The following is a 57,671-nucleotide window of genomic DNA, read 5'->3' on the forward strand; positions in this document are numbered from 1 at the left end:
ATGATGGGTCAATGGTCGTTGACACTCATGCATCATACTAGAGGGCTCCTTTTCTTTCAAGACCTCGAACATCCTTCAAACAGGAATGCTGCTTCTTTAGTTCAATAAGGAAAAGAGCCGTTTTATCAGCTCAATGATCTTCAAGTAAAGTACCCGTTAGCCATCCATGAAGCGCAAAAATCAGCACTTCACCACAAAATATGAAAGGTGATTAAGTTCTTTCATGGGAGTTGAATAATACAATCCTTACTCAAAGCGAAAATCATTCTTTAAAAAGTTCTCTAAATTGCACCAAACCTCATTGGTAACAAAGTAAAGTTGACTAGCCGTATATTCTTGTCCATCTCCAGTTTTAAAACGTATCATCCAAGAAAGATGGTCTTGTGAAAATATAGAATCTGGGTCTTTAAATCCATCCAAATAATAAACAAATTCACCTATTTTAAAATCTCTTGCTTCTTCCCAACTGAATTCAATACCATCTCTACAACCTGTAAAAGATTCTATTATGACAATCTTGTCATTTTCTCTTGACTCAGAATGAACTGACATTTACTTTCTCCTTTTTCACACTTTATTTCCCTCGTTAGTTGAAGAACCATATATTATCACACTACCATAATTACCCACTTAAGAGGCATAAAAAACAACTCGTACAAGATGTTGATGCTACTGCGAAATAAAAAAGCCAACAATTAGTATGTCGACTTCAGTAATGCTTATTTAACTCAAGCACCCGGTCAGTTTAATAAGCATTTTCACATTTCCCCCTTGCCAATCCATTGCCATATTCGGATACTCCCAAAAAAAGATACTACAAAAAGTGCTGACAACATTAAAACCCAATACGGCGCTTCTTCAATCTCCTTAATGCCTTCCACATTGCTAACTACAAAAATTAAAGCACCGATAAACATTAGATAACAAAACACGTTAGGAATAATCCATGCAGCCCTTAATTTTTTGTTCTTCAAAAAATTACCCCCTTATTCAAGAAACCTGCTTCTTTAGTTGAATAACAATAGAGGCTGTCTCCTGACAGCCCGTTTTTGCTAAAGCACCCGTTATTGAATAACTATTTTAATATACTCCAATATATTTCTGTGTGTTCACTGCAATAAAAACCTTCCAAATTACAAGAGTCCACTATTTTATTTACTGTATTTTTATCTGAGCATAACATTGAAAAGTGACTATCCCAATGGGTAGTTAACAATATTTTATTATCATGAGTAAAAAGGTTTATAGGATGGTTTTGAAAAGAGTTATAATCTTCAACCAGATCTTCAATATATTCTAATTTTCGTTCTGTACAAAATTCATCTCCATACCAAATCCATTCATATCCCTCTTTTTTAATACTCTCGAGTAAGCCTGTAATAAGAAGCTCTGGGAAACACCCCTCAGAAGGAGCAACAATCTCTTTATTCACACATACATCTTGAATTACCTTAGCTATATCTTCATTTGCAAATTTTGTATTTAGCCCTGAAATAAGAGTTCTTAGTCCAATATCTAATTGTCGATAATTTTTTATGCTAGATATTTCTAGAAACTGTTTCCAAGTAACGATTTCACAATTTTTTATAATGTCATTTCTACTTGGATACGTATTTGGCTCAAAGAGTTTATAGTCAATTGTTTTTGGTTTAATAAAAGGATGATAAAAGAGAAAGACTTCCTCAAATACACCTTTGTAATAATCCTTAATCGGATTACCATCTGGGGCGCAAACCGCATATCTATGTAGTTCAGGTGAAACCCTCGTTTTTGTCATTAACATACCCTCCTTCAGTCCAAGAACTTCTCCGCTTATTGCAATAATGTACGTATACGCTATTAGTTACACGAACTTGCTTATTTATCTTAAAAATCATTTTTTATTTCCCGGAATTGTCCATATCTAAATGTTTTCTACAAGTTGAGATAATACTCCTTTTTATTGAACTAACCTGCCTCGTTAGTTCAACAAGAAAAGGCTCCTTAATGCCTAATTGGAGTAAAGCACCACGTTAGCACTATAAGTAAAAGAGCTGAAACGATCTATTTATTGATCTTCAACTCTTTCCGCTGTTTATTTAAGTGCAATTTATCACAAATTACAAAATGGTTGTTATAGAATCATATCCAATCTTTCACAAAAGCAACTAGTCCTAAAAATGCACCCAATCCAGCACCAATAAAAGCAAAAACTACATAACTAGATTTACTTTGGTTAACCTTCTCATTTATAGCACCAATTAAGGACCCTCCTTTTAATTCCTCTTATATACAAATCGTTTTTTGATAATGAAATCATCCCATATTACACCATATAACTTATCAATTTCTTGAACTAACCTGTCCCTTTAGTTAAATAAGTTCAACAAAACCGTTAGTTGAACAAAAAATGAAATTTTTATTATGCTAAACAACTATGAGTAATAAAAACACATTCAGGTTAGAATAGCCATCGCTAAAACGGGTATCAATATAAAAAGGAGATGAATGGATGAAAGAACGAATATTCAAGTGGTTGTTGGTTACGGGGTTTTTATTTTGTTTGCATATAACAGATATCATGACTGTTTATGCGAATGAGGGACCCTTGGCAGATGTATCGAGGCAATGGTTGAAAGCGGACTTACGAAATGATCCGGAAGAAGATTTACCTGACCTTAAAGGAGGATCTGAAAATTCCGGGCGGGATCCTCTGCAGCCTGTTGACCTAAGAATTTTACAACAACGGTATCCAGAAATATTTTTCTTACAAGGTCCTACTGATCAAAAACGAGTTGCTTTAACTTTTGATGATGGTCCTGATCCACGTTTTTCAAATGATGTATTAGATGTATTAAAACAGTACAATGTACCAGCAACATTCTTCGTGTTAGGTTCAAAAGCCGTTACTAACCCTGAAATTGTCAAGCGAATGCAAAACGAGGGTCATGTAATCGGAAACCATACCTACGCCCATCCTAACCTTGTCAAAGAATCCGACCTCGGAACCCTAGAGAGGGAAGTAACTAGAACGGAAGATGCTCTTAACGACATTATTGGTTACCGGACAAAATTATTTAGACCACCATATGGCTTCTTATACAATGAATTAGTCGAGAAGCTTAGGGAAATGAACTATTACGTGATTGCCTGGTCGGTTGATTCGTTGGATTGGCAGGAAGACCCGCCGGAAGTTATTGCTTCGAATGTAGTAGACAACATTCATCCAGGCGCGATTATTCTCATGCACGATGGGGCAGAATCGGGTGGAGATCGAACGAATACGATCGAATCACTTCACCAAATTATCCCAAAACTACAAGAGCAAGGCTATGAATTTGTCACAGTTCCAGAATTGTTGAATATTCCATTTAAGAAATAGAATGTATCTCTTACATTTACCTTTAATATTTTTTCTTGAAGGCTTTTTTTGTATTACTATATGGGGTACCACCAACATGTTTACAAAAAGCACATTTATTGCAGTAAAAAAGACAAAGAAGACATATTCCCCGCGCTAAAGGGAATATGTCTTCTTTTTTAAGACACTCAAACTCTCATTAATTAATAACCATATTTTCTTCCCCATATCACTACCACAATCACTGATTACTGACACTCTATATATTCGCTATTATTATTTTTCTTGTTCAACTAACCTGCTGCGTTAGTTCAAGAAGGAAATAGAGTTGAAGCCCCTCTTGTTCGCCAAAAGCGCCCGATTTGTTATCGCCAGCTTTAATATTGTTAACAGTTAATTTACGTGCTTTTTGTGTAGCCATTTTTCTATCCGCAGTTAATACAACTGATTTCCCATCTTCGTAAACAACTACTTTATCAACAGTGCCGTCAAAAGTTACTACTTCTTCTTTTAGGTTAGTCTTACTTCTCGAATCTCCAACGTGTTTCCCTCCATAATTTCCGCATTCTACTAGCAGATAAAGAAAAAATGAGTTGCTGGAGAATTAAGGTACAATATTCCCGGCAGCTTTATAAATGTCATACCATTCTTTTCGTGTTAACTTAATTTCCGCACCTGCACATGCGTCTTTTAAGCGCTGAGGATTCGTTGTTCCGAGCACGACTTGGATGTTTGCCGGATGGCGGGTAATCCAAGCGGTAGCAATTGCTGTGTTTGTTACGTGATAATGATCGGCAATTTCGTCTATCACTTTATTCAACTCTGAAAACTTCTCCAGATCGCCTAAAAACGGGCCAGCAAAGAATCCATTTTGGAATGGTGACCATGCTTGAAGCTGAATATCATGCAGACGGCAATATTCGAGTACACTGCTATCGCGATTGATAGCTTGGTCTATGTTCATATTTAATGCAATGCCCGCATCAATCATTGGTGTGTGGGCGATGCTAAACTGAACTTGGTTGACGACTAATTTATGGGGTGTATATTTTTGCAACAGTTCAATCTGTGCGGGATTATGATTGGACACGCCGAAATATTTTACTTTACCGCTACTGTGCAACGTTTCAAATGCTTCGGCAACCTCTTCGGGCTCCATTAATGGATCAGGACGATGAAGCAATAGCAAGTCCAAATAATCGGTTTGTAAACGCTTTAAAATCCCATCGACAGAGTCAAGGATATGCCCTTTAGAAAAATCAAAGTAGTTTTCTTGGCCCTTAATCCCACATTTACTTTGCAAAATCATTTTTTCACGAATACTAGGATTCATCTGGATAGCCTTGGCAAATAATTCTTCACATCGCCCCTGACCATAGATATCTGCATGATCAAAGAAGTTAATGCCCTCATCAAGTGCTGTGTGGATCAACTGCTCAATTTCAAGTAATGATAGCTGCGTCAAGCGCATATTACCCATAATCATGTTGGAAACGTTTAGATCGGTGTGTTTAATTTGATGATATTTCATAAAAAATCCTCCCCAAAATGTGATTGACATTATTAGATTACTCTATAATTGTGGTGTAAAGTTAATATAAAGGTTCGGGATATGTTAATAGTTAGTTTTTTTCATGATCCCTAGACACCTGATATTCCACCAAACACTAGGGGGACCAAGTAGTCTATTGCTTCAAAATATAACTGAATTCGGAGTGATGAATATGTCATCTGTCGCTTTGCTTAGAGGCATTAATCTCGGGAAGAAAAACAAAGTCGATATGAAATCCTTAAAATCCCTTTTTGAGCAAATGGCCTATACAAATGTCCGCACGTATATTCAAACTGGCAATGTCCTTTTTGAAGGCACATCTTACGACATTCAACAAATTGAAACGCTCCTACAGGACACATACGGGTTTGATATTCCTGTTGTTGTGCGAACCAAGCAAGAACTCCTAGAGATTCAGCAGCACGATATATTTTCAAAAGAACAAGTGTATGTCCTATTTTTAGAAAAGCACATTTCGGATGAGCAACACGCATTACTTACCGAATTAATAGATGATGAATTCACCATCGTACATCATAAAAATATCATTATCACACTATCAAAAAGCTACCATCAAACGAAATATACAAATACCTTTTTTGAAAAGAAGTTGAATATGCATTCTACTGCTCGCAATCAAAATACTGTGAATAAGATTATTGCTAAGATGGAGTAGACATTCTAGATGACAATCCCCAATGCGCTTGACTTTCGCATTGGGGATTTTTCTTTGAGCAATTGAATAAATTCAACGCTCTCACTCTAATTTACTTCATGATTGAGATAAAAATAAACATTTATATTATTCTGAAAGAAAGACCTTGTTAATCGTCAGAAGGTTTGGTATTGTGGATGAAGTGTTCTATAACAATACTATCTTTTTTCAGGAATTTTGTAACAGAATCACTGAAAAAATGTAAACGTTTTCACCTAGAGGGGGCTCAATGCGCTAGGAATCTTACTATGTAATCTTTTATTACTAAAAAAGGGGATGGGATCATGGGTCGGGCTTTGAAGAATAAAAAAGTTGCAACTAAACTCGATTATGAAAAGATTATCAACACGCCTGAATTTAAGGGTTTGGTCAAACGAAAAAACAAATTTGCTACACCGTATGTCATTTTCTTTACACTTGCATATTTCATACTTCCTATTCTAACCGGTTACACAAAAATTCTTGAAAACCGTGCGATTGGTTGGATGACCTGGACTTGGGTCTACTCATTCGGCCTATTCATTATGGTATGGCTATTTACTTCTATCTATATGAACAAAGCGAAAGACTTCGATAAAGAAGTTGAAGACATTATAAAGAAAAATGTGATGAACTAAAGGGGGAATACAATCGTGGGATTCGTATCAGTCTTAATATTTGTTTCAGTCATTGTACTTACACTCGGAATTACATACTGGGCTGCGAAACAAACAACAACTGCAAGTGACTTCTATACCGCGGGTGGTTCCTTAACCGGTTGGCAAAACGGGATGGCGATTGCCGGTGACTACTTGTCTGCCGCTTCATTTCTAGGAATTGCGGGAGCTGTCGCACTAAACGGATTTGATGGCTTTTACTATAGTGTAGGTTTCTTAGTCGCTTACTTATTCGTGTTATTTTTAATCGCCGAGCCGCTTCGTAATCTAGGGAAATTTACAATGGCGGATATGATTGGTGCTCGTTTTGGCGCTAGAAAAGTTCGGGGTGCTGCCGCTCTTAATACGATTACAATCGTGCTATTTTACATGCTTGCTCAGCTTGTAGGTGCAGGCGCACTTATTAAACTACTTCTTGGTATTCCTTATTCGATTTCTGTATTAATCGTTGGTGTGATGATGACCATCTATGTCTTATTTGGTGGAATGACTGCAACAAGTTGGGTACAAATTATTAAAGCCGTTTTACTTATGATCGGTACCATTATTATTTCGTTCCTTGTCCTTTTAAAATTCAATTTTAACTTTATCGGTATGTTCGATGCGATGAGAACAGCAACACCGCATGGCGACGCGTTCTTACATTCAGGGATCGTCTATAAAGATCCAATTGGTCTCATTTCGGTTCTTATTGCACTTGTGTTGGGGACTGCTGGTTTGCCGCATATCCTTATGCGTTTCTTTACAGTAAAAGATGCGAAAACAGCACGGTCTTCCGTCATTTACGCGGTTTGGATTATTGGTATATTCTATGTGTTGACGATTTTCCTTGGATTCGGTGCGGCGAAGTTTGTTGGTGCAGATGCCATTATCGCTGAAAACGCCGCCGGGAATATGGCTGCACCTATGCTTGCTGGTGTGTTAGGCGGCAGTGCGTTGGAGTCATTTGTTGCAGCTGTCGCGTTTGCTACAATTCTAGCCGTTGTTGCTGGACTTGTATTATCAGGTGCTTCAGCAATTGCACATGATATTTACGGCGAAATTATAAAAAAAGGAAAAGTGACAGAGAAACAACAAGTACGTGCTGCTAGAATTGCAGCCATTAGCGTTGCTGTTTTCTCTATCATTTTAGCGCTCGGCGCAGAAAAATTGAATGTTGCTTTTCTCGTTTCATTGGCATTCTGTATCGCTGCCTCGGCAAACGTTCCGACAATCCTATTCACAATCTATTGGAAGAAGTTCAATACAACAGGCGCAGTGGCTTCCATGTTAACGGGATTGATCGTTGCACTCGTTCTCGTTGCGTTAAGCCCTAGCGTTATTCATCCTGATCCTGGAGTGGCGTTCTTTGTGGGGAATCCAATCTTCCCGTATGCGAACCCGGCAATCATTTCAGTTCCAGCAGGATTCCTAGCTGCCATTATTGGGACACTTGTTTCAAGTAAAAAACACGAGGCAGAAGAAATTTCTTATGCCGAAGTTAAGTTTAAAGCCGAAACAGGTTATAGAGAGTTAGAAAGCTAATCTATCCTTTCATGCACGAGTTGCCCCCTCCCCTAGTATTTTTAGATGGAGGGGGTTTTATTATAGGCAAAGACGGTCGAGAAAAAATGGGGACGGATGACCAACAAGATATCTATAAAAAAATTCATGGCCAAACTTTATTTATAGGACTATCAGACGATAACTTTGCTGTTCTAATGAGCGAATGTAAACTGAATCATTACCGCAAGGCAGAAAAGGTCGATTATTTTAAAACGCCTGATGAGGGGCTAGGCTATTGCTTATTTTAAAAGGGATGGCTGATGTATTCATTGTCATAGAGGATGGCAAATCTACAGTTCTTGAGGTACTCCAGGAAGGAGAGGTGATTGGTTTTTCCAACATCGCTTATTACTTGGGAGAATCCAATCGTCCTTATGACCGCCATCAACTTGAAATAGAAGTTGTAGAAGATTCCTACTGCCTGCAAATCCCCTTTGCCGTTGTCAAACAAAGGTTCCACGATGAGGCTGTTCGTGATTCTATTTTAAGGAGAATGCCTACCCGACTTGCGAATGTCTACGCTTCCCTTATCGAACAGATAAAAACAGCTGATGATTGGGGGGATAGCGAGCCATATGTCCGTCGCGTGAAGGAATTCATGAATTCGCCAGCAAGGACCGTGACCGAAGATGTGACCGTGCAAGAAATCGCCCAGTTGCTAGTTGAACACTCCATCAGTTCTGTAATGGTTGTAGATGATGCACAACGGCTAACGGGTATCATTACGGAAAAAGACCTTGCTCTAAGGGTCATTGCCCAATGAACGATTGCTACACTTACCGCCAAAGACGTGATGATGAAAAGAGACCGCGGCACAATAGGTATATTAAAAACGATTGAAGAGTCGTCTTGAAGGGAAAGGAATTACAACATTGTCCGATTTACTTCGTATCAAGAATGCAAGGTCCCAACATAATCTAGTCGTGTATTAACCAATTGAAAAAAGTTATCTCATAAGCCAAGAATTCGACTGCTGAGGTAACTTTTTTTGATATTTAAACTAGGCCTTCTACGTCTTCCAAGTTCCCGAGTTTTGTTGTACCAAAAACGAGTAGTAATAGGAATACGATTAAGATGATTGTATCGAGAAACTTTACGCCATCAAAATTAGGTATTTCACTCACTTCGACTCCCCCCTGTCCCTATTCATTCGCTTCTTTATACCGTCGAATAATTCATCTATCGTCATATGACCATTCTTCTCCAAAAAATCGGACATTTCATCTACTTTTTTCCCATCTATTTTTTTAAATTCGCCTAACAAGGTAACTGCAACTACCGGTCTGTCCCGATATAATGTGACCGAATCGACTTTCAATTTACCAAGCAGAAGAAGCGATGCTGCAACAATTTCTATATCCTTGCCCTTCAAGAGATCGTTTAGCGTGTATGTAGAATTCTTATTTTGATTAAATTTATTGGAATACACGCTTAAACACATCCTTTTTGGGATAATCGGCCATCGTCTTATTCTATGTATGACAAGCGCGCTAGATGCAAAATCGTTTTTGCCACAACAAAAAAGCTTGCAACATCTGCCGAGTTTCAAGACAGACGTTGCAAGCTTCCTTTTATTAAATAAAACTGGTAAGGCGCCGAAGCCTTTTTTCACCTTAACTACTATTTGTTATTAGTCTTGAATTAGTAATTCAAGGAAGTCTTCTGAGACATACGTTTTCATATCTTTCAATTCAGGTGCTACTTCAAATTTCTGGATACTTTTGTTGTAACCATACGTTTTTTCACCACGTGTAATCGTAAATGAACTGTTTTGTAAAGTAACGATTGCGCCATTGATTTTTGGTTCGTGTTTGACATTGTATCCTAGTTGCTCAGCTACTTTACGAAGTGGAATCATTTTGACGCCATCTTTTATGTAATGGTCGTTGGCAATAATTTCATCTACACCTGTTGTATTATCCAAAGCAATAATTTTAGTTGGTGGTGTTTGTGGTGGTAGACTTCTTGTTGTAATTGAGTAGAATACCATCAATTCTTTACCCTGTAAATCTTTCATTTCGATTGCTTGCCCTTGTTGATTGAAAAGAGGCGTCTCTTCACCAATGTTCAATTTTAGTTCGCCATCTAGGCTAAGGAAGTCCTTGTCGAACTGGCTGATTTTCACTTCTCCGTATGCTTTTTCGTCTTTAACGATGACAATTTCAGGTGTCACAGTTGTTGGATAAATCAAGATCATCGGCTTGTTTTTATCGAAATAAGCTTCGACTTCCGCCCCTTTTTTCAAATCCTCTTGTTTCAACCCGTTTGTCGTCCCACTATTGAAAAGTAGGGAGTCCTTGTTGATGTTTAAAATTGTGACTATTTTTTCTTCATTTTCAATCGTTACACGAATGCCATCCTTTTGTTGTTCAATTTCTTGAATAATGCCTGTAGCTTTCATGAAATTCGTAGTATTTTGTACTTGTACCAGCTCTTTGTCGGCTGCAATTGGTGCCACATTTTCTTGTGCAAGTGCTGAATAGCCACCTACCGTGCTTCCTGCCAATAGTGCTGCCATTGCGATTGTACTGATTTTTTTCATCCTATTTCCTCCTCTTTTTCGCCGTACATTGTATTTGACGGAGTACACTGGAAGAAGTTACACATTTTTAATATTTATTTTTATTTCCGATAACTACCTGTTCTCCGTTTTCGATTCATCAAAAAAAGAGCGTAGCTGAGCAATAGAGTCAGGATAATGACAAGAAAGTGCAACCATATCTTTACGGTCATTAAGAAATTAAAGACATCTTTTTTCTCCGTCTCGCCGGCAAATGCATTATAGGGATTGTCTTTCTTATATTTGATAAGTAACTGCTCATCTAAGTAATTAAGATACGTGTTCCTTCGCACTTCTTTTGTTAGATAAAACCTCTCTCCAGATCCATCCTGGTATGTGAGCGCCAAGTAATAATACTGCTGCGGGTCTCTCCCCGAACCATGATAGTTATAATGATCGGTAATTGTCGCCACGGTTTCTATGTACTCTTTTCCGTAAAATTTTTCATAGCCGTTTTTTAGGTCAGCAGCCATTTCACGATACATGAAAAGCAGAAAGACAATCAATCCTCCCCAAAAAACCGTGTACATGATAACGCCCAAGCCGAAATCAAGACGACTGATAAACTCCTCGACTTTTTTGATTTTGAATAAGATATACATGATGTACCCTAGTGGATAAATACCCACTAGACATAAAACGATGTAAAACCACTTATCCTCATACTTGAGTTCGCTCAGTGTATAAAAGACGCCTTGAATCGAATAGCCATTGATTGTGTCACCAATTTCTAGCGCCTCGAATTCCGATTGCGAAACGGCCACCCGATAGTCCTTAGGTATTTGCAAAACCGTTTTTTCTAACAGTTCCGGCTGTAACAGGATAATATATGTTATTCCACTGAAGAGGTGCTTTTCAGCAGTCTTACCAAACACGGTAGCAGTCTCCGCATTCATTTCCTTCTCTAATTTGACATCTTCGTTCCTTTGCCAATTGACAATAATGATGTAAATCAGAAAAACGAAAAAAGCGAACGCCAATAACTCATAACCTATCCGTTTCCCATCCCGATCTTGCTGTCGCCTCGTCAAATCATTCACCTTCTTATTAGCCAGTTTTGATCCCATTCAGAAACAGGCTCACTCCGAATAATCGGCGTAAACCTACTAACCATTTCCCGTTTTTAACATCATCTGTATTACGGGATATTCACGCTTTAAGTTTCAAAAATCATCGGAATTGATTCAGACGGTGCATCCAATCAGATGTTAATGGCATAAAATACCTATTTTTTTATGGGGGATCGATCCGTAAAATTCAAAACAAACGGATCCACCAATAATGGCAGATCCGTTTGTTTTCATCTTGTTAGATAATGTTCTATTGAATGGCGTTTCACTGAACACCTTAATTCAAAACATCCTCAAGAAACCGTCGATGTATTGGTGACCAAAATTGATGCAAGAATGTCTACCGCTTGGTCCAACTCGCTAATTGTAACGGTTAGCGGTGGGAGAAGTCGGAGTACATTTGGTCCTGCTTGAACAAGCAATAAGCCCGCATCTTCCGCTTGTTGAATGAACGGCACAACCTCATCTTTACACTCAATTCCCAGTAACAAACCCGCACCGCGTATCGTAAAGTCATCTTGCGGCAACGTTTTCTGTAACTTATCTATTAGGTAGTCGGCTTTACTTTTTACTTCCTGCAAAAACTCTTCCTGAAAAACGATATCAGTAACCGTTTGTGCAACAGCTACGGCTAGTGGATTACCACCAAATGTTGTGCCATGTGTTCCAGGGCCAAATGAGTCAGCAAGCACTTTGGTCCCGAGCATTGCACCAATCGGGAATCCTCCACCTAACCCTTTAGCAAGTGTAAGGATGTCCGGATGAAGAGGGGTTTGCTCATACGCATAGCGCGTCCCCGTTCGACTAATGCCCGTCTGCACTTCATCGATGATCAATAAAATGCCCTTCTCCTGGCAAATAGCCGTAATCGCTTGAGCCACATCCGGGTCAAGCTGGTTAACTCCTCCCTCTCCTTGAATGACTTCTAGCATGATCGCAGCTACATCATCATCAATCGCGGCTTCAAGCTGTTGTTTGTCATTGTATGGAATGGTTCGAAATGTTTCTAATAAGGGACCAAACCCTTGCCGTACTTTTTCTTGCCCTGTCGCAGACATAGCGCCAAACGTCCGCCCATGAAAGGATTGTTCAAATGTAATGATGACGTTTTTCTGCGTATGTTTACGTGCTAATTTAATCGCTGCCTCATTGGCTTCTGCACCGCTATTACAAAAGAAAGCTTGACCAAAGGGTGTATCTTGCACAAGCCCAGCTGCCAACTGCTCCTGCTCGGGACTAACAAACAAATTAGAGATATGCCATAGTTTTTCACTTTGTTGCTGGAGCGCCCCAACAATTGCAGGATGCGCATGACCCAAACTGACAACCGCGATGCCGCTTGTAAAATCAAGATAATTTTTCCCTTTATCATCTGTCACAACCGTTCCCTGCCCTTTTACAATATGGACAGGTCGGCGTGCATAATTTTGAAATAACGAACTCAAGTAAAGACCCCCTCGGATTCAATTGAAGTTCCTTCCAATTCCTGACCCACGATGTGTACCGAAGGAATGCCGGCATCCAAACAATCTAGCGCGGCATTCACTTTCGGTAACATTCCCCCGTATATGTCACCTGTACCAATCCACTGAGCAATCGCAACAGGTGTCACAACTCGTTGGACTTCGTCTTGTATTTTAATACCAGGCGTATCTGTCACAAGAAGCAGACTTTCCGCTTTGATCGCGAGTGCAACCTCACTGGCAACCGTATCCGCATTAATATTAAGAGGTGCCCCTTCATCCGTTGCCCCCATACACGAAAGAACTGGAACCAGACCTGATGCAAGAATTGTTTCGAGTAATTCAGCGTGAACGTGCTGGATTTCGCCAACAGCGCCATATAATTCTTCATCTAATAGCGTACATGACAGTAACTTTCCATCATATCCACTGAGACCAATAGCTTTGATGCCCCCCTTGTTCAACTGATGCACAAGGGCAGGATTCACTTGACCAATGAGTGTGGATTGAACGATTCCCACAGCTTCTTGCGATGTTACGCGAATCCCACTTACAACAGTCGAAGTGACGCCATTTTTGGCTAGTTGTTGATTGATAGCAGGACCGCCACCATGGACAATGACAAGATCATTGCCAGCGTCTTGCAGTTGCGCGCATTTCTTAAAAAAGCTATCCTGCAACCCTTCTAGCATACTGCCGCCTAATTTAATAACGATTCGTTTACGTTCGATAGGTTGCATTGATTTGGACATAGTCATATGTTAAGTCGCACCCCCATGCTATTCCTTGGCCGTTTCCTTGATGAAGTTCGACAGTGAACTTCACTTCAGGCTGTTTCAAATAAACAAGCAATTCCTGTTCAGAAAATAATATAGGTTCCCCGTTTTCAACGACAGTTGTTGAGCCAATTTTAATCGTAATGGCATACGGGTCTAGCGTCGCCCCGCTATAGCCAATCGCCGCGATAATGCGCCCCCAGTTCGCATCACACCCAAAGACAGCCGTTTTCACAAGGGGTGAACCAACAACCGTTTTAGCAATCATTCGGGCCTCTGCTTCCGAAATCGCTCCTACCACTTCCACTTCAATTAGCTTCGTTGCACCCTCGCCATCTTTGGCAATCATTTTCGCCAAGTCTTGCGATACTGCATGCAAAGTTTCCACAAATTGTGACCAATCTGGATGTGCAGGCGTCAAGGAATTATTCCCTGCCAAGCCGTTCGCCATGATCACCACCATATCATTGGTAGAAGTATCACCATCAACAGTAATCGCGTTAAACGTTTGGTCCGTTACTTGCTTCAAAGCCTCTTGTAAATGAATGGATTCGATATTGGCATCTGTTGTCATAAAGCCAAGCATTGTGGCCATATTCGGCGCAATCATGCCGGAGCCTTTTGCAGTTCCCGCAATAATGATTTCTTTGTCATCAATCATCACGCTATATGCTGTATTTTTCGTCACCGTATCCGTCGTCAATATGGCTTGTGAAAAGTGGATAGCCCCTTCCAATTCACCGATCGGCTGTATCTTTTGGATACCTTTGACAACCGGCTCCATCTTCATGATTTCACCAATCACCCCTGTCGATGCGACGCCAACCAATTCCGGTGCAATGCCCAGCTTTTCTGCCGTCGTTTGTTGCATAACTAGTGCATCCATCAAGCCTTGTTTCCCTGTGCAGGCATTAGCATTTCCTGAATTGACAATGATCGCTTGCATCTTGCCTGTCTGTTGGACAACCTCTTTTGTGACAAGGAGTGGTGCCGCCTGTATTGCGTTTGTTGTAAAAACCCCTGCGACACTCGCTGGCACTTCACTAATCAACAGTGCTAAATCACTTTTTTTATATTTAATGCCACAATGCATACCAGCCGCTTTAAATCCAATTGGTGACACTATATTTTTACGCGAAATGCGTTTCATACTTTGATAAGTAGTTGTCAAATTACTTCCCCCTAAATTAGATAAATGCCGGGACCAAAGTGAGGCCGGTTGTCTCTTCCAAACCGAATTGGACATTCATATTTTGAATCGCTTGCCCTGCTGCCCCTTTTACTAAATTGTCGATGACTGAAACGATAGTAGCCCGGTTCGTCCGTGGATCCACTTTGACGTGCAGGTCACAATAATTGGACCCATATACTTGGTTGGTCCCAAACTTAGTTGTTTCCTGTAACACGCGGACAAATGGGTGATTCGCATAGGTTTGTTGTAAACAATCGACAAGTTGCGCTTCTGTTACCCCTTCTATGACAGGTGCATAGCTTGTAGCCAAAATTCCCCGTGTCATCGGTACAAGATGTGTAGTAAACGTGATAGGCGGTGCTTGATGTGCAAACAAGGCAAATGCCTGTTCAATTTCAGGGATATGTTGATGTTGATGGATTTTATAGATCGCTGTATTTTCATTTGTTTCACTAAAATGTGTCATTTGACTTGGTTGATTGCCTGCACCAGACACACCACTCTTTGCATCGATGATCAACCCACTCGCATCTATTAATCTATTTTTCAGTAATGGCAGTAACGACAACAAGACCGCCGTCGGATAACAGCCCGGATTGGCAATGAGCTGCGCTTCTTTAATGGACGCGTAGTTCCATTCTGTTAAACCGTAGACACTTTGCGCAATCGCCTCTGGTGAAGCCGGTTGTTTGTTGTACCACTGTTCATATTGCGCTACATCTTTTAATCGAAAATCGCCGGACAAATCAATTAGCCTCGGTCCTTTGCCAATTAATGGTGTTAGCAAGTGGCTTGCAACGCCAGCAGGTGCACTTGAAAAAACAACATCGAACTGAGCTAATTTCTCCTGGTCTATTTTTTGGAGTGGCCGATCCACGATATTCATAAGATGTGAATACTTATGCGAAAACACAGTACCCTCTTCTGATGACGTGAATAATTCGATGTGTTCGATTTCAGGATGGTTATGCAAGAGCCGGATGAGTTCAAGCCCGCCATACCCTGAAGCGCCAATGATTCCTACTTTCATTCCAATCACTCCTACTAACAAGTTAAACTTATTATATGTATGAATATTTATAAAGTCAACTGTATTTTTAATCATTACAAACATTTCAGCATTGTATACGTTTTCATATTTTATATGTGTTGTAACACACAAGTTGATTAACTCAATACTAGAATTCATGTATATCTGCTTTGGATCGCTTTGGATTGAATGACTTCTATAACATTACCGGGATGTCTGGATGTGTATGGATATGACTTTGTCGTATCCATACACAATTTTTTCGGTAATTATATGGTGGTCCTTCACCCGTCGCTCTCCAAAATCGCAGATACACGAAGTGCTGAATTTTTTAGGGACGAAAGAATAGCCGGCTTCTTAACTAGTGAAAAGCCGCCAAAGATGCAATTTTGGCGGCTGAATCTTTTTTATATTTTTTTCTTTTACAGTAAAAAATTGTTATTTTCTATAAGGCATCACACCACAGGAGAATAAGATTTGCTTAAATTAAGAAAGGTACGCATTATACAGCGTGCCCGAAATTGTATCTTCGGGCACTTACTCTCTCTATAGAAGGTCATCTACTATTTTTTTCTTTCAAAGAAACTGCATTTTTTACTTGAACATTGTAGGTACGCGACAGGCAATTATTCACAACATGATAGCAACACCGCCCCTCGGTACATCTGTCGTAATTAATTCGCCGAAAGCGTCCAGTGAAAATAGATGTTATCGATCCCTTCTCGCGAGTATTTTTTGCACTTAAATGGTTAATCAACAGACGTGAACTAATGATTCCCTATAATCTCCAGCGAAGGCGCCTTACTGGGGTAGCCGAAGCGCCGAGCGTTGTTAGTAAGATTCTTTTTATCAACATATATAGACTGAGTAGTTACCAGACTTGAGATTAGTTAGAATCATTTGTTCATCATATCTAGTGATAGCCATACACAATTTTTCAACAGGTGTGTTATAATTCAGTTAGCATCTGGTACTAATAATAGGTATCATCTATTTTTCAGGGGGTTATTATAATGGAAGATTTATTGAAATTAAAAGGCAAAAATATAGTCGTAATGGGTGTCGCAAATGAACGAAGCCTTGCTTGGGGAGTCGCAAAATCGCTCTTTTCAGTTGGGGCAAACGTCATCTTCACATACCGAAAAGAACGTTCACTTGTGAAATTGGAGAAGTTATTAAGCGCAAACGACTTCGAGGCAAAAATGATCGTGCAATGTGATGTCAACGAAGATGAGAGTATCCATGAAGCATTTGAGAAAATCGGCGCAGAAGTTGCAACCATTCATGGGGTTGTCCACTCACTCGCATTTGCTCATGCAGAAGATCTGAAAAACGATTTTGTTGAGACGACGAGAAGCGGCTATGCATTTGCACAAGATACGAGTTCTTATTCGCTAATCGCGACTGCTAGAGAAGCACGCCGATTCATGACAGATGGTGGATCCATCGTTACAATGAGTTATCTAGGCGCGCAGCGTGTGCTTGATGGATATAATGTGATGGGTGTTGCAAAAGCGGCACTTGAAGCATCTGTGAGATACTTGGCGTTCGATTTAGGGAAAGAAAATATCCGTGTCAATGCCATTTCAGCTGGTGCAATTCGCACACTGTCTGCCAAAGGGATTGCTTCCTTCAATACAATTTTGACGCAAATTGAAGAACAAGCTCCATTAAAACGCAACGTGACACAAGAAGAAGTAGCAGACATGACACTTGTGACATTGAGCAAGCTGTCCAGCGGCGTTACAGGCGAAATCATCTATGTAGATGCTGGCTACAATATAATGGGATAATCCAACATGGAAAGGACGATTACTGTCCTTTCCATGTTTTTTCTTCCTATTGAAGAATAACAAAAGGGGGCATCCATGTTGGATACCCCCCATCACCTTAGTTCCTGACTTGCTTCATCAATTCCTTATTGCCTTTTGTGATGATATTCTCATAATCAATATACTCATAAATATCATCTGCGATATCGCCACTAAACTTCGCCAGCTCATCGATAGTCAGATCTTCAATAGCCTTCTGTTGTTCTTCGCAATAAATGATTAACTTCCCAACGATTTCATGCGCATCACGGAAAGCCGTCCCTTTGCTTACCAAGTAATCGGCAACTTCTGTAGCATTCAAGAAGCCTGCTTTAATAGCTGCTTTCATATTATCTGCATTGACCTGTAGTGTATCAATCATTCTCGACATAATTTCAATACAATCCAACACGGTATCTAACGCATCGAAAAACTGCTCTTTGTCTTCCTGCATATCTTTGTTATATGTGAGCGGCAACCCTTTCAACGTTGTCAATAAAGAGAATAGTGAACCGTATACACGCCCTGTTTTCCCACGAATCAGTTCTGCCGCATCCGGATTTTTCTTTTGCGGCATGATACTACTTCCTGTTGAATAAGCATCCGCCATATTGATGAACTTAAATTCTTGGCTGCTCCACAAAATCAACTCTTCGCTCAAACGGCTCAAGTGCATCATCACAATTGAGAAATCCGACATAAGTTCAAGTAAATAATCGCGATCGCTGACACCATCTAGGAAGTTATCGACTGGTTTCACGAAGCCCAGTAACGCTGTCGTAACACTGCGATCGATATTATGAGTCGTCCCTGCAAGTGCGCCACATCCAAGAGGATTTTCATCTAGAATTTCGATGGCATTTGCCACACGTTTTTTGTCGCGCTTAAACATTTGCGCATATGCACCCAGATGGTGGCTGAACGTAACAACCTGCGCACGTTGTAAATGTGTATAGCCCGGCATAATGACATTGTTTGCTGCGGCTTTCGTATGCAAAGAGTCGATGAGCATTTGAAGACTGTCCATCACTTCCCCTGCTTTATTCTTCGCATACAAACGCATATCGACCGCGACTTGGTCATTACGACTACGTGCTGTGTGCAATTTCTTACCCGTTTCACCAATACGTTCTGTCAAATGCATTTCCACGAATGAATGGATGTCCTCGTAATTGCCTTCAATTTTCAACTCACCTGCTTCGATATCCTGCAATATCGATTGGAGCCCACCTACAAGCAGCTCCCCCTCTTCCGGTGTCAATAAATCACATTGGACAAGCATCGTGACATGCGCTAAGCTACCCGCAATATCTTCTCGATACAATCGGTGATCGACCGGTAATGATGTATTAAACTGTTCCATAATTTCGTCTGCACGACTTGTAAAACGTCCGCCCCAAAGTTTCATTTATACGGCAACTCCCTTTTTCGTAGTTAGTTTTGATATTACCATTACTGCTAAGACTAAGAGTACAATTGTTAAAAGTAACGTCCACGCACTACCTGTAATCCCTGCGACAACAAAGCCAATAAACGCAATCGATGCGTTCAGTACGGCATACGGGAACTGTGTTTTCACGTGATCAATATGATCGGCCCCCGCCCCCGTTGACGATAAAATTGTAGTATCTGAAATAGGTGAAGAATGATCACCGAAAATACCGCCTGACAGAACCGCTCCAATACAAACCAATAAATGCGCATCGAGTGCAACAGCCATCGGTATAGCAATTGGTAGCATGATGGCGAATGTTCCCCAAGACGTCCCAGACGCGATTGACATACCCGCCGCAACTAAGAAAAGAATGGCTGGGATGATGAACGCCGGAACATTTCCTTTCATCGCTTCTACAATGAAACTGGCTGTCCCCATCTCATTAATGACTTTCCCTAACGACCACGCCAAGACGAGCGTAACCGCTACATACACCATCTTCTGCATACCCGATGTATAAATCGCAAAAATCTCATTAAATTTCTTCACTTTGTAAACGAGCATTAAAATAACTATCGTAATAGCTGCGAATAAGTAGGCTGTCGATAATGCAACCCTAAATTCATTGCCAGGTACTGGCTTGAACGGGAAGCCGAAAGAAATCAACAACCCGAATAACGTAATGAACAATACGAGTAATGGCAGCAAAATCAAACTGGCATTACTTCCTTTGGTCAAATCATCATTTTCATCAGGTTTCCGCAGAGGTGTTGAAGTTGGCCAATAAAGAGCACCAGTCTGCTGGACTCGTTTTTCCGCTTTTGCCATTGGACCAAAATCCAATTTTGTAATGGCTACAAGCGGCACCATTGCAACTGCTAAAATGGCATAAAACTGAAATGGAATGACTTGTACCAACGTGCTAAATTCAGAAGTCTTGATGCCTAGCAAATCAAACTCACTTTTTATGAGTCCCATTATGTATACACCCCAACCAATGAACGGAATGAGCACCGCCACTGGTGATGAGGTGGAGTCGATAATCCAAGCTAGCTTTTCTCTAGAAATCTTTGCTTTATCAAAAATCTTTTCAAATACTGGCCCTACAATTAAAGGGGTACCTAAATCAGAGAAAAAGATGATGATACCGCCAAACCAAGCCGATAGTTGCGCTTTCGCACGTGTATTAATGTATTTTGTTGCATTAATCGCAAGAGCCGCTCCACCACCGGATTTCTCCATCAGCGCAACAAATCCTCCTATGAAAAATAGTAACACTAAGACAGCAGCATTATAGCTATCTGCTACTTGTGGAAATATGTAATTTCCGATTGTTTCCATCGTCGCTTCAAGTGGACGACCGCCAACCAAGATTAAAACCCCAATAAATGTACCAGAAAATAGCGAAATGATGACATTTTTCGTTACAATCGCTAATATGACGGCAAGTATTGGTGGTAGTAAGGATACAATACCCATATGTTCCATTTAAATCTCCCCTTCATTCACTATTATGTATAATTATGAATTATATTTTATACTATACTATTTTGCAAGTACTAATAATGAGAAATATACGATTTATCTATTCATACTGAATACATTTATTCACACTGTATAGAAGTCACTATTTCCTGAACATGGTAACGAAATCCTCTTTATGAGTACTTATCATATTTTTGGGAGTATTAAGACTTAATCTATGTATATCAAAAACAACATCACGATGACCTTAATCTATAATTATACATAACTATGAATAATTATAGATTAAGGTCATTACTGCAATTTTAGGAGCGCAACGAATCGTTATGCTCCTACATTCATGAATCGTACTACTTACTTTAAAGTACCTGTGTTAAGAATTTCAAATTCCACATTCACCTTATATTTTGCCGATTTTATAATGTTTTGTGTCAATTCATCCGTCCATTTTCCCTTATGATACATTCTAAAATACTCACTGAAACCCACCGGATCAACCTCTGATTCTTGAAGTTTTTTTAGTATGTCTTCTATATCATTTTTCAGGTGTTTGCTGATTTTATTTTCCAGTTTTTTAATCTCCCCACTTTTACTTAAATCGCGCTTCCCTTTGTATTCAACAATCACTCCTTCTAATTTAAGAGAAATGTCCAATTTCGGGGATTCAGTATTCTTATTACTTTTCACTTTCAAATCGTTATCAATTTGCTCAATGAATAGTTGTTCATCCTGATTATTTTCCTTAAATTTAATGGCGAGTGGTGAAAGTTTTTTTATCCCCTTCAATGCCTGAATTAATAATGATTCCTGTGTATTAACGGTTTGAATCATTCTTTCGTCATTAAATAAAGCGATACTTGTGATTTTAAGGGATTCCCCCTTTTTTTCTAAATAAGGTATCATCGTATGATAAATCGGACTTTTTTGGGTGCTGATATAGTCATGAACCGAAGTAAAAGGGCTAAATGAATTATGGAGTTTCGGATGAAACAAATCATTCAAATAAGCATCCATATGTTCGTTTTCTGGATAATCAGTTTTTAAAATATCTTCCGCCTTACCTTTTACGATGACCAGACGTATTTTGTTGCCAATCGTTGCATCTCTGTAGAAATGTTCAACCACTTTCGTTACCATACCACTCTGTGCAAACTCTTCATTAAACAAAATCGTGCGTAGTTGGTTTAAAATAATCATTTTGTCTGCTTCTGAAGAGATATCGACAAGCCCTTCCTGTATCATTTCAGCGTTCACTGAATAGACTTCCGTAAGTACTGGTGATTCGCCCCTTGGTTGTGGAATCGATACGGTCATCCTTAATTCTTTGTCATTCACGTAGTCGATGCCAACACTACTTACCAACGCTAAATCTTCCACGGAAGAGCGCTGACCTTCTTGCGTACATCCCGCTGCGAAAATGGTACTCACCATGAAAAGTAGTAATATGATTTTCCTCATCTCAATCCCTCGTTCTTTTTTCGTTTAAGTACGTGGATTACACACAATACAGCTGGCCATATAAACATGGCATACATTACGTAAAAAACACGTTCAAATAACAGCTTTTGAAACTCTTGCATAAATGGAAATTGAACGACAAGGTAGATCAGCGCTGCAATGATATAGAGGTGAGCAGTCTTTGCCGTTGAACGAATAGAATCTAATCCAATCTTTGCAACCCACAAATAGGCAGCAGTCGTAGATAAAATAAGGAACACCCACAGCGTGATTCCTAACACGTCAACCCGTTCAAGAAAAGAAAGTTCCACTTCTTTAAACAAGTTTAAAACTGGATACAACACATGTTCAATTTGCCACTCTGAAAAAAACATCACACTGACGAATGTGAATACAAAAGAAAACAAAATACATAGCCATATGCCAAGGGACGCATGTTTAAATGCTTTTTTTTGATCGACGATATGTGGAAAATAAAACGATATTAATTCAAAACCACCAATCATCATTAACCCTTTTAAAGTTGCAGTGTAAAACTCCTGCTTATCGAAGTTGAAAAAAGGCATCATATGGCTAATTTCCCCAGCAACAAATCCCCATTTTAAAATATAAACGGTTCCAATCGTTGAGAAAAAAGCAATGATACAAAATCGGGCAATTGATTTAATGCCTCCGCTGACAATATAAATCAGCACAAGTAAGAATACGATCAATGGCCCCGTGATTGTTCGATCTATGAGCGCTACCACTTGTATTAGTTGTATATAACTCGAACAGACTGCTGCTAAAACGACGATAAAATACAAGAGTAAAAGTATATTAATGCTTTTTCCTAGCCATTTGCCTAGTAGCTTTTCATGAATGGCGAATAAATGATCGTCACGGTATTTTAACCCCAGCCATATCATAGGAATCAGTAAGATGTTTGCGATAATCCCAAATAACAGCGGCATCCACCACTGGCTATAGCCCATTGAACTTAATCGATTCGGTAGCGATAAGATGGAGGTTCCTACCATCACATTTTGAACGAGAAACACGACATGATAGCGATTCAGTACTTTGAATTTATTGTTTTCCAATGTTTATTCCTCCCTTTCTGCGGGAGGTACATTTTTGCTTTGCGCCCTCGAAATACCCGACTTTCGCCTCTTAAGCGATGTGGGAACCCGTAGGACACTATTCAGAAAGTCTGTCCACTTTCTCGGGATAATCGGCGACATATACGGTGTACCTAACGAAGTCAAACTTAGTAAGTGATGTCCAAGCCAAGCAAATGCAATCATCTGTCCATACAGTCCAAACATGCCTGCCGCGATTATAAATATATAGCGTATGGAACGATTCGCGTTGCTCATCACAAAGTTCGGAGATAAGAAGGATAACAACGCCGATATCGCGACAATTACGATGAGTACGTTACTGACAAGACTTGCTTCAACTGCTGCCGTTCCAATCACGATACCGCCAACAATACCAATCGTTTGACCAATTTTTGTTGGCATTCGGGTACCGGCTTCTCGTAATACTTCAATAACAAGTTCCATAAATAGTACTTCAAAGATAGGAGGAAAAGGAACCTTTCCCCTTGATTCTTGTAAGTTTAATAATGCATTAAACGGCAACATTTCCGGATGGTGGGATAACACAGATATATAAGTCGGGGTTAATATGATGGATAAGAAAAAACCGAAAAACCGCAGTCCACGAAGCAGCGTTGCCGTCGTCCAGCGATTATAATCATCTTCTGGAGAAGTAAACAGTTCGAAAAATGAAATGGGACAAATCATGACTGATCGACTATTATTCATTAAAATAGCGACGCGTCCATCTAGTAAATAGGATACGACAGCATCGGGTCTGACGGTCAAAAGGTATTGTGGGAATGGGGAATATTTATGCTCATCTATTAGCTGATTTAAAATAGAGATATCATTAAATCCTGGATGTTTTATGTCGGCAATTTTTTTTAGCACTCTATTCAAATTGTCCTTATTTACAATATGATCCATATAGACCACAGAAACTTCTGTATTTGTTTCCGTCCCTACAGTATGAACCTCACTTTTCAAATCTGTGTTTTGAATCCGTCTTTTGATTAACGAGAGATTTGTTTGCAATGATTCTGTAAAAGCATCTTGTGGACCAATAACACTCGATTCGGTATCGGAGCCAATAATTGAACTAGTGGGGGGGCTATATGTATTTACAGTCGCGAATAGATTTTTAGCATGAAAATACACAACCGTATTTCCTTCCGTGATGGAAGTCAAAATGTTTGCCAGGTTAATTTCCTTAGGTACTTCGGCTATTTTTAACAGGTCATCTTTTTGGTCTAACAGAGGTAGGGTGACGGTTCTATGCAGAGTTAGTTTTTCGATCAGTGAATTAAAGTAAATAATCGTCACAAGCTCATTGGGGGTTTGAATGTCTTTACATACAGCATCATTTATTCCTGCTAATTCGTTCTTAATCGCATCAATTGTAATGAGAACCTTGTCATTCTGATTATCCGAAAAACTCATCTCTATCACCTTCCTCTGCCGTAAACTGATATAATTACTATCTCCTAAATAATGCTGATTTATTCAAGTAAGGCTATTCGTCTAGTAAGCTGAAATCAAATAATCATGCGCAAGAAGACCAGGCATCTACGTAGATACCTGGTCTTCTTATATAAATACGCAATAATCGTATTCTTAGTGCCATAGATTTAGCTCTTACATGTACGAATATAGTGGAGTGCCGTTAAGAAGCCACAGCCATATTTTTATTCTTTTTATCGTGATTTTTGTCACGTGACATCCATTGAATCGTAAACAAAGTGGCGAATAGCACAAGGCCAACAATATCCGTTATCGTTTCCGGATAAATCAGGAGTAATCCCGTACCTACCGCTAGTAGACGTTCAATCCAGATACATTTTCGGTACCAAAAACCAATCATTCCTGCACCGATGGCCACCATACCGATTATAGCCGTGAATACGACCCAAATTATCTCCGGAATCGAAGCCCCCATCATAAGCATAGCCGGATTGAAGACAAACATATACGGAATGATAAATGCCGCAATAGCAAGTTTCGCCGACGTGACTCCGGTTTTGATAGGATCTCCTCCTGATATTCCCGCCGCTGCAAATGCAGCCAGTGCAACCGGAGGTGTAATGTCTGCAATGATCCCAAAATAAAATACAAAGAGATGCGCTGACACCGCTACAACAATTGGAACCGCTGCGCCGGCAGGCAAATCAAGCATCAAAAGCGTGATAATTGCCGGTGCAGCAATCGTTGACGTGATGACATAGTTTGCTGTTGTCGGTGAACCCATGCCTAAAACAATGGCAGCAATCATGGTAAAGAACAATGTGAGGAAAATGTTCCCCCCAGCAGCTGTAATAAGGCCCGTCGCCAAACTCAAACCAAGACCTGTCTTCACAACAACACCTACAATAATCCCCGCACATGCCGTTGCAGCCGCAACAGCTAGAGCTGTACGTGCCCCATCAACAAGTGCATCAATAATATCCTTGAAACCTAGGCGCGTTGACTTGTCAAACGCACTGACAACAAGTGTTAACACAATCCCCAAAAGTGCGGCTTTCATCGTCGGAATACCGATTAGGAGGAAGACAATGATGCCAAGAATCGGCATCAGTAAATAGATTTTCTTAAGCGTTTCTTTGCGATTGGGAATTTGGTCTTCCGACATACCTTGCAACCCTACACGCTTCGCTTCAAAGTGTGTCATTATCCAAACACCCGTGAAATAGAGAAGTGCTGGAATCGCAGCAGCTTTGGCAATATCCCAATACGAAACCCCGCCGATGAATTCAACCATCAAGAATGCAGCTGCTCCCATAATAGGCGGCATAATTTGCCCGCCTGTCGACGCGGCCGCTTCGACACCGCCTGCAAATTCTTTTTTATAACCAAGCTTTTTCATCATTGGGATTGTGTACGAACCTGACCCAACAACGTTTGATACCGAACTCCCTGAAATCGTACCTTGCAAAGCACTAGAGAAGATCGCTACCTTGGCTGGCCCGCCTATTGAACGACCTGCCAACACAACCGCAAGATCATTGAAATAGCCACCTACCCCTGTCTTCACAAGGAAAGATCCAAATAAGAGAAATACGAATATGAACGTAGCGGACACACTAATAGGTGTCCCTAATATCCCATCCGTCGTAAAGAACATCAGTTGGACGAGACTCTCTAAGTCTTGTCCTCGGTGCGCAAGGAATCCAGGAAAATGCTGGCCATAAAATGCATACACCAAAAACGTACTAGCTATAATCGCAATCGGTAAGCCAACCGCACGCCTCGATGCTTCTAACGTTAAGAGGACAGCCAAAATCCCAACGATTATATCCAGCGTCGATACCCGACCAACGCGTAATACAAGCTCGTCAATTAACAGTGGCCAATAGAGCCCAACCCCTATCGCAAGGAGCGACAAAATCACATCATAGAAGGGTACCTTGTTACGTTTAACGCCCCCCTTTTTCCTAGCAGGGAATAAAATAAAGATGAGCGCTAAGGCAAATCCTAAGTGAATGGAGCGTTGGATGAACGGCGTAAAAGGAATACCGATTGCCGTGTATAATTGAAAAATGGAGAATGCAAGTAACCCAAAAAAGACAATTCTCTTGAACACACCATTCAAATTACGGGTATTCGATTCCGGATCATACTTTTGAAGAATCGCCAACTGTTCTTCTTCTGACAGCATTTTAAACTCTTCTGTCTCATCGCGCTGCTGTTTCTTTGTTGCCATTCAAGTTTCCCCCTTTCAGCATTTGATAGTAGGATAGTTTCGTTACACGAAACGCATATGATTTACCTCGCTCCAATTGCTGTTTCAAATTTATTTCATTGCCAAGATAACGAAAAGCTAGTTCTGCATCTACATCGCCGATGAATAATACGAACGAATCGATTACCTTATCGTCATATGTAAGCGTATACACGCCATCTTTAAAAGAAAACGACTCGCCTTCCTCTTCTGCAGAACCGGGTAAACCAATAGCAAGATTTTCATATTGCATCGATAGCAGCTTGATCTTATGATCGACTGTCACTTCGTAGTTTTCAAAAACATCCGTCAAGTGAATCGAATGGACATACCTGATTTGAAATCCCCTATCACTTTTCAAGGGGATATAATACATTTCCGGATCTTCTGTCCGCTGTTCCGTAAAAGTAAACGCCTCTTTCATTGGGATGAAAAAGAGTATGAACGATGTAAAAACGACTAAAAGAATGAGCGGAACAACTACTTTCCTTTTCATCCGCCTCACCCTTTCAATCTAAAAGTAAAGAGTCGGACGCCGAGGCATAGTGCCTCACCGCCCGCCCTCCTCATCACTTACTTGTTATTCGCTTCATCAAAATATTTTTGTGCTCCTGGGTGAACCGGAATCCCGATACCATCAAGGCCTTTTTCAGCCTTGATCAATTTCCCTTTGGCATGTTGAAGTTTTGATGCATTATCGTAAATCGCTTTTGTAATCTGGTAGGCAAGCTCTTCAGGTACTTCATTTTGAATCGCAAGCATTGCACCTACGGAAACGGCTGATGTATCTTCAGTCAATCCATACGTCCCTGCTGGAATGACTTCTTTTGCATAGTAAGGATATTTTGCAATTAATGCGTCCGCTTTATCGTCTTCAACCTGCACAACAAAAACTTTCGCAACTGCGTTCAAGCCTTCAACAGCAGCCGTCGGTGTACCCGCCGTAATGAATGCGGCATCGATTTGACCGGTCTGCAAGCTTTCTTGTGACACTGCAAAATCAAGATTCTGTGGCTTAATATCATCCATCGTCAGACCATGAATTTCTAGAAGTTGTTCTGCATTTGCGTAAGTACCTGATCCAGGCGCCCCCACAGAAACTTTCTTCCCTTTTAAATCTTCAAATGTTTTAATGCCATTCTTTTCAAGAGTGATTAATTGGACCGTTTCAGGGTAAAGCGCACCAATTGCTGAAACGTTATCAACTACATCCCCTTTAAACATCAGTTCACCATTTAAAGCATAATAAGCGATATCTGTTTGGACAAATGCGATATTAGCCTTGCCGTCTTTTAAAGCAGTCATGTTTGCAGCAGATGCCTGTGAAACTTCTGCTGTTGTTTTAACGCCTGTCTCATCTGTGATGTAATTAGCAAATGATCCACCTAGCGGGTAATACGTCCCCTGTGTTCCACCTGTTAAAATACTTAGGAAATCGTATTCCTGCTCTTCCTTTTCCCCCATATCTGGTGCTTTTCCTGAGCCCGTATCCCCTCCGTCTCCCGAATTACAGGCCGACAGTACGAGTAATGCGATGATCGTCATGAATGCCAACAAACGCCATTTCTTATTCTTCATCCCAAACCCCTCCTCAAGTCTACTATATTTAATTGTTACAATATACATTCTAACATGAATAATTAATATTTTACCAATAATGTATAAATATCTAGTAACCTCAAAGTCTTTTACTAATGAAGAGCTAACGTTTGACCCTCTTAGTAGTTTTCAACTACTCTTTTTCTGTCATAACATCATTGGATAGATTAGGGTAATTCTCCACTAGTAAGCACTTTTAACAGTTCATTCGATGTATACTAAACATAAGATTGGAGGTGTAGTAGATGAAAAGACAGCCAATTTATGTAGAAGTACCCATTCACACTGAGATAGAAGCCATATGGGATGCATCGCAAAAACCAGAAATGCACGAACAATGGGATCTTCGATTCTCTTCCATTACCTATCTACCTAAAATAGATGGTAAACCACAAGAATTCGTCTACACGCGGAAAGTTGGACCTTCCCTAACAGTCGAAGGTTGGGGGCAAAGCGTTGGATCTTTCCATAAAGAAGATGGAACACGCTCATCTTCCCTTCATTTTGGAACGGATCAGTGGATTTCCCCTATCCGGGAAGGGCGGGGTTATTGGAAGTATGAACCGCAAGAAGACGGAGTGAAGTTCCTAACCCAGTATGATTATGATGTCAATTTTGGTCGTGCTGGCAAAGCCTTTGATAAACTGGCTTTCCGCCCTCTTATCGGCTGGGGAACCGCACTTAGTTTTGACGTATTGAAAAGGTGGCTGGAACAAGGGGAAGCCCCCCGTTCGCAATACATGCGCTTTTTTTCTACCTATTTAATAACGCTATTGTTTGCCTTCATTTGGATATACCAAGGTCTTGTGCCGAAAATTATCGGCATGCATCCAGAAGAGCGCGCGATGACTGGAAGCGCTTTGTCCTTATCGGAAAATGGCATTACGACAGCGGTGCTGATTATAGGGATTGCGGAAGTATTATTCGGGATGGCATGGCTTTTTTATCGTCAGAAGCGGCAGTTATTCATATTGCAGCTAATTGTATTCCCGCTCCTGACAATCGCAGCAGTCATCGCTGTTCCAGCAACGGCAATCCATCCGTTCAATCCAGTAACGTTCAATTTGTCACTCATTGTTCTTTCGATCATTGGGTTATTCGTCAGTAAAGATGTCCCATCAGCAACTAGCTGTAAGCGGAAAAGGTAGGTGTCTTCATGTCGATTTATAAACAAGTGATGGGGCACGATTTCAACCGACTGCACCCGATGCTTCAACACCGTTACAATCTGCCAATTGGTTCTGTCTTCAAAGCATCAGGCACTATGAAAGAAATTCAAGGCGGTCCTAAATGGCTGTACCCGCTTTTTCGGTTGGGCATACGATGGAAATTGTTGTTCCCTGAACATGGGAAGGACATTCCGTTTGCCATTAAAAATCGTGCATTTGTCGGTGATACGGGTGAAAGCCAAGTGCACTGGGAACGCATTTTTCAATTCGGAAAGAAAAGTCGCTACTTCAATGCACTTATGAGTCTTGATGCGGAGCGGTCAGTCATTCAGGATTATCTCGGTGAGCCGCATCTTCTTTATTCCGATTTAGCTTTACACGTGTCAGATGATGGACGTTTGACGATTAAATCATTAGGACAGCGACTTGTGCTGGGCAAACTGGAAATTCCATTACCTCGACTGTTTCAAGGGCTTGCAACAGTTACGGAAAGATATGATGAAGAACAGGCGCATTATCACATTCATGTCACTGTACGTAATCCTTTAATCGGCACAGTATTTTCTTATGAAGGGACGTTTTCTGCTGATGAAGATACATAATTTTGCGATAGTCCATGTTGTACTACTTATGGCTGTATCATTTTTCGCCGTAGCGCCATGGCCATTCCTCCTATTAACCGCTGCGCAGCTTGTCTATATGCCAATTGCTTTGAGGCTAATATGGGTGAAGGATGATTGGTTTGCTAAACGGTATACATATTTTGCAATACCGGCTTATCTAGCCGTTGCATGGTTACAAATTATGCCGGCTTCGAAGTGGGATGTTCTGTTCGCGGCGGTGTATCTATTATTTACGTTTGTCATTGCCCTTTATGGCTTATCACGTTTTCTTGGCAGAGGGTTCACCAATCTAGAAGAGTTTTCGATTGATATCGGGCTGATCTATGTAGCGCTTGGCGGCGGTTGGTTTTTCGCCTATGTGGCCGACATTGATACGGGCTTTAGCCCACTCATCACTTGGTTGACAGCTATCCATTTTCATTACTCAGCATTGTTGCTGCCAATTTTCATCGGATTATTGGGCAGACTATACAAAACCGCATTGTATCGCTTTGTCTGTGCGACTATCATTGTGGCGCCTATGGTTGTGGCAGTTGGTATAACGTTTTCCAGATGGATTGAGCTACTGTCGGTCGTGTTATATATCGCTGGTTTAAGCGGGCTAATTTTCATGGCCTGGAAAGCACCTTTCGCCAACACATTGCAGAAGTGGCTGACCCGGATGTCCTTTAGTGCACTTGGCGTGACGATTGTCTTTTCGTTGTTGTATGCGCTCGGCAACGGTTTTGGCCTAACATCTGTCAATATTGATTTCATGCTCCGTTTTCACGGGGTGCTAAATTGCATCGCCTTTGCTTTGTTCGGGATTGTCGGGTGGTCCTTGTCCGTTCCTCCTCCCTCTTTCACTGCGCCTACATTTCCTGTTAGTTCCATTCGGGCAAAATGGAAAATTGGCGAACAGATTTTGGATAAGCGGATGAAGAATAATCATGCAGGGCTCGTTGACGATATGCGTGTCCATTCACCACTAACCGTATCGTCGCGCATTATTGATTTCTATGAACATACAATGGACTATCAGCTATTCGCCACGGTGAAATGGCACACCTGGTTTAAACCACTCGCATTTCTTTACACGCTGCTGAGTAGACAAACACAGCAAATTAATTTGCCTTTCCATAATCGACAAGTTGAAATGACGGGTGATGTGCTTGCGCTTCATGATGAGGTCGATGGAAGGAGAAACGTTAGGGCTTGGTTGCGGAAAGTTGGAAAGGACACTGCGTTTGTTGCCCTGTATGCGGAACATACAAATGCAGATCGAACGTATATGAATATCGCGCTGCCGCTCCCCTTTTCAACGATGACGGGGATATTAGAATTACATCAGATGGGTAACGATTTGCAACTAACGAGTAAAAAGTCTAGCTCACCCCATTCCGATGCAGGGATATATTTAACCTGGAAAGCTAACCATCTATTTAAACTACCCATCGAAGAGAATTTCATTGTCCGTGAACTAGAAGACGGGACATTGCGTGCACAGCATGACATGTGGCTATGTTCAATTCCGTTTTTGACGATTGACTATTTGATTCGTCATAAAGAGGATCCTTCCTAATGCTTGCTGTAGCCATCTGCCAGTGTTATAATCAAAAAACGTCTTATTTGAGCGAGTGATCCGTATGATTGTAGTAAACCTAAAATTTAATGTAAACACCCCAAACCCTTGACCAAAACCAGTCAAGGGTTTTTGTTTCCCGGGGGAAAGATGTTAGAGAGAGGTCGTTTTTTATGAAAAAAGAGGATTATGCAAGTGCTTCAATCATAGCGGTATGGATTAGTTTAATCAGCAATATCCTGTTAACCATCCTCAAACTAGTCGTCGGCTTTCTCTTTAAAAGTCCCGTTCTGCTAGCAGATGGTTTCCATAACGCTGGCGACGTCATTGCAAGTGGGGCCGCATTAACTTCCATGCGGATATCGAAACGTCCTGCTGATGAAGATCACCCTTATGGCCACGGAAAGGCCGAAGTCATTAGCGCCGCGATTGTAGCCATCATTTTAGGATTAGCCGCCATTTATATTGCGTACGAGGCTGTTTCGGCATTGTTTGAGGAGCCAGCCCAAGCAAGCTTACTGGCATTACTCACTGCTTTCATCTCCCTTGTATGGAAGCAAGCCTTATACATCTATACCATTCGACTAGGAAAATTGACGAACAGCAAAGGGCTGATCGCAACCGCCTATGACCATCTTGCCGATGTCTATGCTTCCCTTGCGGCTGTTTTGGGGATTGGGCTTGCACTCATTGGGGATATATATGATCTCCACTACCTGTCATATGGTGACCCTATTGCGGGGATCATCGTATCAGTATTAGTCCTCAAACTTGCTTATGAAATGGGTAGAGAAGCTATGGATGTACTGATGGAGAAAAATATCAGCCAACCAAGATTGGATGAGTTTGCTGCTCTCATCCTCACTATTCCACAAGTGAAACGGATTGACCGCCTACGTGCCCGTGAACACGGCCATTATATCCTTGTGGATTTACGCATAGGTGTCCATGGGCAATTAACGATTCAGCAAGGACATGATGTTTCACGAACCATTCGGGATACCATAATGGAGCATCATGACGATGTAGATGAAGTATTGATCCACTTAAATCCTTGGTATGACGATGAAAACAAGTAAAAAAATGTACGTCCGTTGATTAACCGTTTTAATGAGTAAGAGACAGAAGAACTTTCTTTCTCACTTATTCATTTTCGGTTCGCTTTAGGTAAATGTTTCACGATAGTTAAAAGGAATTGAAGGGAAGTATGGCTAGGAATGACTTCGTCGTTCCTAGCCATACCCTTTTCAATCCTTTTATTGTGAACCATTACCCGTCGCGTCCCTACATTAGGTCAGTGAAAATTCCCGTTACTTGTAAAGCAAGAATAGATAACTTTCTATAAAGAGTGAAAGTACCCGAAGATACAATTTCAGGCACTTTTGCGCACTTCACAATATGCTCCTTCTTCACTTTTCACCCAGTAACACTGAATAGAAAGAGACATTTCCAAGAATAACAATAGATAAGACGATGACAGAAGAGCATAACCGCTTTTGGATGGCGACGGATGAACGAACACCATACGATTACCGAAAAAAATGCAGGCGTAAAAAAATGCGTGAGTGTCAGGGACACTCGCGCATTTTTTTAATGGACATCTTCTAATTCTGTGGATCGTCTTCTTCCAATTCCGTACTACTCACTTCATCAGATGGTAATAAAAAATCTTGTAGAGCTTTTTTGTTCTCCTCTAAATCAATGCTAAGAACCTCTCCTACGCCACTCACACGTTTATCTACAAATGAATGTTCAAGCGGTATCCGTAACGTCTCCATCTTTTTGCTTTTCCCAGCAAGCATGCCTTTGCCGATTGTCAAGATGGTTTTATTATCAACATTTGTATCAATATATGGATTTACAACACCTAATATTTTTGGTAAATTTATCAAACTATGGATGCTAACAGCTTGTTCTTTCACTTTGGACAAAACCTCTTGCTGCCGCTCTACTCGTCCAAAATCACTTTTTATATCATTACGATAACGTACATAGCCGAGTAGCTGATCTCCATGTAATATTTGTTTTCCTGGCTTTAATGTCATGCCAATTCCGTGAGACATGGTAGATTTTATATCAACTTCAATGCCATCTGGAGCTATTACGTCAATGATTTTGGGGAATCCGGCAAAGTCAACCATTGCATAGTAATGTACATCAATATCGAAATTTTCTTTAATCGTTTTCCGAACTAATTCCGGACCGCCTAAGGCAAAAGCTGTATTGATTTTTTGTTTGCTATACCCAGGGATATCTACATAGACATCTCTCATAATCGACACGAGTTTCACGTCATTTGTTGTTTGATTGTAATGGGCAATCATTAAGGAATCTGAACGTGCATCCTCATCTCCCCGTGCATCGCTCCCTAAAAGTAAGACATTAATCTCCCCAAATTGCGGGTCCTCTCCCTCAAATGGCTCGAAATCTGTTTTGTCATCTTTTAGACCATTCCCCGCAAGAGACAATCCGCTTTGGTATTGATAAATCCAATAAACAATCCCGATTACTAGAATAATTGCAGTGACTAAGAAAAATTTTCTAAGTCCCTTACGCTTCAACTTTTTTCTGTCTCTTCTCTTCATACTGACATCCACCTATCATCTAACTATTTAAGGTCAATAACACCATGGTGATTCGTCTATCTTTGTATATTCTAACACAACTATCTATTATTTCTTTTCTAATGTATTCGCTGTAAGTTGTACAGCAAATGCATCATCTAAGTAGCCAACCGCAAATAGATAATCCGGAATGGCATCAACAGGAATGATAAAATACAATAGTGCGCCGCCAATTAGCGTAAGTTCACTAGGCGACCCTTTACTCATACGAAACTTCTCGAATAAGTTCTTCATCTCATTTACAAGTGGCCCAATACTGCCCACACTTTCAAGTTTTTCCTCAAACTTCTCTAAAATACTGCTCTTACCTTCCGCCGTCTGTGAATAGAGTTCGTAATTCGCCAATTGCTGCTCCACAACTTGTACAGATGCATCTGAATTCGCTAGACCCTGAATCAAGTTCACATATGTAAGATTCACATCATCTGTTTTTTCCTGTTTCTGTTCAATCCGATAACCCGCAGCCTCAAACAAATCAATTATTGGTACTTCAAGGCAATCGGCAAACCGCTCCAAATGATGAAGGTTTGCCTTCCGTTTCCCATTAATAATCCGAGAGATGGTTGCTGTATCAATGTCGGTGAGTTCACTCAGTTTTCGCATGGACAACGAGCGCTCTTTTAATAATACCCTTAGCCTTAAACCGAGGGTAGTCTTTTTTGTCTCTTCTGCCATTAACGTCACTCCCCTCCAACTGAACTTCCCAGATTTTATTTGCTACGGGCAGTGTATAACCAATTTGACATTTCGTCAACGTTATAGTCGAAAAAATGCTGTAAAAGCAATGATTAGGATAATAATTCCACTTAGTATCGTTCCAAATTGCCCCACAGTATATGATCCAATACGCACAGTTGCCAATCTGCACCCCAGCTTGACGCCCACCCAAATACTGATGAAACTGCCGACTGCAGCCGTTAGCGCAATGGCAAGGGGCGAAAGACCGAGTAAACCAGCGCCTAATCCATTTGTTAACGCATTCGCGGATAATGCCACACCTAGAAATATCGCTTCAAACCAACCAATATGTCCAGATTTATCGACATCGGCCATCTCAGGATTTCTTAATATTTCTTTCATACTCGTATTCTCTTTTGAATGGTCTACATGATTCGGTTTTGCCAACAGAATGACACGAATACCGATGACAATTAATAAAATCGCCGCAAAAATCATTGGCATCATGCCGGGCAGGATAGTAGAGAGCCAAACACCAAACGTAATTCCCCCAATACTCATGAGAAAACAAGTGAGCGTCATTAACAAATTGGCACCTAAGCGTATGTGAATGTTACGAATTCCATAAGACATTCCGACACCCAAATTATCTATACTCGATGAAACAGCAAATGCTGTAATGATTAACCAAGTCACCATGCAACACCTCTTATTTTTCACATTATATTGGTGAAATTGACAAAGGGTGTGGGTTCGGTGAAAAACATTGACAAAAAGTCAACGTATCTAAGGTGCTATACCACCCCTGTTGATTAACTAAAAATAACCAGTATATAACTTGATTACACACTGGGCGTTACGTGTATAGATGCTTTTGAATCACTTTGGATTGAAAGACTTCTATACGATTACCGAGATGTCTGGATGTGTAGGGATGCGACTTTGTCGCATCCCTACACACTTTTTCCGGTAATCGTACGGTGATCCTTCAACCGTCGCTCTACAAAAGCGCAGGTACAAGAAGTACTGAAGCTTTTTGGGACGAAAGAATAGCTGGCTTCTAACCTGTAGATGAGCCGCCAAAGATGAAATTTTGACGGCTAAGGCCTTCTCTATTTTTTTCTTTTCTTAAATTAAAGAAGTATCTCCTTCTAAAAGGCATCACATGATTAGATTAAAGTAAATAAGAAAATCATTGTACAACGTGTCCGAGTACCCGAAATTGCATCTTCGGGCACTTACAATCTTTGTAGAAAGTCATCTATTTTTCACTTGAACATTGTAGGTACGCGACAGGCAATTATTCACAACAAGATGACTGAAAAAAGTGTGGCTAGCAATGACTACGTCATTGCTAGCCACACTTTCGTCGAAAGCGGACCAAAATGGCCCAGTGAAATGAAGGTCTTCAATCCCTGACGGTTACTCAACAAACGTAGTGCTATACGGCTTATTATGCAAAATGCCAGTTATACTGTAAGATAAGGAAATATGATTTCTCTCAAATTGAAGGAGCTGGCTTGTTTTGTTAAAAAAACAAATGGAACAATATATTGCTGATAATACCCGCGCGAACAACATTGAGTTGTTCGACATTGAAAAAGAATTTGCCGAGAAGCATCAATTGCTTCCCAAGGGTGTAACTGCTACCGAGAAAATGTTTTATGCAAACGTTCTGGAACGTTGCGATAAAGAGACCGAAGAGTTAATGGGCTCGGAAGCTCGTGGCTATTTGAAAGAGGCAGTCTCGTATTTAAAGACTCACCCTGCTGAATTCGTCTATGCAGAATCGAATATTTTCGAAGTCGTTCGCATCGATGCAGTTGCGCTTGAATTCGATGATGTCTTTCAAACGTATACAGCCTTATTCGGTTTGAAATTGCAAAAGAAATTTGGGACAGACATTAAAACTTACCTAGATAACAACTTGCACGGCGACAGCGCAAAATACAGTGTCATGTTTTCCGGCGAAGACGGACTGTGGGACGTCAATTTTGCGTTGGATTATGTGGAAGGTTTTAACGAAGTACAATCATTTGAAGAGGTCTATAGCATGATTTATCGCTTCGTCTTCAACATGCTTGAGGCAATTGATGTAGCGTAATGAAGGATGGGAATTAATTGAACAACAAAGAATTTATTTACACCTATATCCGGCATAGGGATGAGCATGATTTGTGTCGGTTGGAAATGCGGTCGTTTTTTGGATTCGATACTTCTTCGAACGTCTTGAAAAGTTCGATTGCCATTGACCCGAATCGCAGCCCGTTTATGAACGAGCGGCTTGAAGTGCTCTATGCGGGTGAACAGCTAGAAGAGATCACGAAGCAAGTTGAACAACTCGATTTAGGCGCATCTACCTTTAAAGTCGTTTGCTTGAATACGGCTGATCTGGATGCGACGAAAAAAATCGGGCATCCTGAGCGACGTAAAATCGAACGAGAAATCGGCTTGAGAATGAATGGCGAGCCTGATTTGGACCAGCCCGAAATGGTATTTGGCGTCGTCACATTGGATGGCAAATGGTATTTCGGCAAACTGGCAATTAGCGATAACATTTGGTTTCATCACCAGCAAAAACCGCATATGTATTCGACTGCTTTGAGCACGCGGGTTGCGAGAGCAGTTGCCAATATTGCAGTGCCACATCCTGAAGGGGTTCGCGCCATCGATCCTTGTTGCGGCATTGGAACAGTATTGGTGGAAGCCTTATCAATGGGCATCAACATCGTAGGTCGGGATATTAACCGACGTGTCGTGTTGGGATCTCGAAAAAACATTGCTCATTTCGGACTTGAAGGCGATGTGACTACTGGCCCTATCGCAGAGGTCAATGACGAATACGACGTCACCATCATTGATATGCCGTATAATTTATTCACCCATATTACGGCCGACGAGCAGCTTGAGATTATTAAAGAAGCACGCCGTTTCACTAAGAAAGTTGTCATTGTCACGATTGATACAATTGACCATATGATTGAAGAAGCAGGTTTTCACATAATCGATCGTTGTGTCGCGAAAAAAGGTACGTTTTCTAGGCAAATTCTTATATGTGAATAAAAAAAGCGCAGGGCGCCTGTTAGACGCGACAAGTAGGAAGGATGAAGTTCAATCCTTCCCTGCTGGAAGACTTGCTGATAAAGGCGTCCTTTGCCTTTATCAACAAGGAGGAGGGATGTACTTCAATCCCTCCCTACTGAAGCGACTCGAGCGGCTGGCGCCTGGAGTCTGGACAATAAAAAATCCCCTTACCCTTCAGATGCAAATCGCTTCTGATGGATAAGGGGATTTCTAATTTCTTGAATAAATGTTCAGAATAGTGACCCCCCCCGAAATGTTTCGTAGAATAAGTAGAGTTGAAAGGGGTGGGTAGTAAGATGTTTCAAAAATCATTCAAAAATTATATAGCCCTACTTATTATTGTGAGTTGCGTATGGATGGTGGGTTGTTCACAAACCGAGCCAGAGGATAAGAATATAGACATTGTGAAAACAGTACTAGAGCATGAGTTGAATGTCCCGAATGATGAGGTGAAAGCTATCTTAGATAACCTTGATGACTTTGATGATTATAACCGTTACATAGCGGATACTTTCAAGCCTTATTTTACAGATAGTGGTTATGAAAAATTCATTAACACTTCAACTGCGCTTATGTTCCACTGGGCAGCCGATAAAAACGATTTTCAACTAACAACCACCAAGATTGATGTGAAGCAAAACGAGGTCACACCAACGAACTATAACTTTACGGTTTATGCGGATTATGTGAAAAAAGATGGCGACAGTATGCAGATTGAAATCCCAGGCACCGCCATTTTCCGAGAGGATGGAATTGAGCAGTTCACTTATAAAAAAGGTGACAGAGATTTGATGATAGAGATGTTTGAAAATAAATAATAAAAACTAGATTTTGGTACATCAAATGCATCAGATTCCATTTTTTGACTGCTGAAGAAATAGTAATTTAATACGCTAAAAATCATCAAGCACTTGAAGAAAGTAAATAAAAACAGTGGACAGGGTACCCTAATCGTACCCTGTTCACTGTTCATTTATTTCGAAACATGTGTTGTAAAGTCAGCTAATAATCGTGCACCATAGCCAGTTGCAGATTTAGCATAGTAGCCTGAAGCGCTACTTTTACTCATCAGGCCTGCCATATCAACATGCAGCCATTTACTTTCTTTCGGAACGAAGCGGCGAAGGAATAACGCTGCAGTAATGGAGCCCGCTCCTGTTAGTGAACTAATATTGTTCATATCCGCATAGTCGCTGTCTAGCGTTTTGTCATATGCTTCAACAAGTGGCATCGGCCAGACGTAATCACCATTTTGATCGCCAATTTTTTTCATGTCAGCGGATAGTTCTTCATCTCCAAAGACGCCAGCTAGTTCCGTACCGAGTGCATTGGCGATTGCACCTGTCAGCGTTGCGATATCCACGATGTACTCCGCTTTCCACTCACCTGCGCGAAGGAGCGCATCCGCTAAAATGAGACGTCCTTCAGCATCAGTGTTGCCCACTTGGACAGTCAAACCGTTTTTATAGGTGATGACTTCACCTGGTAAGACGGATGTACGATCGATGTTATTTTCCACAATTGGAATGAGCGCAACAACGTTTACTTGTGCTTGCGATTTAGCTAGCAATGTCAACGCTCCGGAAACCGCCGCAGCGCCGCCCATATCCATCCGCATATCGCTCAAATCCTTGCCGCTTTTCAAGCTAATCCCACCTGTATCGAATGTCACACCTTTTCCGACAAGAGCAACAAGCGGCTTCGATGCGTCTCCTTTGTAGACAAGCTCAACGAAAGATGGCTTATACATACTTCCACGCCCGACGGTTAAGACTCCGTTCATCTCCAGTTGCTCTAGCTTGTCTTTATCCAGCACATTCACTTCAACGCCTGTGCCTTCAAAGTTTTTCTTCAGTACTTCTGGGAATGTCTCTGGATTTAAGACATTAGACAACTCATTCATCAAGTCACGTGAGAATGCCATTGCTTCCGCACGTATTTCACCAGCTTCTACAAATGCTTGTGCTTCATCTCCTGTTACTTGCAGCGTTGTTTGGAATGCAGTGACAGCTGATTTGTATGTAACGAACTGATAAGCTCCTAATTGCCAACCTTCAACAAACGCTGTGAGGACAGCTCCTTTATTCAAGTTCGCAAATGCATTCGTTAGCGTTGCTTCTTCTATTACCGCAGTGCCAACTTTTTGTGCGCTTACATCGCGGGCAATATTCCCTGCTGTCACGCGAACTTTCTCAAGTGACGCCTCTTTACATACTTTCACTACTATATAATGCGTTTCCCCGATAAACACGGAACTATGACCTGCCGTTTGATTGGCTGCAAATTGCTTGACCGCTCCGTTACTTGAAACGATTGCATCGTTCGCAAAAATGATTTTTACTTCAGTAGACATATAATTTCCCCCTGGACCTAATTATTTCGACTCTCAAAATAGTTTACCATAAATAGACCCATTAGAACGAATTATCTTTTTTCTGCAAGCAGTAGGCAGAAAGTCGCGAAAGGTCCTAGTACTAATGATAAAAGAAACCAGTTCAAGCCACTTCTATTTTTCCCTTGTGCTAGACCTGCGTTGATCAATGCTAGTGTTCCCCAACCTACAAAATAGCCGTTATCCATTTATATCCCTCCTTATTATGTAGACTTAAGATAACTTCCTATTTTTTCTTCTGAATTTAATCATCTTATTTTTTATTGGAATTACGACGTCTTTTAATTAAATAAATCGAACCTACGAAAATCAATATACCGCATAATTTAAACATAAATTTAGTTTGAAAAGTTGCATAATCATTTCCAATAGCTAATAAAATAGCTCCTATCATTATTCCGATAATACCTACTAGCAAATTTATAATGTTCATTCTATGAACAACCCCCTGCTATTTTATGTATCCCCCTCTCCCTTTCTTCATCTAGTTTCGACCAACCCGCCAATCTGTTCCCACTCACGAAATTCCGTAAAATGTCGCGCTAACCCATTCGCTGTTGCCGTAATACTTGCTGGATAGTTAAGTATTTCAAGAAGCCTAATGGCATTCCTAGTGATTGAAGGACCCAGATGGACTGTATAATCAAAACGGATTTCACCATCTTCAATCGATTCCCTAAAATGATAATTAGTGTAGCTATGTCCCGCCATCTTAGTCAATTCAATATCATGAGATGCAATCACGTTTATGCCTTTGTTAACGGAAAGCCATTCCATCATTGCGGCCGATGCAGCGATTCGTTCAATCGTATTCGTTCCTTTTAATATTTCATCAATGAAGGACATGCATGGCTTGCCTGCTTCAATCAATTGCGTTATCCGTTGGAGCGATTTGATTTCGGCGATAAAATAACTATCCCCATTTAACACATTGTCTTGTATGGCCATCGACGTCACGATATAGCTAGGCTTCATCGTCCATTTTTCCGCCAATGCCGTATGGATGGTCTGTGCCAAAATCGCATTAATGGCGATGGCTTTGATATACGTTGACTTGCCAGATGCGTTGGAACCAGTAATCAGTGTGTTTTTGCCAAGAGTAGACCTATTTGTAACGGGTTTATCAATAAGTGGATGAGCCATGTTTTCGAATGCAATTTCTTCTTGATCACTAAAAATAGGTGTGCAATATGTATCAAGCGTTTTACGGTAAAACGCGACAGCTATCGCTGCATCCAATTCACCAATTCGCTCCCATATTTGACGGTATTCTTCCTGATGATTGGCTATCGTTTTGATGATTTTATTATAGGAAATAAAATCTAACAAAAACAGGATCCGTATATACTCAAATACAAAATCAAATTCTCCGCTACCCTCTTTTCCAAAAGCAACGATATTAGTCAATGTCAGCACTTTTTTGACGGGCTGTACCCTTTCTTTAAGTTCGGTTGCATAGGTTGTAAACTCGGGATGCTTAACGGATGCCAAGCTTTTTGCGGCATGAATGATTGCGGCTGCATAAGAGACGGAAAAAAGCTCATTTTCTAACGCTGATTTATTTCGATAGTAAACGATGGTGTTTAGTAGAAACGATCCGAAAAACAGCGCAATCCCGTACTTTAGGCTATATAACATAAGGAATATTGACACGATTGGTACTACAGCGAGTAGCATATAAAGGGATGCATGTTTCATTTTGTTGCTTTGATTTTCGAAAAAAAAGGAAGTTGAATTTGTATAATTTCTTTTTCCTAGACTAGACAAAATTAGAAGTAGTTTTTCTCTTAATTCTTGATTATTTGCCAGTAAGGTATAAAGCTCCTCATTATTTTGCACCTGTGCAAGCGATGGATTGATATCGCGAAGCTGATTGAATAAGTATTCTGCTCCTACAGTGGACTGCGTATAATTGAGTTTCTCGAAAACTTCATGCATCGCTAAGTCATCCCACGTCAACTGATCTACGCCATCATAGTGCGATTGGCTATTTTTCTTATTCTCCCAGTAAGATGAAACCGATTGGAAATTCTCATTAAACGCGTGAAAGTTCCCCGTTTCCCACTCTTTCCGAATCCGTTTAAGTTTCTTATTATTTTTCGTTAGGAAATGATAGGCTATGAATACGATTGCGACGCCTGCGACGATACCCAAAACTGTTCCCACTTTCACCATTCCCCTCTTTACGTCTTAGTAAGTTCTACGTTTTGAAGGTTTAAAAGTTTCAATTTTTTCACTTTAGGAGGAAATGGGCATGTTCGTCATGCCACTTACATCGGAAGACAAGCGAATACACGAGCATGCAATGCAGAGGGCGAGGTCTTCTTGATAAATGATAGAGTCGGGGAAATGAAAATTTTAACAAGAAAAAAAGGAAGTGGTTTTCGCCCCGATTTCCGTTTTCATGGCGCGAACCATTTCCTTTCTATTGATTTTTTGAAATTCATTGTACCATCCAATTGTGTGAACAGATTTTGTTCGCATATCAGTACGATTTACTTGCAACAACTGTGTCCCTTACTAATTTTGGATAGAGAACTACCGGAGTACTGCTTCCTTCTAGCGTGAGTTTGTTGATTGTGAACTTGTTCCGTAAAGGGAGCCCGATATCTTCCATGATCTCATTGTACAATTCAAACAGAACAATAAATAATATTCGTTGAACAAAGAAGAACAGTAAAGCTTCCTCAGACATTTGTACAGAGAAGTTATCGGTACTGGCAAGTTCCAATTTCGGCAGTAGAAATTGTTCATTAAAAATAATCGGTCCAACCTCAATATTATTTTGATCAATATTGATAATCAGCAAACGTGATTTGTCATGTTCTGCATCACTAAAGAGATCGTAATCGACTAAGTCTACAATGACTAACTCGTATGGATGTTCTACAAGATTATTCGCATCTTGTCGAGAGAGCTTGTCTACGTCTACATAAGCCACTTGCTCCAATAGATGATATAAGTGATTGAAGCGATCTTCACCAGCGATTAAAAGTACTTTGAACTTTTCGCTTGTTGCTGCATACCTTTCGATAAACCTTTCTACCTTATTAAAATGCTTATTCGAAATAAATGCGGATCTAAAGGTAGAAAAGTTCTTCCGAATACTAATTTTTACATTCTTTTCATCCACTGTCTGACAAAAATCAAATAGTTTTGGAAACTTCTTTTTAATCGTTAAGACGTAATGATATTCCTTTGCGTGATTCGCCGAAAAATCATTCTCTGAAAAGCCGGTGTATAATATTTTTTCTAACCGCTCGAATTGAAGTTCTTCTGATTTAAATGCACAGATTACATCCCCTTCAAGTTCGTTCTTTATCGACAATATTCCCTTATTATCTACCAATACATAGTGATGTTTCAGTATATACATCTCTTTTCACCTACCCTAATAAGAATGTGTACAAAACAGCCTCGTTATTTCCAATAATTTCGCTTAGCTTGAGATCATAAAAACCACCTAATGGAAGTGATTTCAGGTTCATGTAATTCGACACTAACTGAATATTCTGACCTATATGGCCAGCCTCCTGCTGTATAAGTTTATAAGAAATGTCGGTATACTTTTCCGACACATGATGCAGATTCACTGATAGCGCGATGGCCATTTGCGCAGTCTCCACACTTGCCTTCGGAATGTACGCTTCTTGAATCTCTTCCCATTTCGTAAAATTCAGCCCGACAATCTGTTGGCTATCCATGTCCAATTGATAGACATTGTGCTTCACTAGCTTTTCACAAACCTTGGACTCATTTAATAGCAAGTAGATATTTACGTAATATTGGGCACCACCTGAAGGATATGTACGGCCCGTTTTATCATTTCCAATGAAAGCCAACTGACAGAACTTTGACAAGAAGTCTACATCAATCGTCACGTTGTTCGGAAATTTATATGGCCACGAATGCCTTGTCATTAATGCATTTTCGAAGAGATTATCCTGATCCAACGAATAATCGAGTGAGAATCTGACATCTCCAGCAATGGGTTTCGGTATTCTTTCTAAATGTTTATAGGCCTGGGTGCTTGTATAGATTGGATCATTAATAGAAGCATAATGATAATCCACGAACAATTGCTTTAGCTCGTTATTAAAATTCCAGACTTTCACTCAAACACTCCCTTTCCATTAAGAAAATGCTTGATAAGAGGTGTTCATTTTCCGGTGATATTCCCAGACGGTTATTTAACATATGAATATGCGATACCATGACATAGAATAGGTTTTCAGTTGAATAGGTTGTTTGTGATTGGCTAATATTTTCAAATTCTTGTTCTACTGCCTGCAAATATTCGACGTACACTTCAGGCACGCTGTCTTGTGCACTAATCTTTGACAGTCTTCTCGTTAAGCCTTCAATAACTGGCCCATGGGTGTCTTTTCGCTCAAATGCTTTCCATACATTGTTATAACTTCCGAAAAATGCAGCTTGCGATTGAATTAACCGCAATTTTTCCGCAGTTTTATAACTGTGATACATTAAGTCAAAAGCGATCATATATCGCTTCGGCCAATCCACTTGTTCGATAATATATCTCGCTAGATTCGAGGACTTGCTAAATATCTTTTCCGAATACTGAATGGCTGCCTCACCGCCATACCTGTCCCATTCAGCTACATAAGGTACAGTTTGAATACTAAAGTTCGGATAAATCGCCAAATCACTTACATTTTCAAGTTTAGTAATTCGATCATCATATTCCACACGCTCAAATGAGTGGTGACTATACTTATTTTTGAATGCCGTTAATCGCTCAGCCAGTTGATCTTCAAATTGTTGTTTATGGTTATCTGCAACAATTTTGTATCGTAAGCGAATATGGGGTCCCCCTTGCCAGTAACGAATATAAAACCATTCATCTAAACGGAATTCCTTCGTTAGTGGAAACAATTCGTCTTTTAAAAACTCATCTAGAAGTTGATAGTCGTGTATAAATATATGTTTTGATTCCCACATTTTTTTCCCCTCCTTATCATGCATTGTTCACTTGAACAGAGATTGAGTGATTATGATTCGGGATAATAACACTTGAGTAGCCAATCACTTCGTTATCTCCCATGAATGTTCTGGACTTAATGTACGGATCATCATAGTTTTTCAAGCAGCGAACAGCATACCCTTCTGTAGCCATAAACACCGAGATGAATTGCATAATCATACCCATTTGGATAAATTGTGGGGTGTGATTATGAACCGTATCACTGTCTTCAATCGTTAAAAATGTCCATAGATTAAACCCTTGTAAGTTTGTGTAAGTTTGATATTCCTTCATAATGTATATATGTTCGTGGCTTGTCTGTGTCTCCGACAAATACTTCAATCTGTTTTTGTGCAACATGTAATAACCTGGTTTCCAATTTTCAATATCATTCAAAACCAAATATAATTTCATTGGAATTCCTTCAAGCAACATCGCTACCTTTTCTAAAAGACGCTGAAAAACTTTTTCTGGCAGCTGCCGGTAGAAGATTACATCGCCATCCTTCCGTTGATCAGAAGAGCGACGTCTGAAACTATCCCTTTCTAGCCCCTTAAAGACGCTAGGCAATTGCGGAATGGAAGCCACTTCTACTATCTTTTCAACGAAAATAGGATCTGAAGGAGCATTTAGTTGTCGGCTCATGTTGGTACCATTCAATTGTATCTCAACAGCCACTGTGATGGACACATTAGGATCATCGGTGAAATTCCCTGAATCACTTTTCACATACACTTCTTGTTTGTAATCCCTTAATTCCTGTATATGATCTAAAGCGTATTCCACATTAAATAACGCATGACCTACATTTAGTTTCGATAGCATTTGATTAAACTCACCATAATAATATTGCGTCATTCGATTATCGGAAACGATCAGCAGCATAGGGTTATGGGATGTCTCATGAAAAAATGTGTTAGCAGTACTATAAATATTATTTGTTAATGGATGAAAAGAATAGACTTTCCCTTCATATACAATCAATACTTTTAAGGATACAATGTTTCTTGCTTTCGGAGTGAATGAATGAAAGGTATATTTACTATTAAAGTCAACGCGATGGATAGCTTCCACCATATCAAATGCATGAAAAAGCAGTTTTTCAAATGCCGTGCCTTTCCCCGATAGAATGTTCCTCTCAAGATCAACGAGATTCATTGTAACTTCTCCATCATAAAAATAGGGTTGACGTTCCACTTTTTCACCGAATTGAAAATTATCAAATCGGCTATCTGTAAATTTCCTTAAATATTTACGGTTCATAAGGTCCCCCCTTATGGAAATGGATGTGGCACATTTTCAGTCCAATTTCTATCAAGCTGGCCTCTACCTTTGGTTCTAATCGCCTTTTCAATTCTAGAGTAAACGATCCGACGATTTTGATGACCGAACGTCATTGTCAGCATTTCAGGAACAATATATTTCACGTTTACAAACCCTATCTTTTCCAAGTTCGGATTCTCTGTAACAGCACGATATGCTTTTGTTGAATTTCTGCACACGATTCTATGAAAATAATCCAATACATCACTCGTATTTCCTGCAAAATGTACATAATCCTGTTGTATTTCTCTAAAATCCATTTCGTATGCTGTCTCTAACGCAAATGAGAGATACTCACTCGCTTCTTTATTGGAGTACAGCAGCAAGTGATCTTCCAATCTACTTACTTTTAAAGGATCTTCTAATAGCTCTTTCTTTCTCACCTTATATTCCTGTTTTTGAAAGACATTCGCAAATACAGAAATGGCAGTTGTTGCTTCGATTAATGATTTTTCAATTGCATCTTCTAAGTCAAATGATGTTGCTGCGGCTGTATAAAAAGCCATATCTGCCTCGCCTGGATTGATTTTTTCAAGAAGAACCCAGATTGTCGGAATCTTTAATTCCATTGATATATCAAATAGATGGACTTTAATTCCTATTTTCTTCATGGCAATCATATAGTTTTGGATTTTTTCGGAATCAATAGAGTCACAATTAATTCTTGTTGGCGGTATTTTTCCATACCATGTACTTAAAAATGCATCTCTTTCAAATAGCTCTAACAACGCATATAGACTTGCTTCATCTACTGTCGATCCCAATGCACTACCATTTGAGCTATCAAATATGTATCGCTTCTCATTTGAAATATGATGAGAATCAAAGTATATTAACTGCTCCGGAATTAGCACTTTGTCATCACTGTGCAAAGCGTCCACTTCCCGGTAATACACTGGTGTATTTGGCGTATACTCTCCTTTATCTAGATCACTCAATTCCATAATCTCCGATAAGGTAAGATCCATCCTGTCATGTTCTGCCTCTTTGAAATGCCAAGGTGACAATTTATAGGGAAATGCTGTTGCATATCGCTCAAGTGATTCCAATATAGACGTATAGCGGGATTTTTCGTACGTACTCGTCCTGCCGTAAGATAAGAGTGATACCTTATTTTGATGGACTTCCGTCTCCACCATTGGCAGACCAAACGAATCGGCGGAACGGTTAACTCTGTTGACGATTGACAAACGACTGTTGTAAACAAGCTGCTTACGACGATCGATTTTCGCTTTTACATTTCCCCAAGATTCCTGGCGAGGATTTAACGAGTCGAATTTTTGTTCCTTTCGCCCTTCTACTGAATCGATTTGCTGCGCATCGTTTGAACATACTTCACAGTTCCCCCTTTTAAATGTCGCCATTAATTTAATTTCATTTGTTTGCCAATCGATTAAGTAGAGCAGATCCTGATCATTTTTCGTTTGTAATTCATCTACATACTGCTCGATTATTTTTTTCTCCAAAGCACTCGGAAGAAATGCAGAGTCGCCATTCAAATAATAATCACTTAACTCTATTTCTTCTAAGCGATCCCGGAAACAATTCAGGCAAAAGCCATCCTCTTTTCGAATTGGGCCGATGAAGGTGAATTGATTTTTCGCGTAGACAGATACTTCGCCATGTTTAACCGTTTTATAATCGTTTATGTCATCCAAATATCTTGCAATCACAGCTTCATCTCCTCAAGTTGATTTTCTTTTTCGGAATCGTGTGTACTTCCATTAGTCAATTCGCTAAAGGATGCCACTCTAGGCTCAACATTATTTTCTTTTGCACTAATAAATGTGTTAATCACTAACGGAATATACTTTTCGTTTGGTATTGGCATGTCGAACGTAAATGTTTTATCGCTAGAATAATCTTGGATATGGATAAAATACTGGCTTTCAGCATCCATTTCTACTTTCACATCAAGCTCTAATCCCCTACCATCCATCAACTCAAGAACAGACTCATATTCCGGGATATCATACATTTGGATAATTGTTTTCTCTTCACTCATCACTGTATTAGCTGCATCGCCATAACTTCTTTTCATGATTTCATTGAAGCCAATTTCTACTATAAAACTGCTCAAACGCTCATAACTGAAATCTGCAAAATACATATTGTCTAATCGATCATTCGCATCATAATGTTGAATCGTAAACACTTGCAGGGGCAATTGACTGTAATCCCCGTATCGCTCATCTTTGTTAAATGAAATGATTTTCGAACTATACTTTTCGACAAAGAGTTCTAGCGTATTGAGAGAATCGAAAATCCCTTCTTTGTCCATGCCAGCAACATCGATCGACGTCACTTCCAAACCTTTACTCTCTTTATCCTGATAACAAAATAGCTCTTTTCTTTTCACTTCCAATTCATCATTGATGATGAATACGTGATTTTTTTCTGCCGCAATCTTATCGATTGAACTATAGAACATGAATGTCGCTAGAAGCGCTGGTGAAATCTGACGTGGACTTACTTGCCCCTTATTCAAGTGCCCTAGGCTATTCCTTGTGAGGGCTGCGATGATGATTTCTTTATAATCGTTTAGGCTTGAATTCACAAACTCATGGTGATTATCGCAGATCAGTTGGATATCATCCCCCTGATCCGTCTCCATAATTTGATACGAAAGATGATTTTCTTGAAGCAACATAGCAAATTCATTTTTTGCCATGAAATCCGCATTGATAACAAATTTTACTTCCTTTATCTTATCTAGCGTTTCCTCCACGTTCGAAGCTTTCATTTCGACTACTTGAAAGTATGTGGATTGCTGATGCTCTCTTAACTTATCTGCATCAATTGTATAAATTACGCCCACCTTTTCGAGCAGGCGTATGATCTTATCATATCTTTCATTTCGTTCTCTAAAACCCTGTTCTTCCACACCTTCATGCATTTCTCCTAACATGCGATGAATTGCCAAGTACTCCGACTCAGACGCTTTAATCGTAAATTTGCGTTCTTTCGTTATGAAAGTGATCACATCATTGCTGAAAAAGTACCGACAATTCGAACTATACTTTATACATCTCACACCTATTCCCCTCCTAATTTTTTTCTTTTCTTACGACAATTAATAAGGAAACGAAGAAGATTGCAGTAATATACGCCAACGACAGGATAGAATCCTTATCGAGCACAAACATTTGATTCCATACATCGATGAAAATGTGGTTAATATGATAAATCGGATTGAAACTTGCAATCACTTGAACAAACTTTGGTGCCACCGCAATCGGCATTGTAAAGTCTCCAGTAAACATAACGACTTGGAACATAATGATTGAGAACACCAGGGCGCTCTTCATTTCTTTAAAGAAAGAGTAGATAGCAGATGAAACTGTTAATAGGATTGCATTTATTAAAATGAACACTACGTAAGATGATAGGAATGTTGCAAAACTTAACGATAGATCGTAAATTGCTAAACCAATCGACGTGATTGTCATAAAGCCTAGTGAAGTAATTAGAATAGATTTTAGAATGTTTGACAGTAAAATCGTACCCATATTGACCGGTGATACACTAATACGTTTTTCAATCCCGAGCGACCGATTCATCACCTGGTCAAATCCGAAAGCAAAAAATATGACTGAAAAGGTGATTAAGATAATGAACGAAGGCGTATAAAATTGAACGTAACTTAGATTGTCTCCATATACATCTTTCGAAAATAACTGGCCCATCAATAAATACGTAGCAGGGGGAATGATCACTGTGAATGCTAGATAGAAAATCTCCCTAAAAAACATCTTCAAATCAAATTTCAATTGTGTGATTAACATAGTGCTGCCTCCTTTTTTTCTACAGTTGCAAGGTAAAAATCATTAATTGATTGGTAACCACTTATTTCAAGTATATTTTCAGGCGTATCGAACACTTCGGCGATTCCGTTATTGATCAGTAATACTTTGTCGCAATAGCGTTCAACTTCATCCATATTATGTGTGGAGAGGAGAACCGTTCCGTTTTTTTCCTTGTTGTATTTAATAATGTTTTTCCAAAGTACGTCGCGCATATATGGATCCAAGCCTGTCGTCGGTTCATCTAAAATAACGAGTTTCGGTTGCGTCATAAAGGCAATCGCGAGTGCAACACGCTGTTTCCATCCCCCTGATAGTTTGTCAAAGTATGTTTTTTTATGTTCTTCCAACTCAAAGCTATTGACGACCTCATTCAAGTCTGTAGAAATGCCATGATAAGCTCTGAACAGTTCCAGCAATTCAATCACCTTTAAATTTTTATAGAAATGGGTCGGTTGAAGAACAATGGAAATCTTTTTCTTGATCTCTGCACTCTCTTTTTTCGATAAAGACTTTACTTGTTTATTGAATATAGTCACTTCTCCTTTATCGAAATCTCTAATCATCATCAGCGTTTCTAGGAAGGTTGACTTCCCTGCTCCATTTTTACCGATAACTGCAATAACTTCCCCTTGTTCTGCGGTAAAATTTAGCCCTTTCAATACGTCTCTTTTCCCGTAACTTTTTCTTAAGTTTTCAACTTTTATATTAAGCATGCTACCCTCTCCTTTACGAATGAATATTCCACTAGATATTCGTTCAGTGGAATTTGAACGTCTGGCAATACTTCTTCTAGATAGGCGCCTTCTTTTATCTCATTGACGAAAAGCCTTACCAACAACGGAACTTCAAGATCGAAAAATAACGGTTTTTCTATCATAAAACTGCCCTCTGCCCGGTGGTATTTCAAGAAGAAACTTTTTGGCAGCCCTTTTTCACTAAAGTACTCATTCAGTGCAATATATAACTCTTCTTGGTTTTCAAAGGCTTCTATCATTGCATTAATTTCCACAAAATCTAGTCCCCACTTTTTTCGGGATAAAATAACATTGCCCATTGTAAGTCTCGGGACATAGTCGTTTCCTTGTACAAGGGTTGGGATATTGAAATTCAGCCTTCCCGATTGAAACAAATGCAACATGACCGATAGAACGCCAGGTAAAAAGATAGGGACAAGAGACGATTTGTAGACAATTTTACAAACTTCATTGTGATTGTCTAGAAACTCAATCTTCTTTGTTTGATCGTTGTACTTTACCTGAATATCATTTACTTTATGGCCATCTTCATTATTGAATTGCTCGTATCCCACTTCCAACTTGGCAGTTTCAAGATCTTTCCTCTCATGTATACCGCCATTAAACCCGAATAACTCATCAATTTCGTAGTAATTATTCTCCTTGAAGGTTTTGTTCGTATACTCCGCGTATTCCTCATTTTCGTAAGCTGATTCGAAAAAGTCTTTAAACCTTGAGATGAATTTCTCGTGCCCATCGTACACATCGTTTAGAACGATGTTGTCTTCACCCGCGTATTGCATAAATAATGTATAAGAAATATCAATGTCATTTTTAATATGCTGCGGGATTTGTTCCGTATATTTCAGAATCAGCTTATTTAAGTCAAGTTGATCTGTGTTCGAATCCACCCCTGCCATCAGACTTTTAAATTCGGATATGAACGCATCTCTCAAGTCATCCAACAGGTGAATTTCTTCAGCCACTGCACCGTCATATCTATAATTTTGGTCTTGGTAGTAAGGATAAAAATGATGGATTTTACTGAAGAAAACGTTGTTCAGTAAATTGCTATTTGTTAGTTTGACGATATGTCCATCATACTCTTGTCTAAATAACTGACCAATTTCGTACTGAACACGAATATTCACATCAAAGAGTAGGATGAAGTCGGATAGTATTTTTAAAAAAGCAGGCTTTATGTTAGCTGTCACTAAGTCTTGTTGTGTGTGCTTAAAGATTACATCTTCATACAAGACTTCATTGCCAATTTTTTTGTTTTCTACATTCATCCCATCAACCAGCTCATGTATTCTGTTCCAATTTTCTAGTCGCGCAATCGCGTCTTTCTCTTCAAACGCAACAACTTCTTCATGTAAATCCTCAAGTTGCTTCCTAATCTCTTCACCGATCCCGTATTTAGCGAACATTTCATTTATCGATAGCAGGATACCTCGGTTATTGGAAATATTCACTTGTTGTCTCAGTAACTTGAGCTCAATTAATTTACTATACAGGCTTAACTCTTTTCCGCTATATCCTTCAATGCTGCTAGCGATTTCCTTAAATTGCTGAAATGTAATCACCTTTAGTTTTTTTCCCTCAAAATAACGGATGAGATCCTGTTCCAGCTTATATTCAACAAACTTATCGCTCGTTTCAAACACTTTAGTCGAGTGATCTATATCCTGTTGGCTTACATAATAGACTTTGCCGTCCCTCGATCCAAAATTCTCTACTTTTACCGGAATCTTTTCTAACGCATCTTCATTCGTTCGTAAATACTGATGAACAAGTTTTAAAATGACTGAATGATTCATTTCACAATAAGCTTGTTTTTCAAACGCTCTTTCCTCTTCACTTACAAGTCCCGTTTTTGTTAGGTAGGAAAATGGGCTTGTCTTCATTGAGCCCCTGGACAGTAGCTTCAATAAGAAGAAATCTAACTTTTTTAGTTTTTTATTATGTTCATCCGAATTTGTTTGAATGTAATTATCGAGTTTTTTATAAATCGTATTATTAAAGAAAGTAATGGATTTCTTTAATTCTTCATTTGATACTTTCTCTTGCAAAGTGCTTCTATTTGATGAATAAACGTTTGTATATTCATTTTTGTAATCGATTAGAAGGTTTTGCTTTTGTTCTTCAAGTGTCAAAACTGTCTGGAGGCTGTTGATCACTTCTTCTGTCAGGCCTTTACCTATGTGGTTTCTGGCTTTTTCCATTCTTTTATTAAATAAGTCTCTTTTTAAATTCAAGTACACTACATTTTTTGTCTGGGCAAATACATTTTCAATTTCAGTAATCGTACTTGTAATATGTCGTTCTAATTGTTCGTTAGTTGTTTTTACTTCAAAAAGTATCTGTTTCAGATGGTCTGTGTCTTCTGCCATATCTGTGTACCAGTTTTTTGAAATATCACTCCCACGAAACAGAACAATCGGATTTTTTAAAATCTCATGCTTCAACGCCAAGCTCCTTTCTCCATTTCAGGTTATATTTTTCCTCCGTAAACCGGTAGGACATATAGATTAAATGTTGTTTCTTCAAAGCACTTATTCTTAAAAATGGTAAGGATAGATAGAGGACATTTACGATAAATCGATAGGTCGTCGCATCCATATTTGATACGAAATCAGTGCTTTTATAGTACATAACAAAACGCTCGTGAAAATCGTTGGTAAAGTTTTGTTCCAATTCACTAATCGTCTTGTCGATATTGTTGTTGTACTCATTATCGACATTGTCAATAATTAGAGGCTTGTATTTCTTATAAATCAATTGCCAAGCTTCTTCCCACTTCATAATGATTTCAAAATGTTCATTCTCATTCTCTTTCATCTTTGGAAAGTGGTTAGTAAACATTTCTTCAAACGAATCTTCGGTAAAATTCAAACTTTGTTTTCCAGCCAATTCTAGAAATCCATGAACATGGGATATGTATGAAAAATATCCTTTGTTTTTAGTGCCTTCTTTATAAAGTTCCGAAACATTATGGAATAAGACAGGATAAAGGTCATATAACTGAACATCCCTTTCATTCGTATACAAATAGATTTCCTGCAAAACAGGTTGCAAATCAAACCTCATGTTATGAATGATTTCGGTCAATGCCGGATTGAAGTAACTAAACGTATTGTCACTTATTTCGATATCTCCATGGTTTTTAAATTGTTCAAATGCATTTTTCTGTTCCAATTCCGCTATCGAACGCAGACTTTTCATGTATTGTTCTTTGACTTTTACACTGTCTTCATCAGATACATGGATCTGTTTCATAACGTTTTGAATTTGACTTTTAAACGTTAATAGGAAGTTTTCATCCACGCTATCGCCAAATGTAACGACGACGCTAGGCCCACGATCCCAGGATCGCGAGATGTAAAATTCTTTTACATCTCGCATATGGGACACGATTGATTGAATTACCAAAAAGTCCTGACTTCTATCGAAATTATAAATCCTGATGTCTTTCATTAATGACCTACCCCATCCATTAATTACTTTTTAGCAAGAACCACAACAAGAAGTCGAGCCGCATGTTGAAGTTGCAGAACAGCTTGTCGAACCTGAGCTTGCTGTTGTTTCTGGAATTGCACTTACTTCATCTAAGTCTAAGAATTCTACATCTAGTTCAAATTCGTTATTTGCTTTTTCGTTTGGTGTTGTCATCGTTAGTTCCCCCATTTTTTGTTTTTAGTTTATTAGCAAGAGCCACAGCAAGATGTTGAGCCGCATGTTGAAGTTGCAGAACAGCTTGTCGAACCTGAGCTTGCTGTTGTTTCTGGAATTGCACTTACTTCATCTAAGTCTAAAAATTCTACATCTAGTTCAAATTCGTTATTTGCTTTTTCGTTTGGTGTTGTCATCGTTAGTTCCCCCATTTTTTTGTTTTTAGTTTATTAACAAGAACCACAGCAAGATGTCGAGCCGCATGTTGAAGTTGCAGAACAGCTTGTCGAACCTGAGCTTGCTGTTGTTTCTGGAATTGCGCTTACTTCATCTAAATCTAAGAATTCTACATCCAGTTCAAATTCGTTATTTGCTTTTTCGTTTGGTGTTGTCATCGTTAGTTCCCCCATTTTTTTATTTTTAGTTTATTAGCAAGAACCACAGCAAGATGTTGAGCCGCATGTTGAAGTTGCAGAACAGCTTGTCGAACCTGAGCTTGCTGTTGTTTCTGGGATTGCACTTACTTCATCTAGATCTAAGAATTCTACATCCAGTTCAAATTCATGATTTACGCTTTCCTTATTTGGCATTGTTGTCACCTCCCTTCAAGGTATTTGAAGTCTATTCAAACTTTTTCTTTAATCCATTGAAGAAAAAGTAAAGGTATTTCAAGGTCTTTCAATTGAAATGTCGTTTCTAGTAAACCTTGCAACTCTCCATGGAGGTCCAAAACCTTATCTAAAGCTAATGCGAGATTTTCGCTTTCTTCAATAATCTGTTTGGACAATGTTTCGTTACCCAAGTGTTGGATAGACATATCGTCTAAAACGTAACCAATGGCAAGCAATGGTTTATTTTCTCCGACTGCTTCTTTCAACTTTTCGACGTTAATATGTTTGAGTAACAGGAAGCTGTCGTTTTGTAGATCCAGTGCATATGCCCCGGCCATTTCAGCCCCCTCTACAAGTTTAGGTTCAAAGATGAAAAGCAATGGAATTGGGTTGTCTTTCATTTGCGTCTTTTCATAGAAAGCAATATAGAGCATTTGAGCTAGCGTATTGATATGGACAAGTGGTACAGATTCTTTATCTATATCTTGCACTTCATTCGATTTAAAGATTTTGCATTTAACAACATCTGTTCCTTTGAAATTTGTAAGGGCAATTCGGTTTTGAATTTTTTCGTTGTTATTCATTAAGAAGTTTACATTTCTCATTACATCTTTCTGTATCGATTCTTTGTTCATACGTTATTTCTCCTTTCTATTTCATTTTGTACCTTTATCGTAGTTCGAATTTGAAGTAAACAGCAATTAGTAAAGTTGGATGATTATTCACCCGCTTTTCTTTAATTTTTCGACCAATAACTTTACTAACTCTTCATTGGCAAGCTGTTTTCCTTTTTCGCGTTATTTTGTACCTTTATCGTAGTTCGGATCGGGAGTAAACAGCAATTAGTAAAGTTGGACGAAATACTTCTTCACTTTTCACCATCTTTTCGCTCGATGACTTTACATCCCTTTGATCGGTAAGTTGTTTTCCTTTTTGTGTTATTTTGTACCTTTATCGTAATTCGGATTGGGAGTAAACAACAATTAGTAAAGTTGGATGAAATACTTCTTCACTTTTCACCAACTTTTCGCTCGATGACTTTACATCCCCTTGATCGGTAAGTTGTTTTCCATTTCGTGTTATTTTGTACCCTTATCGTAATTCGGATTTGAAGTAAACAGCAATTAGTAAAGTCAGACTACTTTCTCTTCCCTTTTCACCCCGCCTTTGCCCAATGACTTAACTTAATTCCGCAAATCCACTTGGACTGCAAGCGAAGCATCGGCTATATATAACCACTACATCTATAGAAGAGAAGTTAAGTTCCATTTCTCTTTAGTGGCTGGATGAATGCTAAAAAACGCCTATAGATCAATAGGGGTTCGCCCCTCTGCTGAAGAGTCGGATAAATAAGCGGCTGCCCGCCAGCCACCCCTCGGATTGAACAACACTCTCTCCACTGCATGACCTATAAGGAAGGATGCAGTTCAATCTTTACCTACTGTTGGCCGAAATTTCGCAAAGGCGTAATTGTTATGTAGTTTCACGCCGAGAAATTTCTTGTATGCGTGCGAAATGAGTGATAAAAGTTCCATATATAGAAGAAAACCGATTTTTTGTTTAAATTCACAGTTAATTTTATTGATTTCTTCACTTTTTAATAGCTAATCTTTACTCGTTCTAATTTACCTACAGATTCATATACTATTAAGTTACAAAGAAAAACCAAGGGGGAATAAAATTATGAAAACAATCAAACAAGCAATGAAAGTACTAGTGCTACTATTGGTAATGGGAGCTGGCTTCAATGGATTTGGATTTCAAGATGTTCAAGCAGAAGGAAATATCCCCCTACCTTCCGACGAAGTAACACCAACTAATGAAAACGATGACTTTTACGAATAATAATTAGCTACCTATAAATAAAAGGCCATTCCTACAGCGGAATGGCCTTTTACTTTATATAGTCACGTCTGTTGATTA

General features: G+C 39.6%; 58 protein-coding genes. 15 read left to right on the top strand and 43 right to left on the bottom strand.

Translation table 11 applies throughout. The features are described from left to right. Positions 1–246: 246 nt before the first annotated feature. The 3 genes from ACIQ0H_RS17690 to ACIQ0H_RS17700 all read right to left on the bottom strand — a co-directional run bounded on the left by ACIQ0H_RS17690 (position 247) and on the right by ACIQ0H_RS17700 (position 1,777). Positions 247–552 carry a hypothetical protein gene (locus ACIQ0H_RS17690; protein ID WP_403417614.1) on the bottom strand — a complete coding sequence of 102 codons (306 nt, stop codon included), beginning with the start codon at positions 550–552 and terminating at the stop codon, positions 247–249. Between the two features lie 206 nt (positions 553–758). Next, positions 759–974, bottom strand: a complete 216-nt coding sequence (locus ACIQ0H_RS17695; RefSeq protein WP_403417617.1) for a hypothetical protein — start codon at positions 972–974, stop codon at positions 759–761. Between the two features lie 101 nt (positions 975–1,075). Continuing rightward, positions 1,076–1,777 carry a DUF2711 family protein gene (locus tag ACIQ0H_RS17700; protein WP_403417620.1) on the bottom strand — a complete coding sequence of 234 codons (702 nt, stop codon included), beginning with the start codon at positions 1,775–1,777 and terminating at the stop codon, positions 1,076–1,078. Between the two features lie 714 nt (positions 1,778–2,491). On the opposite strand from ACIQ0H_RS17700, the gene ACIQ0H_RS17705 reads away from it, so the two are divergent. After that, positions 2,492–3,361 (top strand): polysaccharide deacetylase family protein, encoded by an 870-nt coding sequence (locus ACIQ0H_RS17705; RefSeq protein ID WP_403417622.1) that lies wholly within the window; start codon positions 2,492–2,494, stop codon positions 3,359–3,361. Between the two features lie 268 nt (positions 3,362–3,629). On the opposite strand, the gene ACIQ0H_RS17710 is transcribed toward ACIQ0H_RS17705, so the two are convergent. After that, a complete protein-coding gene (locus tag ACIQ0H_RS17710) occupies positions 3,630–3,761 on the bottom strand; it encodes a hypothetical protein (RefSeq protein WP_403417625.1) in 132 nt (43 codons plus the stop codon). 183 nt (positions 3,762–3,944) lie between these two features. Further along, positions 3,945–4,871 carry an aldo/keto reductase gene (locus ACIQ0H_RS17715; protein WP_403417628.1) on the bottom strand — a complete coding sequence of 309 codons (927 nt, stop codon included), beginning with the start codon at positions 4,869–4,871 and terminating at the stop codon, positions 3,945–3,947. 157 nt (positions 4,872–5,028) lie between these two features. Here ACIQ0H_RS17715 and ACIQ0H_RS17720 point away from each other — a divergent pair, with 157 nt between their 5' ends. The 4 genes from ACIQ0H_RS17720 (at position 5,029) to ACIQ0H_RS17735 (ending at position 8,571) form a co-directional block, all read left to right on the top strand. After that, entirely contained in the window at positions 5,029–5,568 is a 540-nt protein-coding gene (locus tag ACIQ0H_RS17720; protein WP_403417631.1) for a DUF1697 domain-containing protein, read from the top strand. A 323-nt stretch (positions 5,569–5,891) separates the two neighbouring features. Beyond that, positions 5,892–6,224 carry a DUF485 domain-containing protein gene (locus tag ACIQ0H_RS17725; RefSeq protein ID WP_403417634.1) on the top strand — a complete coding sequence of 111 codons (333 nt, stop codon included), beginning with the start codon at positions 5,892–5,894 and terminating at the stop codon, positions 6,222–6,224. 15 nt (positions 6,225–6,239) lie between these two features. Beyond that, positions 6,240–7,787 carry a solute symporter family protein gene (locus ACIQ0H_RS17730; protein WP_403417636.1) on the top strand — a complete coding sequence of 516 codons (1,548 nt, stop codon included), beginning with the start codon at positions 6,240–6,242 and terminating at the stop codon, positions 7,785–7,787. 256 nt (positions 7,788–8,043) lie between these two features. Further along, positions 8,044–8,571, top strand: a complete 528-nt coding sequence (locus tag ACIQ0H_RS17735; RefSeq protein ID WP_403417638.1) for a CBS domain-containing protein — start codon at positions 8,044–8,046, stop codon at positions 8,569–8,571. A gap of 232 nt (positions 8,572–8,803) precedes the next feature. On the opposite strand, the gene ACIQ0H_RS17740 is transcribed toward ACIQ0H_RS17735, so the two are convergent. The 8 genes from ACIQ0H_RS17740 to argC all read right to left on the bottom strand — a co-directional run bounded on the left by ACIQ0H_RS17740 (position 8,804) and on the right by argC (position 15,899). Further along, on the bottom strand, positions 8,804–8,932 hold the full coding sequence (locus ACIQ0H_RS17740; protein WP_403417641.1) for a hypothetical protein: 129 nt from the start codon (positions 8,930–8,932) through the stop codon (positions 8,804–8,806). Next, positions 8,929–9,237: a hypothetical protein gene (locus tag ACIQ0H_RS17745; protein ID WP_403417644.1), complete on the bottom strand. Its 309-nt coding sequence runs from the start codon at positions 9,235–9,237 to the stop codon at positions 8,929–8,931. The genes ACIQ0H_RS17740 and ACIQ0H_RS17745 overlap by 4 nt, the downstream gene beginning before the upstream one ends. 201 nt (positions 9,238–9,438) lie before the next feature. Continuing rightward, entirely contained in the window at positions 9,439–10,350 is a 912-nt protein-coding gene (locus ACIQ0H_RS17750; protein WP_403417647.1) for a stalk domain-containing protein, read from the bottom strand. An 80-nt stretch (positions 10,351–10,430) separates the two neighbouring features. Beyond that, entirely contained in the window at positions 10,431–11,435 is a 1,005-nt protein-coding gene (locus ACIQ0H_RS17755) for a hypothetical protein (RefSeq protein ID WP_403417650.1), read from the bottom strand. A gap of 296 nt (positions 11,436–11,731) precedes the next feature. Further along, positions 11,732–12,883, bottom strand: coding sequence for an acetylornithine transaminase (locus ACIQ0H_RS17760; RefSeq protein ID WP_403417652.1), 1,152 nt, complete (start codon positions 12,881–12,883; stop codon positions 11,732–11,734). Beyond that, complete coding sequence (gene argB / locus ACIQ0H_RS17765) at positions 12,880–13,641, bottom strand: acetylglutamate kinase (RefSeq protein WP_403417654.1); 762 nt, start codon at positions 13,639–13,641, stop codon at positions 12,880–12,882. The genes ACIQ0H_RS17760 and argB overlap by 4 nt, the downstream gene beginning before the upstream one ends. Further along, entirely contained in the window at positions 13,622–14,827 is a 1,206-nt protein-coding gene (gene argJ / locus ACIQ0H_RS17770) for a bifunctional ornithine acetyltransferase/N-acetylglutamate synthase (RefSeq protein WP_403418050.1), read from the bottom strand. The genes argB and argJ overlap by 20 nt, the downstream gene beginning before the upstream one ends. A gap of 37 nt (positions 14,828–14,864) precedes the next feature. Then, positions 14,865–15,899 (bottom strand): N-acetyl-gamma-glutamyl-phosphate reductase, encoded by a 1,035-nt coding sequence (argC, locus tag ACIQ0H_RS17775; protein ID WP_403417656.1) that lies wholly within the window; start codon positions 15,897–15,899, stop codon positions 14,865–14,867. A 1,013-nt stretch (positions 15,900–16,912) separates the two neighbouring features. Here argC and ACIQ0H_RS17780 point away from each other — a divergent pair. Next, positions 16,913–17,692, top strand: coding sequence for an enoyl-ACP reductase FabI (locus ACIQ0H_RS17780; RefSeq protein WP_403417659.1), 780 nt, complete (start codon positions 16,913–16,915; stop codon positions 17,690–17,692). A 97-nt stretch (positions 17,693–17,789) separates the two neighbouring features. Here ACIQ0H_RS17780 and argH read toward each other — a convergent pair whose 3' ends face one another. From argH to ACIQ0H_RS17820, 8 genes are all read right to left on the bottom strand, one after another. Continuing rightward, positions 17,790–19,118 carry an argininosuccinate lyase gene (gene argH, locus ACIQ0H_RS17785; RefSeq protein ID WP_403417661.1) on the bottom strand — a complete coding sequence of 443 codons (1,329 nt, stop codon included), beginning with the start codon at positions 19,116–19,118 and terminating at the stop codon, positions 17,790–17,792. Then, positions 19,119–20,633, bottom strand: coding sequence for a Na+/H+ antiporter NhaC family protein (locus tag ACIQ0H_RS17790; protein WP_403417663.1), 1,515 nt, complete (start codon positions 20,631–20,633; stop codon positions 19,119–19,121). It lies immediately after the preceding gene. A 351-nt stretch (positions 20,634–20,984) separates the two neighbouring features. Beyond that, a complete protein-coding gene (locus tag ACIQ0H_RS17795) occupies positions 20,985–22,088 on the bottom strand; it encodes a Ger(x)C family spore germination protein (RefSeq protein ID WP_403417666.1) in 1,104 nt (367 codons plus the stop codon). Continuing rightward, positions 22,085–23,170, bottom strand: coding sequence for a GerAB/ArcD/ProY family transporter (locus ACIQ0H_RS17800; protein ID WP_403417668.1), 1,086 nt, complete (start codon positions 23,168–23,170; stop codon positions 22,085–22,087). Before ACIQ0H_RS17800 ends, ACIQ0H_RS17795 begins: the two co-directional genes overlap by 4 nt. A 3-nt stretch (positions 23,171–23,173) precedes the next feature. Beyond that, positions 23,174–24,613 carry a spore germination protein gene (locus tag ACIQ0H_RS17805; RefSeq protein WP_403417671.1) on the bottom strand — a complete coding sequence of 480 codons (1,440 nt, stop codon included), beginning with the start codon at positions 24,611–24,613 and terminating at the stop codon, positions 23,174–23,176. A 223-nt stretch (positions 24,614–24,836) separates the two neighbouring features. Next, positions 24,837–26,870, bottom strand: a complete 2,034-nt coding sequence (locus tag ACIQ0H_RS17810; RefSeq protein WP_403417674.1) for a TRAP transporter permease — start codon at positions 26,868–26,870, stop codon at positions 24,837–24,839. After that, on the bottom strand, positions 26,842–27,384 hold the full coding sequence (locus ACIQ0H_RS17815; protein WP_403417677.1) for a DUF1850 domain-containing protein: 543 nt from the start codon (positions 27,382–27,384) through the stop codon (positions 26,842–26,844). The genes ACIQ0H_RS17810 and ACIQ0H_RS17815 overlap by 29 nt, the downstream gene beginning before the upstream one ends. A gap of 77 nt (positions 27,385–27,461) precedes the next feature. Then, entirely contained in the window at positions 27,462–28,466 is a 1,005-nt protein-coding gene (locus ACIQ0H_RS17820; RefSeq protein ID WP_403417680.1) for a TAXI family TRAP transporter solute-binding subunit, read from the bottom strand. A gap of 266 nt (positions 28,467–28,732) precedes the next feature. On the opposite strand from ACIQ0H_RS17820, the gene ACIQ0H_RS17825 reads away from it, so the two are divergent. From ACIQ0H_RS17825 to ACIQ0H_RS17840, 4 genes are all read left to right on the top strand, one after another. Continuing rightward, on the top strand, positions 28,733–29,635 hold the full coding sequence (locus ACIQ0H_RS17825) for a DoxX-like family protein (protein WP_403417682.1): 903 nt from the start codon (positions 28,733–28,735) through the stop codon (positions 29,633–29,635). A gap of 8 nt (positions 29,636–29,643) precedes the next feature. Continuing rightward, positions 29,644–30,258, top strand: coding sequence for a DUF4166 domain-containing protein (locus ACIQ0H_RS17830; RefSeq protein WP_403417684.1), 615 nt, complete (start codon positions 29,644–29,646; stop codon positions 30,256–30,258). Then, positions 30,245–31,840: a YndJ family protein gene (locus ACIQ0H_RS17835; RefSeq protein WP_403417687.1), complete on the top strand. Its 1,596-nt coding sequence runs from the start codon at positions 30,245–30,247 to the stop codon at positions 31,838–31,840. The genes ACIQ0H_RS17830 and ACIQ0H_RS17835 overlap by 14 nt, the downstream gene beginning before the upstream one ends. Positions 31,841–32,013: 173 nt before the next feature. Next, positions 32,014–32,919, top strand: coding sequence for a cation diffusion facilitator family transporter (locus tag ACIQ0H_RS17840; RefSeq protein ID WP_403417690.1), 906 nt, complete (start codon positions 32,014–32,016; stop codon positions 32,917–32,919). A gap of 525 nt (positions 32,920–33,444) precedes the next feature. On the opposite strand, the gene ACIQ0H_RS17845 is transcribed toward ACIQ0H_RS17840, so the two are convergent. The 3 genes from ACIQ0H_RS17845 to ytaF all read right to left on the bottom strand — a co-directional run bounded on the left by ACIQ0H_RS17845 (position 33,445) and on the right by ytaF (position 35,862). Then, on the bottom strand, positions 33,445–34,425 hold the full coding sequence (locus tag ACIQ0H_RS17845; protein WP_403417693.1) for an LCP family protein: 981 nt from the start codon (positions 34,423–34,425) through the stop codon (positions 33,445–33,447). Between the two features lie 87 nt (positions 34,426–34,512). Then, complete coding sequence (locus ACIQ0H_RS17850; protein ID WP_403417696.1) at positions 34,513–35,139, bottom strand: DUF1232 domain-containing protein; 627 nt, start codon at positions 35,137–35,139, stop codon at positions 34,513–34,515. 81 nt (positions 35,140–35,220) lie between these two features. Then, positions 35,221–35,862 (bottom strand): sporulation membrane protein YtaF, encoded by a 642-nt coding sequence (gene ytaF / locus ACIQ0H_RS17855; RefSeq protein WP_403417699.1) that lies wholly within the window; start codon positions 35,860–35,862, stop codon positions 35,221–35,223. 805 nt (positions 35,863–36,667) lie between these two features. On the opposite strand from ytaF, the gene ACIQ0H_RS17860 reads away from it, so the two are divergent. From ACIQ0H_RS17860 to ACIQ0H_RS17875, 4 genes are all read left to right on the top strand, one after another. Then, on the top strand, positions 36,668–37,246 hold the full coding sequence (locus ACIQ0H_RS17860) for a branched-chain amino acid aminotransferase (RefSeq protein ID WP_403417702.1): 579 nt from the start codon (positions 36,668–36,670) through the stop codon (positions 37,244–37,246). A 17-nt stretch (positions 37,247–37,263) separates the two neighbouring features. Then, a complete protein-coding gene (locus ACIQ0H_RS17865; protein WP_403417705.1) occupies positions 37,264–38,205 on the top strand; it encodes a TRM11 family SAM-dependent methyltransferase in 942 nt (313 codons plus the stop codon). Continuing rightward, positions 38,198–38,428, top strand: coding sequence for a hypothetical protein (locus ACIQ0H_RS17870; RefSeq protein ID WP_403417708.1), 231 nt, complete (start codon positions 38,198–38,200; stop codon positions 38,426–38,428). Before ACIQ0H_RS17865 ends, ACIQ0H_RS17870 begins: the two co-directional genes overlap by 8 nt. 94 nt (positions 38,429–38,522) lie before the next feature. Continuing rightward, positions 38,523–39,044: a hypothetical protein gene (locus tag ACIQ0H_RS17875; RefSeq protein WP_403417710.1), complete on the top strand. Its 522-nt coding sequence runs from the start codon at positions 38,523–38,525 to the stop codon at positions 39,042–39,044. Between the two features lie 155 nt (positions 39,045–39,199). Here the strand turns inward: ACIQ0H_RS17875 and ACIQ0H_RS17880 are convergent, their stop codons facing one another. The 19 genes from ACIQ0H_RS17880 to ACIQ0H_RS17970 all read right to left on the bottom strand — a co-directional run bounded on the left by ACIQ0H_RS17880 (position 39,200) and on the right by ACIQ0H_RS17970 (position 56,383). Continuing rightward, positions 39,200–40,579, bottom strand: a complete 1,380-nt coding sequence (locus tag ACIQ0H_RS17880) for a leucyl aminopeptidase family protein (protein WP_403417713.1) — start codon at positions 40,577–40,579, stop codon at positions 39,200–39,202. Between the two features lie 71 nt (positions 40,580–40,650). Further along, the gene (locus ACIQ0H_RS17885) at positions 40,651–40,806 is read right to left on the bottom strand and encodes a hypothetical protein (protein WP_403417716.1); all 156 of its coding nucleotides are present in this window, start codon (positions 40,804–40,806) and stop codon (positions 40,651–40,653) included. A gap of 65 nt (positions 40,807–40,871) precedes the next feature. Next, a complete protein-coding gene (locus ACIQ0H_RS17890; protein WP_403417719.1) occupies positions 40,872–41,051 on the bottom strand; it encodes a hypothetical protein in 180 nt (59 codons plus the stop codon). A 47-nt stretch (positions 41,052–41,098) separates the two neighbouring features. Continuing rightward, positions 41,099–42,784, bottom strand: a complete 1,686-nt coding sequence (locus ACIQ0H_RS17895) for a MutS-related protein (RefSeq protein ID WP_403417722.1) — start codon at positions 42,782–42,784, stop codon at positions 41,099–41,101. Between the two features lie 319 nt (positions 42,785–43,103). After that, positions 43,104–43,994, bottom strand: a complete 891-nt coding sequence (locus ACIQ0H_RS17900) for a hypothetical protein (RefSeq protein WP_403417725.1) — start codon at positions 43,992–43,994, stop codon at positions 43,104–43,106. A 10-nt stretch (positions 43,995–44,004) separates the two neighbouring features. Next, entirely contained in the window at positions 44,005–44,733 is a 729-nt protein-coding gene (locus ACIQ0H_RS17905; RefSeq protein ID WP_403417728.1) for a SagB/ThcOx family dehydrogenase, read from the bottom strand. After that, positions 44,714–45,580, bottom strand: a complete 867-nt coding sequence (locus ACIQ0H_RS17910) for a lantibiotic dehydratase C-terminal domain-containing protein (protein ID WP_403417731.1) — start codon at positions 45,578–45,580, stop codon at positions 44,714–44,716. Before ACIQ0H_RS17910 ends, ACIQ0H_RS17905 begins: the two co-directional genes overlap by 20 nt. A 16-nt stretch (positions 45,581–45,596) precedes the next feature. Beyond that, complete coding sequence (locus ACIQ0H_RS17915) at positions 45,597–46,865, bottom strand: hypothetical protein (protein ID WP_403417733.1); 1,269 nt, start codon at positions 46,863–46,865, stop codon at positions 45,597–45,599. Between the two features lie 11 nt (positions 46,866–46,876). Continuing rightward, positions 46,877–48,598, bottom strand: a complete 1,722-nt coding sequence (locus ACIQ0H_RS17920; protein ID WP_403417736.1) for a YcaO-like family protein — start codon at positions 48,596–48,598, stop codon at positions 46,877–46,879. After that, positions 48,595–49,959 carry a hypothetical protein gene (locus ACIQ0H_RS17925; RefSeq protein WP_403417738.1) on the bottom strand — a complete coding sequence of 455 codons (1,365 nt, stop codon included), beginning with the start codon at positions 49,957–49,959 and terminating at the stop codon, positions 48,595–48,597. The genes ACIQ0H_RS17920 and ACIQ0H_RS17925 overlap by 4 nt, the downstream gene beginning before the upstream one ends. Before the next feature lie 13 nt (positions 49,960–49,972). After that, the gene (locus tag ACIQ0H_RS17930) at positions 49,973–50,710 is read right to left on the bottom strand and encodes an ABC transporter permease (protein WP_403417741.1); all 738 of its coding nucleotides are present in this window, start codon (positions 50,708–50,710) and stop codon (positions 49,973–49,975) included. Continuing rightward, complete coding sequence (locus ACIQ0H_RS17935; RefSeq protein WP_403417744.1) at positions 50,704–51,444, bottom strand: ABC transporter ATP-binding protein; 741 nt, start codon at positions 51,442–51,444, stop codon at positions 50,704–50,706. Before ACIQ0H_RS17935 ends, ACIQ0H_RS17930 begins: the two co-directional genes overlap by 7 nt. Continuing rightward, entirely contained in the window at positions 51,432–53,933 is a 2,502-nt protein-coding gene (locus ACIQ0H_RS17940; protein WP_403417746.1) for a lanthionine biosynthesis protein, read from the bottom strand. The genes ACIQ0H_RS17935 and ACIQ0H_RS17940 overlap by 13 nt, the downstream gene beginning before the upstream one ends. Beyond that, on the bottom strand, positions 53,923–54,942 hold the full coding sequence (locus ACIQ0H_RS17945) for a hypothetical protein (protein ID WP_403417749.1): 1,020 nt from the start codon (positions 54,940–54,942) through the stop codon (positions 53,923–53,925). Before ACIQ0H_RS17945 ends, ACIQ0H_RS17940 begins: the two co-directional genes overlap by 11 nt. 30 nt (positions 54,943–54,972) lie before the next feature. Further along, positions 54,973–55,137: a thiazolylpeptide-type bacteriocin gene (locus ACIQ0H_RS17950; RefSeq protein ID WP_403417751.1), complete on the bottom strand. Its 165-nt coding sequence runs from the start codon at positions 55,135–55,137 to the stop codon at positions 54,973–54,975. A 32-nt stretch (positions 55,138–55,169) separates the two neighbouring features. Beyond that, positions 55,170–55,334, bottom strand: coding sequence for a thiazolylpeptide-type bacteriocin (locus ACIQ0H_RS17955; protein ID WP_403417751.1), 165 nt, complete (start codon positions 55,332–55,334; stop codon positions 55,170–55,172). Between the two features lie 33 nt (positions 55,335–55,367). Further along, on the bottom strand, positions 55,368–55,532 hold the full coding sequence (locus tag ACIQ0H_RS17960; RefSeq protein WP_403417751.1) for a thiazolylpeptide-type bacteriocin: 165 nt from the start codon (positions 55,530–55,532) through the stop codon (positions 55,368–55,370). A 33-nt stretch (positions 55,533–55,565) separates the two neighbouring features. Continuing rightward, on the bottom strand, positions 55,566–55,727 hold the full coding sequence (locus ACIQ0H_RS17965; protein WP_403417754.1) for a thiazolylpeptide-type bacteriocin: 162 nt from the start codon (positions 55,725–55,727) through the stop codon (positions 55,566–55,568). Between the two features lie 35 nt (positions 55,728–55,762). Continuing rightward, positions 55,763–56,383, bottom strand: coding sequence for a hypothetical protein (locus tag ACIQ0H_RS17970; RefSeq protein ID WP_403417757.1), 621 nt, complete (start codon positions 56,381–56,383; stop codon positions 55,763–55,765). Positions 56,384–57,431: 1,048 nt separating this feature from the next. Here ACIQ0H_RS17970 and ACIQ0H_RS17975 point away from each other — a divergent pair. Continuing rightward, the gene (locus tag ACIQ0H_RS17975) at positions 57,432–57,593 is read left to right on the top strand and encodes a hypothetical protein (protein WP_403417759.1); all 162 of its coding nucleotides are present in this window, start codon (positions 57,432–57,434) and stop codon (positions 57,591–57,593) included. Positions 57,594–57,671: the final 78 nt, after the last annotated feature.

The sequence above is a fragment of the Sporosarcina sp. NPDC096371 genome (genome assembly GCF_044762865.1).
GTDB lineage: Bacteria > Bacillota > Bacilli > Bacillales_A > Planococcaceae > Sporosarcina.

Coding starts and splice junctions, on each gene's coding strand:
- ACIQ0H_RS17690 (WP_403417614.1), bottom strand. CDS start 552: ATGTCAGTTCATTCTGAGTCAAGAGAAAATGACAAGATTGTCATAATA.
- ACIQ0H_RS17700 (WP_403417620.1), bottom strand. CDS start 1,777: ATGACAAAAACGAGGGTTTCACCTGAACTACATAGATATGCGGTTTGC.
- ACIQ0H_RS17705 (WP_403417622.1), top strand. CDS start 2,492: ATGAAAGAACGAATATTCAAGTGGTTGTTGGTTACGGGGTTTTTATTT.
- ACIQ0H_RS17710 (WP_403417625.1), bottom strand. CDS start 3,761: ATGGCTACACAAAAAGCACGTAAATTAACTGTTAACAATATTAAAGCT.
- ACIQ0H_RS17715 (WP_403417628.1), bottom strand. CDS start 4,871: ATGAAATATCATCAAATTAAACACACCGATCTAAACGTTTCCAACATG.
- ACIQ0H_RS17725 (WP_403417634.1), top strand. CDS start 5,892: ATGGGTCGGGCTTTGAAGAATAAAAAAGTTGCAACTAAACTCGATTAT.
- ACIQ0H_RS17750 (WP_403417647.1), bottom strand. CDS start 10,350: ATGAAAAAAATCAGTACAATCGCAATGGCAGCACTATTGGCAGGAAGC.
- ACIQ0H_RS17755 (WP_403417650.1), bottom strand. CDS start 11,435: ATGGGATCAAAACTGGCTAATAAGAAGGTGAATGATTTGACGAGGCGA.
- argB (WP_403417654.1), bottom strand. CDS start 13,641: ATGCAACCTATCGAACGTAAACGAATCGTTATTAAATTAGGCGGCAGT.
- argJ (WP_403418050.1), bottom strand. CDS start 14,827: ATGAAACGCATTTCGCGTAAAAATATAGTGTCACCAATTGGATTTAAA.
- argC (WP_403417656.1), bottom strand. CDS start 15,899: ATGAAAGTAGGAATCATTGGCGCTTCAGGGTATGGCGGGCTTGAACTC.
- ACIQ0H_RS17780 (WP_403417659.1), top strand. CDS start 16,913: ATGGAAGATTTATTGAAATTAAAAGGCAAAAATATAGTCGTAATGGGT.
- argH (WP_403417661.1), bottom strand. CDS start 19,118: ATGAAACTTTGGGGCGGACGTTTTACAAGTCGTGCAGACGAAATTATG.
- ACIQ0H_RS17790 (WP_403417663.1), bottom strand. CDS start 20,633: ATGGAACATATGGGTATTGTATCCTTACTACCACCAATACTTGCCGTC.
- ACIQ0H_RS17795 (WP_403417666.1), bottom strand. CDS start 22,088: ATGAGGAAAATCATATTACTACTTTTCATGGTGAGTACCATTTTCGCA.
- ACIQ0H_RS17805 (WP_403417671.1), bottom strand. CDS start 24,613: ATGAGTTTTTCGGATAATCAGAATGACAAGGTTCTCATTACAATTGAT.
- ACIQ0H_RS17810 (WP_403417674.1), bottom strand. CDS start 26,870: ATGGCAACAAAGAAACAGCAGCGCGATGAGACAGAAGAGTTTAAAATG.
- ACIQ0H_RS17815 (WP_403417677.1), bottom strand. CDS start 27,384: ATGAAAAGGAAAGTAGTTGTTCCGCTCATTCTTTTAGTCGTTTTTACA.
- ACIQ0H_RS17820 (WP_403417680.1), bottom strand. CDS start 28,466: ATGAAGAATAAGAAATGGCGTTTGTTGGCATTCATGACGATCATCGCA.
- ACIQ0H_RS17825 (WP_403417682.1), top strand. CDS start 28,733: ATGAAAAGACAGCCAATTTATGTAGAAGTACCCATTCACACTGAGATA.
- ACIQ0H_RS17830 (WP_403417684.1), top strand. CDS start 29,644: ATGTCGATTTATAAACAAGTGATGGGGCACGATTTCAACCGACTGCAC.
- ACIQ0H_RS17835 (WP_403417687.1), top strand. CDS start 30,245: ATGAAGATACATAATTTTGCGATAGTCCATGTTGTACTACTTATGGCT.
- ACIQ0H_RS17840 (WP_403417690.1), top strand. CDS start 32,014: ATGAAAAAAGAGGATTATGCAAGTGCTTCAATCATAGCGGTATGGATT.
- ACIQ0H_RS17845 (WP_403417693.1), bottom strand. CDS start 34,425: ATGAAGAGAAGAGACAGAAAAAAGTTGAAGCGTAAGGGACTTAGAAAA.
- ACIQ0H_RS17850 (WP_403417696.1), bottom strand. CDS start 35,139: ATGGCAGAAGAGACAAAAAAGACTACCCTCGGTTTAAGGCTAAGGGTA.
- ACIQ0H_RS17875 (WP_403417710.1), top strand. CDS start 38,523: ATGTTTCAAAAATCATTCAAAAATTATATAGCCCTACTTATTATTGTG.
- ACIQ0H_RS17880 (WP_403417713.1), bottom strand. CDS start 40,579: ATGTCTACTGAAGTAAAAATCATTTTTGCGAACGATGCAATCGTTTCA.
- ACIQ0H_RS17885 (WP_403417716.1), bottom strand. CDS start 40,806: ATGGATAACGGCTATTTTGTAGGTTGGGGAACACTAGCATTGATCAAC.
- ACIQ0H_RS17890 (WP_403417719.1), bottom strand. CDS start 41,051: ATGAACATTATAAATTTGCTAGTAGGTATTATCGGAATAATGATAGGA.
- ACIQ0H_RS17900 (WP_403417725.1), bottom strand. CDS start 43,994: ATGTATATACTGAAACATCACTATGTATTGGTAGATAATAAGGGAATA.
- ACIQ0H_RS17910 (WP_403417731.1), bottom strand. CDS start 45,580: ATGTGGGAATCAAAACATATATTTATACACGACTATCAACTTCTAGAT.
- ACIQ0H_RS17915 (WP_403417733.1), bottom strand. CDS start 46,865: ATGAACCGTAAATATTTAAGGAAATTTACAGATAGCCGATTTGATAAT.
- ACIQ0H_RS17930 (WP_403417741.1), bottom strand. CDS start 50,710: ATGTTAATCACACAATTGAAATTTGATTTGAAGATGTTTTTTAGGGAG.
- ACIQ0H_RS17935 (WP_403417744.1), bottom strand. CDS start 51,444: ATGCTTAATATAAAAGTTGAAAACTTAAGAAAAAGTTACGGGAAAAGA.
- ACIQ0H_RS17945 (WP_403417749.1), bottom strand. CDS start 54,942: ATGAAAGACATCAGGATTTATAATTTCGATAGAAGTCAGGACTTTTTG.
- ACIQ0H_RS17950 (WP_403417751.1), bottom strand. CDS start 55,137: ATGACAACACCAAACGAAAAAGCAAATAACGAATTTGAACTAGATGTA.
- ACIQ0H_RS17955 (WP_403417751.1), bottom strand. CDS start 55,334: ATGACAACACCAAACGAAAAAGCAAATAACGAATTTGAACTAGATGTA.
- ACIQ0H_RS17960 (WP_403417751.1), bottom strand. CDS start 55,532: ATGACAACACCAAACGAAAAAGCAAATAACGAATTTGAACTGGATGTA.
- ACIQ0H_RS17965 (WP_403417754.1), bottom strand. CDS start 55,727: ATGCCAAATAAGGAAAGCGTAAATCATGAATTTGAACTGGATGTAGAA.
- ACIQ0H_RS17970 (WP_403417757.1), bottom strand. CDS start 56,383: ATGAACAAAGAATCGATACAGAAAGATGTAATGAGAAATGTAAACTTC.
- ACIQ0H_RS17975 (WP_403417759.1), top strand. CDS start 57,432: ATGAAAACAATCAAACAAGCAATGAAAGTACTAGTGCTACTATTGGTA.